This window comes from Stenotrophomonas sp. STEN147, assembly GCF_056757995.1.
Genome location: NZ_JBRRCG010000013.1, coordinates 1 through 56,522 on the forward strand (window position 1 = coordinate 1; position 56,522 = coordinate 56,522).

The window sequence follows — 56,522 nt, forward strand, 5'->3', positions numbered from 1 at the left end:
GCCATGGATGGCGCCATCGAGCCCCCATGGATGGGTTTACGGCGTGTCCTGGCCACCCACAGTGCCCCGCCCTCCCACGGATAGCCCGCTGTTGCTGTTGCTTCGGCTCTTGCAATTGCCTCTGCGGGTGCAGGGCGCAGCCCTGCCTGACCCCCTCAAATGTCTGTAGGAGCCAGTCCGTACTGCTCGGCGAAGCGCTTGCTGAAACTGGCTGCGGAACGGTAGCCCGCGCGTGCGGCCACGGTCTTCAGCGGCAGGCCGGTGGTGTACAGCAACTGCATGGCGTGGGCCAGTCGTGCCTCGGTCAGCAGCTGGCGCAGGCTGGTACGCTCGGCCGCCAGCCGGCGACGCAGGGTGGCGCCGCTCAGGGCGAACTGCTCCTCCAGGTCACGCGATTGCCAGTCGCGCGCAGGTTCAGCGGCGACACGATCCCGTATCTGCTCACCCAGTGTCGGTGCCGTGGGCAGCAGCAGGTTGCCGTGGCCCTGCCGGCACAGGGTCAGCACCATCGAGGCCAGGGCCAGCCGGGCGTCGCTGTAATGACCGTCCTGCAGCGATTGCCGCCAGCGGCGCAGCACGGCGCCATGTTCGGCCAGCGACAATCGCGCCATCGACGGACCAGCGTTGGGCAGTTCCTCGTTCCACAGTGTCCGCGCCGCGGCCAGCACTTCCGCACACAGCGGCACGATGGCGCTGAGGTAACGGCCGCTGCGCGGGTCTGGACGGTTGACCACGTCGATGCGGCAACGCTGGGTCAGCAGCAGTATGTCGCCGGGCGCGAACTCCAGCGTCTGGTGTGCGGTACGTACCTGCTTGCGTCCTTCCAGCAGGATCGCGAACTGCGGTTGCGGGATCTCCACCGAGCTGGCGCCATGCTCGCGCCGCGCGGTGATGCAGGCATAACCCTCGGCGCGATCACAACCGGCCAGCGAAGACATCTCGGCCAGCAGCGCCGTTGCGGCGGGCAGCATCGTGGTCATGTCACGTGGGCGCCCAGCAGCCGGCCGACGCCGGCGGCTGCAGCCATTGCCAGTGCGCCCCAGAACATGACGCGCAGGGCGCCGCGCAGGGCAGGCGCACCTCCGGCGCGGGCCGCCATCGCGCCGGTCACGCACAGGCCCAGCAGGGTGCTGGCGGTGGTCACCCCTGCCACGGAGTCGGCCGGTGCCAGCAGTGCGGTCAGCACCGGCAGGGCCGCCCCACAGGTGAAGGCTGCGGCCGAGGCCAGTGCGGCCTGCAGCGGCCGGGCGCGCAGGGTATCGGTGATGCCCAGTTCGTCGCGAGCGTGCGCACCGAGGGCATCGTGGGCCGTGAGCTGTTCGGCCACCTGCCGCGCCAGCGCCGGGGCCAGGCCGCGATGGCGGTAGATGGCGGCCAGCTCTTCCAGCTCGCTGTGCGGATCGTCCTGCAGTTCGCGCTTCTCCATCGCCAGGTCGGCGCCTTCGGTGTCGGCCTGGGTCTGTACCGAGACGTACTCGCCGGCGGCCATCGACATCGCTCCTGCGACCGTGCCTGCCAGGCCGGTGGCCAGCAGGGTGCTGGCCGATGCGCCACTGGCGGCAACGCCGACCACCAGCCCTGCCACTGAAACGATGCCGTCGTTGGCGCCGAGCACGGCGGCGCGCAGCCAGCCGACGCGGTCGGCCCTGTGTCGTTCCGGATGGCGCGAATGACGGGTCATGCCTTGCAGTGTACGAGGGTCAAGAGGTCGTCGGTAGGATGCTGAAACCCGTCTTCGTCGCATGCTGCGACGGGGCGCCACGCTATAGTGCGCCCTTGCGATGGAAGGCCCCCAGCCCCACATCCCCCGTCACCGTACAGCGAGTCTTCCCCTTGTCGAGCCCCAGCCACGTCGCCGATACGCCCATTACCGACCGCTCGCAGCTGGTGGAGGTGATCGCCTCCGGCGAAAAGCCCCGCGCGCAGTGGCGCATCGGCACCGAGCACGAGAAGTTCGGCTTCCGCCTGGACGACCTGCGACCGCCGGCCTTTGAAGGCGAGCGTGGCATCGAGGCCCTGCTCAACGGCCTGGTCCGTTTCGGCTGGGAACCCGTGCAGGAAAACGGCAACACCATCGCCCTGCTGCGCGATGGCGCGTCGGTGACGCTGGAGCCCGCCGGCCAGCTGGAACTGTCCGGCGCGGCGCTGGAGACCATCCACCAGACCTGCGTGGAGACTGGTACCCATCTGAACGAAGTGGCGCAGGTGGCCGGCGAGCTCCAGCTGGGCTTCCTGGGCATGGGCTTCCAGCCGAAGTGGGCGCGCGATGAGATGCCGTGGATGCCGAAGGGCCGCTACAGGATCATGCGCGCGTACATGCCCAAGGTCGGTTCGCTCGGCCTGGACATGATGACCCGTACCTGCACGGTGCAGGTCAACCTGGACTACGCCAGCGAAGCGGACATGGTGAAAAAGTTCCGCGTTTCGCTGGCACTGCAGCCGATCGCCACCGCGCTGTTCGCCGACTCGCCGTTCACCGAAGGCAAGCCGAACGGCTACCTCAGCTATCGATCGCACATCTGGACCGACACCGACGCCGACCGCACCGGCATGCTCGACTTCGTGTTCGAGGATGGCTTCGGCTATGAGCGTTATGTCGATTACCTGCTGGACGTGCCGATGTACTTCTCCTACCGCGATGGCATCTACCACGATGCCAGCGGGCAGAGCTTCCGCGACTTCATGCAGGGCCGGCTGCCGGTGCTGCCGGGCGAGTTGCCGACCCTGCGCGACTGGTCGGACCACACGACCACGGCGTTCCCGGAAGTACGCCTGAAAAAGTATCTGGAAATGCGTGGCGCCGATGGCGGTCCGTGGAGCCGCCTGTGCGCCCTGCCGGCGTTCTGGGTCGGCCTGCTGTACGACGACACCGCGCTGGATGCCGCCTGGGATCTGGTGCGTGACTTCACCCTGGCCGAGCGCCATGTCCTGCGCGACGGCGTGCCGAAGCATGCGATGAACCTGCCGTTCCGCGATGGCACGGTGCGCGATCTGGCGCGCGAGGCGGTGAAGATTTCCGTTGAGGGCCTGAAGCGCCGCGCCGCGCGCAATGCCGATGGCCAGGACGAGAGCAAGTTCCTGGATGTGCTGCAGGAGATCGTCGAATCCGGCCTGACACCGGCCGAGCGCAAGCTGGCGCTGTTCCATGGTCGCTGGCACGGCAACGTGGATCCGGTGTTCCGGGAATTCGCGTACTGAATGCGGCCGCCGGGCATGGCCCGGCGCTACCCGCCATGGCTCCGGCAGCGCCGGGCCATGATTCCGGCAGCGCCGTGCCATGCCCGCCATGATTCCGGCAGCGCCGGGCCATGCCCACCATGATTCCGGTAGCGCCGGGCCATGCCCGGCGGGTGTCGCGCGCAGAAAAAACCCCGGCCTCGACGCCGGGGTTTTTCATTCCATCAGCCGGGCCGTCAGGCCTTGAGGCTGGCCATGTCGATCACGAAGCGATAGCGCACATCGTTCTTCGCCATGCGCTCCCACGCGTGGTTGACATCCTTGATGTCGATCACCTCAACATCGCTGACGATGTTGTGCTCGGCGCAGAAATCCATCATTTCCTGGGTCTCGGCCATGCCGCCGATGGCCGAGCCGGTGACGTGCTTGCGGCCGAAGATCACGCTGGCACCCATCAGGGGCGGGTCCAGCTCGGTGATGACGCCGACCAGGCACATGGTGGCATCGCGCTTGAGCAGGCTCATGTACGGGTTGGTGTCATGGCTGACCGGCACGGTGTTGAGCAGGAAGTCGAAGCTGTTGGCGTGCGCCTTCATCTGCGCCGGATCGCGCGAGACCAGCACCTCGTCCGCGCCCAGGCGCTTGGCGTCGGCGCCCTTTTCCGGGGTGGTGGTGATCATCACTACGGTGGCGCCCATCGCCTTGGCAAACTTCACGCCCATGTGGCCCAGACCGCCCAGGCCGATCACGCCCACCTTCTGGCCGGGGCCGACCTTCCAGTGGCGCAGCGGCGAGTAGGTGGTGATGCCGGCGCACAGCAGCGGCGCGGCGGCCTTCAGGTCCAGCGTCTCGGAGACCTTCACCACGAAGCGCTGCTCGACCACGATGTGGTCGGAGTAGCCGCCCATCGTCAGCTCACCGGTATTGCGGTCGCGGCTGTTGTAGGTATAGGTCGGGCCCTTTTCGCAGTACTGCTCCAGGTCGTGGTCGCAGGCATCGCAATGGCGACAGGAATCCACCATGCAGCCGACGCCGGCGATATCGCCGACGCTGAGGCGAGTGACGGCCGGACCGACTTCGACCACGCGGCCGATGATTTCGTGGCCGGGAACCATCGGGTACTCCGCGCCGCCCCAGTCGTCGCGGGCCTGGTGCAGGTCGGAGTGGCAGATGCCGCTGTACAGCACTTCGATGCGGACATCGTTGGCGCCGACAGCGCGGCGTTCGAAGGTGAAGGGCTCGAGCGGAGCGGTATTGGTACGCACCGCATAACCATGGGCGAGGGACATGGGGAATCCTTGGCGGGTTTGTGGAAAGGCGTTTTACAATACGCCCCTCATACCCGCCCACAAAGCGTGGATATCGGCATGATTCATCAAGGCAGACTGCACAATCATGGCCACTGACAATCTCACCCACCTGGCCGCCTTCGCGGCGGTGGCCCGCCACCGCAGCTTCCGCCGGGCCGGCGCCGAGCTGGCCCTGTCGACCTCGGCGGTGAGCTATGCGATCCGGGCACTGGAAGAGCGGTTGGGGGTGGGCCTGTTCCATCGAACTACCCGCAGCGTGGCCCTGACCGAGGCCGGGCAGCGCCTGCTGGACCGGTTGCAGCCGGCGCTGGGCCAGGTGCACGAGGCGCTGGAGGAAATGAACCAGTTCAGGGACAGCCCGACGGGCCTGCTGCGCATCAACGCGGCCCGCGCGGCAGTGCCGACCCAGCTCGGCCCACGCCTGACCCGCTTCCTGCGCGCGCACCCCGATGTGCGCCTGGAGCTGACCGAGAACGATGGGCTGGTGGACATCGTTGCCGAAGGCTTCGATGCCGGCGTGCGGCTGCATGAGTTCGTGCCCGAGGACATGGTGGCCGTGCCGCTGGGCCCGGCCCTGCACGGCATGATCGTGGCCTCGCCCGAGTATCTGCGCCAGCACCCGGCGCCGCAGCATCCCCGCGACCTGCTGCAGCACGAATGCATCCGCTTCCGCTTCGCCAGCGGTCACCTGTACAAGTGGCAGTTCGACCGCGATGGGCAGTCGCTGGAAATCGACGTACGTGGGCGACTGACGCTGAGCGAGCAGACCACCATCATGCGCGCGGTGCTGGATGGCTTCGGCCTGGCCTATGTGCTCGAGGATGCCGCGCGCCCGCACATCGAAGCCGGGCGGATGGTGGCGGTACTGCAGGACTGGAGCGAACCGTTTCCCGGCTTCGTGCTGTATTACCCCAGGCAACGGCAGATGGCGTCGGCCTTGCGCGCATTCGTGGACATGCTGCGCGAATAGATCCATGCCTGCGCGGACGCTGCCTGTCGAGGTAAAGTGCGCGCCGATCCAATCACAGGGACGTTCATGCATACGCTTGCCGAGATCGAACTGGCCACCGGCCAGACCTTTCCTGCTCTCTACCACCGGCTCGATGCAGAAGACCGGCTGAGCTGGGGGGCGACCCATCCGCAATGGGCGCAGGTGTGCCTTCCGGAGCTGCAACCGGTACCGCCGATTCTGCTGTATGCGCAGGATTACGAGCCGCTTGAGCGTGGCGAACTGCTCGAGGCCTGGCAGGAGCTGACTGCAGAGGATCACTACAACCCATTGCGCGAGGATCTGCAGCTGCTGCCGTTCGCCCGCACGGGGGCCGGTGACAGCTACTGCTTCTGGACCAATGCGCCGGGCTGCCACGAGCCGCCGGTGCTGCTGGTGTGGCACGACGATGATCGCGCTGACGTACTGGCCCGCAACCTTCAGGATTTCCTGTTCCGCAAGATGGTGGAGGCGGTGGCGGACTACGAGGCCCCCTACACGCTGTTGTCGCACGGTGACCTGGCCGACAATCTCCAGCGCTGGCTGGGCTCGCATCGCGCGTGGCTGCGGGACGACCAGGCCACTGCGCTGGAGGCCCTGTTTGCACGCAGCGCAGAGATCGAGCAGGGAGAGATCGATGAGGACCAGGCGCAGGCGCTGGTGCAGCAGCTGATCGGATTCGAGCGGCTGGACGAATCATTCGCCTACGTGCGTTGATGCTAGCGGCGGGCCCGGTGCACTCCGCCGATCAATCCAGCAAGGCGTCGTAGCCGGGGCCGGCGAACTGGATCAGGCAGAAGCCGTGCCCGAACGGATCCGCCAGCATTGCGATGCGCCCCCATGAACGCTCGCGTGGCGCCTGCTCGAGCGTTGCGCCTGCCGCCAACGCCTGGGCAAGGGCGGCGTCGAGGTCCTCCACGATCCAGTCGATGTGCAGCGGGGTCCAGTGACGTTCGTAATCCCGCACGTCACCGTCGACGGTAGCTGCGCTGCCCGCTTCGTTCTGCAGCAGATAGAGCGGTGTCGGGCCGCCCAGCAGTTCCAGCACCTCCGGGCCGAGACGGCGCCCGGCATGGAGGCCGAAGGCGCGTGTGTAGAACGCCTCGGCGGCCGCGAGGTCCGGAACGTCCAGATTGATGATGAAGGGGATCATGGCCCGGGCCCTGCGTTGTGCCAGGCACCATGCGCCGATGATTCCCGTCGATCAAGAGGGTGCGCGGTTTGAGGCAGCGCGTCGCGGAAAGGCGCCGGCGATCGTTCTAGACTCGAGCGATCGAACCTGCATTGGAGTGGCTCTGATGGGACTGCGCGAATGGGGGAGGGGGGCCGCACTGGCCGTGCTGCTCGCAGCCACTGGCGTCGGCATCGCGGATGCGCGTGACAGCCAGGCACCGGTGATGTCCGGCAATCCGATCCTGCCGGGCTGGTACGCGGACCCGGAGGCGGCCGTATTCGGCAGCACCTACTGGATCTTCCCCACGCGCTCGCGGCCCTATGCAGAACAGGTTGCCTTCGATGCCTTTTCGTCGCCCGACCTGGTGCACTGGCGCCGGCACGACAGCGTGCTGTCCATCGAGAACATTCCCTGGGCCAGGCAGGCGTTGTGGGCACCCTCGGTGGTGGCCAACGACGGGCGCTACTACTTCTTCTTTTCCGCCAATGACATCCAGAACGACGGCGAGACCGGTGGCATCGGCGTGGCCGTGGCCGACCAGCCCGAAGGGCCTTACCGCGATCTGCTCGGCAAGCCACTGGTGGGCGCGTTCCACAATGGCGCGCAGCCGATCGACCAGTATGTGTTCAAGGATGACGATGGTGCCTGGTACATGATCTATGGCGGCTGGAAGCACGCCAACATCGTGCGCCTGAAGGCGGATTTCAGCGGCCTGCTGCCCTGGGACGACGGCACGCTGTTCAAGGAGATCACGCCGGCGCCGGAGTACGTGGAAGGTCCGCTGATGTTCAAGCGGGGCGGTCGCTACTACTTCATGTGGTCCGAAGGCGGCTGGGGCGAGCCGGACTACTCGGTGGCCTATGCGATCGCCGACGCGCCGACCGGGCCGTTCACACGCATCGGTCGGGTCCTGCAGCAGGACCCGGCCATCGCCACCAGCGCCGGGCACCACTCCCTGATCCACGCGCCCGGCGATGACACGTGGTACATCGTCTACCACCGCCGGCCGCTCGACCAGACCGACCGCAATGCCCGCGTCACCGCGATCGATCGCCTGTACTTCGACGCGCAGGGCCGCATCCTGCCGGTGAAGATGACGCACGAGGGCGTACCCGCGCACCGCCTGCGCTGAGGCGCAGGATGTACCTTTCCGTCACCTGTGTATACTGTCCCCCAGTATAGTTCCTGGGTGGCCCTGCCATGCCGCACTCTCCCGAAGAGAAGAAGAAGGTCCTGGCCCGCGTGCGCCGCATCCGCGGCCAGTGCGATGCACTGGACCGTGCGCTGGAAGCCGGCGCCGAGTGCGGGCCCGTGCTGCAGCAGATCGCTGCCATCCGCGGAGCGGTCAACGGGCTGATGTCCGAGGTGATGGAAGCCCACCTGCGCGAAGAGTTCGGACAACCCGCAGCGTCCGATGAACAGCGCGCCGAGCGCGTGCGCGAGATGAGCGGGCTGATCCGCTCGTACCTGAAATAAGCAACGGCGCAGCATAGCGTCGTCCATCCTGTTACTGCCTGTCTTTGGAGAATCCCACCATGAAATCCCGTGCCGCCGTCGCCTTTGCTCCCGGCCAGCCGCTGCAGATCGTCGAGATCGACGTCGCCCCGCCGAAGGCCGGCGAAGTGCTGGTCAAGATCACCCACACCGGCGTCTGCCACACCGATGCGTTCACCCTGTCAGGGGATGATCCGGAAGGTCTGTTCCCGGTGGTGCTGGGCCATGAAGGTGCCGGCATCGTGGTGGAAGTAGGCGAGGGCGTGACCAGCGTCAAGCCGGGTGACCACGTGATTCCGCTGTACACCGCCGAGTGCGGCGAATGCCTGTTCTGCAAGAGTGGCAAGACCAACCTGTGCGTGTCGGTACGCGCGACCCAGGGCAAGGGCGTGATGCCCGATGGCACCAGCCGCTTCAGCTACAACGGCGAGCCGATCTATCACTACATGGGCTGCTCGACGTTCAGCGAGTACACGGTGGTGGCCGAAGTCTCGCTGGCGAAGATCAATCCGCAGGCGAACCCGGAACATGTCTGCCTGCTCGGCTGCGGTGTCACTACCGGCATCGGTGCGGTGCACAACACGGCCAAGGTGCAGGAAGGCGACAGCGTGGCAGTGTTCGGCCTCGGCGGCATCGGCCTGGCCGTGATCCAGGGCGCGCGCCAGGCCAAGGCCGGCCGCATCATCGCGGTGGATACCAATCCGTCCAAGTTCGAGCTGGCGCGTGAGTTCGGTGCGACCGACTGCATCAATCCGAAGGACTTCGACACGCCGATCCAGCAGGTCATTGTCGAAATGACCACCTGGGGCGTGGACCACAGCTTCGAGTGCATCGGCAACGTCAACGTGATGCGCGCGGCGCTGGAATGCGCGCACCGTGGCTGGGGCCAGAGCGTGGTGATCGGCGTGGCCGGCGCCGGCCAGGAAATCTCCACCCGTCCCTTCCAGCTGGTCACCGGCCGCAAGTGGATGGGCACGGCCTTCGGTGGCGTCAAGGGTCGCAGCCAGCTGCCGGGCATGGTGGAGGACGCGATGAAGGGCGACATCGAACTGGCGCCGTTCGTCACCCACACCATGGATCTGGACGGGATCAACGATGCCTTCGATCTGATGCACGAAGGCAAGTCGATCCGTTCGGTCGTGCACTACTGAGCCATCCCGGGTGGCAGGCCGTCAGGGCTGCCACCCTTCTGGAGAGACACCATGGAACGCATCGAACATCGTGCCTGCTTCGGCGGTTGGCAGGACGTGTACCGTCATCCCTCGTCCACGCTGGGCTGCGACATGCAGTTCGCCGTTTACCTGCCGCCGCAGGCGGAAACGCAGGCGCTGCCGGTGCTGTACTGGCTGAGCGGACTGACCTGCACCGAACAGAACGTCATCACCAAGGCGGGCGCGCAGCGCTATGCGGCCGAACATGGCGTGATTCTGGTCGCGCCCGACACCAGCCCACGCGGCGACGATGTCGCCGACGCGGAGGGCTACGATCTGGGCAAGGGTGCCGGCTTCTACCTCAACGCCACCCGCGAGCCGTGGTCCAAGCACTACCGCATGCATGACTATGTGGCGCAGGAACTGCCGGCGCTGATCGAGGCGAACTTCGCGGTGACCGGGGCACGCGCGATCAGTGGTCACTCGATGGGAGGCCACGGTGCACTGGTGGTCGCGCTGCGCAATCCGGGGCGCTACCGCAGCGTGTCGGCATTTTCGCCGATTGTTGCACCCAGCCAGGTGCCCTGGGGACAGAAGGCGTTCCAGGCCTATCTGGGCGACAACCGCGCCGACTGGGCCGCGTGGGATGCCTGCGAACTGATCGCTGCGGCCAGCGAACGCTTGCCGCTGCTGGTGGACCAGGGCGGGGCCGATGAGTTCCTGCAGAGCCAGCTGCAGCCGCAGCGCCTGCAGCAGGCCTGCGACGCCGTCGGCCATCCGCTGACCCTGCGCCTGCAGGATGGCTACGACCACAGCTATTACTTCATCGCCAGCTTCATCGGCGAGCACATCGCCCACCACGCCCGCGCGCTGCACGGCTGAATGGCCGGCGTGACAGCTGCAGTCCCGGGGACGCAACCGCGTATGCCCCGGCGCGACGGAACGCCTGCGTCGCTGTAGCGCCGCGCCATGCCCGGCGCAGGGGCAGGGGAAGCAGGTGTGGCGTGGATCACGCCTCCATGGCGGCCTGTCGCGCTATCGTGCGTGCAGACAGGCTTGCTCAGTGGGGGATGCATGCCGGTAGTGCTGGCGCTGCTGTACGTGTTCGGCCATGGCCTGGTCGTGGCCCTGTGGCCGGGGCCGGCAGGCCTGGGTTCGTTCGTGTTCCTCACCGGCGCGCCGCTGCTGGCCGCCGCCGCATGCCTGTGGCGCGCGCGTGCGGATCGCGCCGCGCTGGGCTGGCGTGCCATCGCGCTGGCACTGCTGCTGTGGGCGGGGGGCATGGGCATCAACATGCTCGATGCACTCCGTGCCGACCGCCCCGACATCACCCCGGGCGCCAGCCTGCTGCTGTACGTGCTGTATGGCGTGCCGCTGGTGTTCATCCTGGCCCGCTCGCGGCGGGAGCGCTGGGCCATCAGCGTGATCGACGGAATCATGGCGGCCCTGCTGGGCGTGCTGTTCTTCGTGCATACCCAGTCATTTGCCGACCATGTCGGCATCGATGACCAGGCGCTGGCCAACATGCAGCGCATGTTCGATATCCAGAACCTGTGCATTGCTGTGTTTGCCATCGTGCGCTGGGTGTCCTGTGATGTCCCGGAGCGACGCAGCGTGTTCCGCGCGCTGGCGCTGTACGCGCTGGCCTATCTGCTGGTGGCCTACTACATCAACCACTTCACCTCCGAACAGTCTTTCGGCGCCTACAACGATCTGCTGATCGACGTGCCGTTCCTGTTGCTCGCGCTGCTGGCACTGCGGCGGTCGCCAGCCACCGGATTCGTGCTGCAGCCGCGGCTGGCCCGGCTGGTGCAGGCCGGCGGCCCGATCATCCTGCCGCTGCTGTTGCTGGTGGTGGGCACCCTGGTGGTGGACCATGCCAGGCCCCTGGCATTGGCTGGATTCGTTCTGGCCACGTTGGGCTTCAGCCTGCGCAGTGCGCTTCTGCAGATCGATCTGCTGGAACGGCAGGCCGGGCTTGACCAGCTCGCGCGCCAGGATGGCCTGACCGGCGTAGCCAACCGCCGCCAGTTCGATGCCGAGCTGCAGGCCGAATGGAACCGGGCGCGGCGGAGCGGCACCGAACTGGCGCTGCTGCTGGTCGATATCGATCATTTCAAGGCGTTCAACGATGCCCATGGTCATCCCGCCGGCGACCGTTGCCTGCAGGCCGTGGCGGCGCTGCTGCAGCACAGCGCCGGGCGTGCGGGCGACAGCGTGGCGCGCTACGGCGGTGAGGAATTCGCGGTGATCGTGCCCGGCACGGCGTTGGACGGCGTGCAGGCGTTGGCCGAGCGACTGCGACGGGCGGTGGAAGCGCTGCAGCTGCCGGAAGGGCGGGTCAGCATCAGTGTCGGCATCGCATTTCTGCATCCGCCGGCAACAGCCGATGCCGGACAGCTGCTCGCCGATGCGGATACGGCGTTGTATGCGGCCAAACGCGCGGGACGCAATCGTGTGGCGATGCAGGGCGAAGCGCCGGCCGGCGCAGACCGCCGCTAGACCCCGCCCCCGCGCATTCGCCAGGGGAACGGGGCTCCGCTGCCGGTGGCTGTCGCCCGCGGACGCGCCTTCGTCGGCGGTACCCGCACTTCGTCGCACCGCGCTGGCGATCACGCGGGAGCTGGTTCACCGTCACCCACCAGTGTGGAGAGGAGCAGACATGCACAGAACCCTGGTGTCGCTGGCCGCGTGGAGCGCGATGGCCTTCAGTGCGCAGGCGGTCGCGGCCACGGCGGCGTCGCCTTGCGCCGCGGCGAGCTACCGGATGGCCGATGGCAGTACGCTGGACATCGGCCCGGGTGCGGGTGATCAGCTGCGCTGGCGCACGCCAGATGGCCGCAGCGGCGCACTGCAGCGCACCGCGGGCGATGCCTGGACCAGTACCCGCGGCTGGACCGGGCAGCCGGACGGGCAGCGGATGGTGCTCACGGACTGTGGGAAGGGCGGCATCAGCGTCGACGGAATGAAGGGCGAGCGCATTCCGCTGCGGCAGATCGACACCCGTTTCAGCGGTGCCGGCGCAATGCTGCAGGGGCGGCTGACGCTGCCCCCGGGCGATGCGCCGGTTCCACTGGTGGTGCTGGTGCATGGTGCGGAGAACAGCTCCGCGCTGGAGCGCTACTCGCTGCAGCGCGAGTTCGCCAGCGCCGGCATTGCCGTGTTCGCCTACGACAAGCGGGGCACGGGTCGCTCCGGCGGGCGGTACACGCAGAACTACCTGACCCTGGCCAATGATCTGATCCTGGCCACGCGCGAAGCACGCCGGCTGGCGGGGGCACGTGCGCAGCGGGTCGGCTACCAGGCCGGCAGCCAGGGCGGCTGGGTGGCGCCGCTGGCGGCACGCATCGAGCCTGTGGATTTCATCGTGATCAGCTTCGGCCTGGCGGTCTCGCCGCTGGAGGAAGACCGCGAGGCGATCGCCTTCGACATGCAGCGGGCCGGCCAGGACGCAGAAGCCACTGCGCAGGCGATGCAGATCGCCGATGCGGTGGCGACCATCGTCGAGAGCGGATTCACCGAGGGATTCGATGTACTGGCGGAGGTGAAGCAGCGTTACCAGCATGCGCCCTGGTTCCCTGCGGTACGCGGGAACATTACCGGGTATCTCCTGTCGACTCCGGAGGTGACTGCACGCGAGCAGGGGCCACGGTTGCTGGACGGGGTGCCGGCCCATTACGACCCTTTACCGGTGCTCACGCATCTGCAGGTGCCGCAGTTGTGGATCTTTGGCGGGCAGGACCGCGATGCGCCGCCGGGAGAGACGCTCAGGCGTCTTGCGGTTCTGCAGGGCCAGGGACGGCCGATCTCCACGGCCGTGTATGCAGACGCCGATCATGGCATGTACGAGTTCGAGCTGGATTCGGCCGGGGAACGCGTATCGACACGGCAGCCGGCCGGGTACTTCCAGCTGATGACGGACTTCATCCGTGGCGATGCGCTGCGGGCCGAATACGGCCAGGCCCGCCCCACGCCCGCGCGATGAGGGCTTCGACGGGCGAAGCCCAGCGCATGCCAGCGCGTTCGCCGCTCAACGTACGTCGCGCAGTTCCCAGTGATGGCCGGCCAGCAGGCGCAGGCGCTGCTTGAACACATCGCTGTCGATGCGGGTGGTGGCCACCAGGTTGATGCGCAGGTCCTTCTGCTCACCGGTTACGGTGGCGTCCGGGTCGGTCACGCCCCACTGCGGCTCCACTGCATCCGGATCGGGTTGCTTGGCTTTCCAGCGCTCGAACAGCGCGCCGCTGCGCAGGGCGTCCTGCAGTTCTTCGGCAAAGCCGGCGGCCCCCTGCGAATGGAAGGACAGGTCGGGGTCGTTGCCGCGGGCCTTGGACGGGTCGGGAAGGCTGATGTGGTACTGCGCAGGCATGGTGATCTCCTTGAAGTGCGGCAAGGCTGGCATAGACGCGGTGCAATGCTTGTGTACATCCGGCGCACCTGCATGCAGGCGTCGCCCGCCCTCATTCGAACCGATGCGGTCCATCGGCAAAGCCCACGGTAACGGCGCCCTTGCCGACGTTGACCATGCCGGTCAGGCTCATCACCGATTCGTACACGGTGACGCCGTGTGTGGCGCAGACCTCCGTCAGCTGCGCGTAGCCGGGCAGGGCGCGCAGCTCCTCCAGCTCACCGCCATAGCTGACGCAGACTGTCGGTGTCATCAGTCCGCTGCGCACGCGCTGGCCGACCACAGCGAAGAGCTTCTGCACGGCGTTGTCGAAGCCCTTGATCTTGGCCACCGGGCCGGTCTCACCGCGGTAGCCGTGCAGCACCGGCTTGATGTCCAGTGCGCTGCCCAGCGCGGCACTGAGCAGGCCGACACTGCGGTCGCCCTTGTGCCGCGCGCGGGCCCGCATGTAATACAGGTCACGGGTGACCATGTAGCCATGCACGTTGCCGGCCAGTTCCTCCAGCCGCTCGCGGATCTGCTGCACGCTCGCGTTGCTGTCGCGCAGGCGCACCGCTTCCACCGCCGTCACCGCCTGCGCGGCGAACAGGTTCTGGGTGTCGAGCACGCGCAGCGCGAAGGGCGAGTTGTAGCCCGCGGCCTGCCGCACCGGCTTGTAGTCGTTGAGGATGGCGAAGCTGGCCTGCAGGGCGTTGTCGTGGATCGGGCTGCGGGTCTTGGTGATGGTCATGCAGAAGACGTGGTCGTAGTCGATCACCAGCTGCTGCAGGAACAGGTCACGGATCTGGTTGACGCTGAAGGGGATGGTCTCCGCCTCGGCACCATGTTCGGCCACGTGCGCGTGCAGGAAGCTGAGCGTGGCCTGTTCGTCACGGTGGTCGGCGAGTACGGCTTCGCCGATCCGCACGGTGATCGGGAGCAGCACGATGTTGTGTTCGGCAATGAACGCCTGCGGCAGGTCGCAGGCCGAGTCGACGACGATTCCGATGCGCATCCGCGGCTCCCCCTCCAGGGCGGTTGTTGGTTCGGAAGTGTGAAAAATATCTCAAAACGGGAGCCCGCGCGCGAGGGAAGCGCAGGCGCCCTGTTCAGCGTCTGCGCTGTGCCGCGATCGGCAGGGCCTCCACCCGCTGCCATTCCGGCTGCGCCAGCAGGTCCGGATGGGCCAGCACAGCGGCCATCAGCGGGTGCGCGTCATTGCCCCAGAACAGCTCGTCGCCGATGGCCAGGGTCGGTACGCCGAACACGCCGGCCGCAAGCGCTGCTTCGGTGTTGTGCCGCAGCTGCTCCTTGACCTCTGCGGTTGCCGTGGCGGCCGCCACATCCGCGATGCCCAGCCGCGCGCCGGGTTCGCGCAGCGCCTCGGCGCTGTCGGCGGCGTTGCCCTCGCGCCAGATCCAGTCGAACAGCACGTCCACGGCCTGCGCGCCGCCGCCTGCGGCCAGGCACAGCCGCAGGGCGGCCAGCGGGTTGAACGGGTGGGCAGGCGGGAAGCGCAGCGTCACGCCTTCCGCCTGCGCGTTCCAGAGCAACTGGCGGTAGATGAAGCGCCGCTTGGCCGGGATCTCGGCCGGGCCGAGATTGCCAAGCTGCTGCAGCACCGCCCCGAAGGCGATCGGCACCGGCTGTACCTGTGCGAACTGGGGCAGTTGCTTGACCTTCTGCCAATGCAGGTAGGAGTAGGGCGAGACGAAATCGAAGTACCAGTGCAGCGGAGCCATGGGGCTTTCCTCGTCGGTCAGGGCTGCGCGTTGCGCTGCAGATAGCGGTCGCGCAGGTCGGTCTGGCGCGAGCGCATCGGCATCGGCCGCCCGCCCATCCAGACCTGTTCGGCATAGTGCGCCACATCCAGCGGGTCGCCTTCCCAAAGCACCAGGTCGGCGCGCTTGCCGGGCTCGATGCTGCCGATCTGGCCGGCCACCCCGAACGCCTGTGCGGGAACCCGGGTCAGGCCTGCCAGCCCGTCGGCCCAGGGCAGGCCATGGGCGACCGCATTGCCTGCGAGCTGGCGGATCTTGCGTGCGTTGTGCGAGGCATCGCCACGTTGCACGAAGCTGACGGGCACGCCCGCACGCTGCAGTCGTGCCGCGTTTTCCAGGGTGGCGCCGATCTGGTCGAAGCTGGCCGGCAGGTTGGCCAGCACGTCGACGAACACCGGCACCCCGGCCGCAGCCAGCTCCGGCGCCAGCTGCCAGGCTTCGCTGGCTCCAGACAGGGCGATCTTTACCTTTTCGCGTGCAGCCCAGCGCAGCAGCTGTCGGATATCGGCAGCGCGATCGATTTCAACCACGATGCGTCCCTGGCCGGCCAGATAGCGCGACAGTGTGCGGCGACCGGCCGGTGTCAGCACGGCGTGCGGTGAATCGGCGGCGACCTGGCCGCGCGCTTCATCCACCATCTGCTGCAGCAGCATCCACTGTGCTGCACGCGAATGACCGGTCAGTTCCGACGCTGCGGCGCCCAGCCGCAGGAACAGCGCACGTGGACCCAGCGGGTCGGCGCTGCCATCGAGCCGCATCACCCCGCCCTGGCCCGCCACGAAGCCACCGCCGGTGACGGCGCCCAGCGCGGTGAAGCCGATGCCCTCCAGTCGCGCCACCGGAATGAGCACCGACGCGGGGTTGTAGGCCAGGGTCACGTCGAACTCCGGGCGCAGCGGCTGCTCGCCGATCTTCAGGCTGCTGTCGACCGTACTCGCTTCTCCCGAGACTTCCTCGATGCCGATCTCGGCGATGCCACCGAACAGCGCGGGCGTGAGCGGGCGGCCATCGGCTTCAACCACGGTCGTGCCGGCCGGTGCGGCCAGGCCCGTACCCACGGCACGGATGATGCCGCCCTGCACCAGCACATCGGCGTGCTGCAGGCTGCCGCGTGCGCCGGCGGTGTGAACCGTCGCGCCGCGCACCAGCAGATCCTGTGCCGATACCGTGCCGGTGATGCCTGCCAGCACCAGGATGGCAGCGCCGAGCCATGCCCGGTTGCGGCTGGAAGACCTTGCCATCTGCATGGAACCGGCCATCAGTGCACCTCCTGCCCGAGCTGGAAGTCCGACTGCGGCGTTGCCGGCAACGCACTGTGGTCGTACAGGCGGCGGCCATCGACATAGACCTGCTCGGCCAATGCGTAGGAGCTGAAGGGATTGCCGTTCCACACCACCACGTCGGCCATCTTGCCGGGCTCCAGCGTGCCGGTCTGGCGCTCGATGCCCAGCGCCTTGGCGGCATTGGCGGTCATCCAGGTGATCGCATGTTCAGGAGTGATCGGGGCCATGCGTGCGCGGCGCGCGGCGGCCATGACCTTGGCGGCCTCCTGGTTCAGGCGCTGGATGCCTTCGGGCGAATCGGAATGGACGATGGCGCAGCTGTTCTTCGCCCGGTCCACCAGCGCGATGTTCTCGGGGATGCCATCGAAGGCTTCCATCTTGAAGCCCCACCAGTCGGCCCACAGTGCACCGCAGACGCCGTCCGCCGCCAGCCGGTCGGCCAGCTTGTAGGCCTCCACGCCGTGGTGGAACGCTGCCACCTTGAAACCGAATTCCTTGGCCAGATCGAGCATGGTGGCCATTTCATCGGCGCGGTAGCAGTGGATGTGCACGCGGATGTCGCCCTGGATCGCGCCGGCCAGGGTGTCCAGCTTGAGATCGCGCTTGCCACCGGCATCGCCCGCGCTGTCACCTTTGTCGCTGCCGAACCAGCGCTTGCGCTTGGTTGCCTTGGGCGTGTTCTTGGTGATGTAGTCGGCGGCATCGATGAAGGCTGCACGGTAGCCGGCGACGTTGCCCATCCGGGTAGCAGGCGTCACACCCTTGCCTTCGCCATAGACGCGTTTGGGGTTCTCGCCGCAGGCCATCTTCAGGCCCCACGGCGCGCCGGGAAACTTCATCGCCTGGTAGGTGATGGCCGGAACATTCTTCAGGGTCACGCCGCGGCCACCGACCAGGTTGGCCGAGCCGGGCAGCACCTGCATGCTGGTCACGCCGCCGGCCAGGGCGGCAGCGAAGCCGGGATCCTGCGGCCACACCGAATGCTCCGCCCAGACATTGGCCGTGACCGGTGCGGTCATCTCGTTGCCATCGCTGTGGGCGCCCACCCCCGGGCTGGGATATACGCCCAGGTGCGAGTGCACGTCGATCAGCCCGGGGGTGACCCACTTGCCCTGCGCGTCGATGCGGGTGACATCGGCCTCGGCCTGCAGCTGCTGGCCGACAGCAACGATGCGGCCCTCACGCAGCAGGACGTCGGCATTGTCCAGGCGCTGGCCGGTGCCGGTCAGCACCGTTGCGTTGTGGATCAGCACCGGCGCATCGGGCTGCGCCCGATAGGTGCTGGGGTAAGGATCGGCCATGAAGCGCGAGGCGCCCAGCGCTGGCGCGGTGGCCAGCGTAACCAGCGCCAGCCCCAGCCCGGCGCGCAACAACGTCGACGTCATGCAGATCCCCTCGGCTACGTAAGCAACCGCTGACGCTAGCCGGGCAGCGGTGGGCTTGCCAAGTGACCTTCTTCACAGGGTGCGACCGCGTGCCTCGACGGCGTCGCCCCACTGGCCGAAAATAGGCGGTCCCCGCCGTTCCGGACCGAGCATGAAGAGCAAGCAGGAAATCGTCGACAACTGGCTGCCGCGCTATACCGGCGTGCCCCTGGACCAGTTCGGCCCGCACGTCCTGCTGACCAACTTCGGCGGCTACCTGCACACCTTCTCCGAACTGACCGGTGCGCCCATCGTCGGCCTGGACCGGCCCATGGCCAGCGCCACCAGCGATGGCATCACGATGATCAACTTCGGCATGGGCAGCCCCAATGCCGCGATCATCATGGACCTGCTGTCGGCGGTGATGCCCAAGGCGGTACTGTTCCTCGGCAAGTGCGGGGGCCTGAAGCGCAAGAACCAGCTGGGCGACCTGGTGCTGCCGATCGCCGCGATCCGTGGTGAAGGCACTTCGGGCGACTATCTGCCACCGGAAGTACCGGCACTGCCGGCCTTCGCCCTGCAGCGCGCGGTCTCGACCATGATCCGCGATCTGGGGCACGACTACTGGACCGGTACCGTCTACACCACCAACCGGCGGGTCTGGGAACACGACGAGGCATTCAAGGAACGGCTGCGCGCGATGCGCTGCATGGCCATCGACATGGAAACGGCCACCGTGTTCGCCGCCGGCTTCGCCAACCACATCCCCAGCGGCGCCTTGCTGCTGGTTTCGGACCAGCCGATGATTCCCGACGGGGTCAAGACCGAAGCCTCCGATGCCAAGGTCAGCTCCCAGTTCGTGGAAAACCATATCCAGATCGGCATCGAGGCGCTTAAGCTTATCCGGCGCAACGGCAAGTCGGTCCGCCATCTGCGCTTCGACGAATGATGATGAGGGCCGGGCGCGGGACGTCCGGGCCCGGGAGTAGGTAATGGACGTTGCCGCGCAGGTGGTGGAATTCTGGAAGGAGGCGGGCCCTGCGAAGTGGTTCGCCCGCGACGATGCGTTCGACGCGCAGTTCCGCCGATTGTTCCTCGATGAGCATTTCGCTGCGGCCGCGCGTGCGCGCGAACACTGGCTGGGCAGCGCCGAGGGTGCGCTGGCCCTGATGCTGCTGTTGGACCAGTTCCCGCGCAACTGCTTCCGTGGCACCGCCCACTCCTACGCCACCGATGGGCTGGCCCGGCACTACGCCATGCGTGCCATCGAGGAAGGGCTGGACCTGCAGCTGGTTCCGAAGCTGCGGGCCTTCATCTACCTGCCGTTCGAGCATTCCGAGGATCCGCTGGACCAGGACCGTTCGGTGGCCATGTTCGACGTGCTGGGTGACAAGGAATACCTGCAGTACGCCGACCTGCATCGCGACATCATCCGCCGTTTTGGCCGCTTCCCGCACCGCAACGCCGTGCTGGGCCGCATTCCCACGCCGGAGGAACTGGACTACCTGGCCGAAGGCGGGTTTGCCGGCTGACCGGGCGGGGCCGGCCACGCGCGGGACAGGCAGAAAACGGAAAACGCCGGCGTGCGCCGGCGTTTTCCTGTTCCGCGCTGCAGCCGATCAGTACTTCGGCACGCCGTTGTCCACCTCTTCGGACCAGGCGTTGATGCCGCCGGTGATGTTGAAGACCTTGGTGAAGCCAAGCGCGCGGAACTGCTCGGCAGCCTGCGCACTGCGACCACCGTGGTGGCACAGGAAGGCCAGTGCGGTGTCCTTCGGCAGTGCTTCCAGCTCGGCGCGGCCGTTGCCGTCGAACACCTTGAACGGCACGCCGACGGCGGCGATGGCGCGCTCGTCAGCCGGGCGCACGTCCACCAGGATCACGTTGCCGGCGCGCACCAGGTCGTCGGCGTCGCGCACGCTGATTTCCTGCACCGGCTTGGGCGCATTCGGGTTGTCGATGGCCAGGCCCTTGCCGCGGATGTCGTCCACCCAGTCGATGGTGATGCCTTCGGCACGGCGCGCGCTGGCCAGGTCGAACTGCACGCGCAGTCCATTGGATTCGGCGGCGATCGCAGCCTCGTCATGCGGAGCGAGCTGGAAGTTGGGCTGGAAGGCTGCATCGATGCTCAGCTGCAGGGCGGCGCCCGGGGCGTCGGCCAGCGCGCCCTTGAGCATCTCCACCGCGGCCGGGGTGACGGTGATGCGCGGCGGGGTGCGGTCCGGCGCGGGCAGGCCCAGCACGCTGCTCAGTTCGCCGCTGGCGGCCATCTGCAGCACGATGTCGCTGCCACCGACCAGTTCGCCGTCGATGTACAGCTGCGGGATGGTCGGCCAGTCGCCGTAGGCCTTGATGCCTTCACGGATTTCCTGGTCGGCCAGCACGTTGACGTGAGCGAACTCGACGCCCAGGTCCTGCAGCGCGCCCACGGCCTTGGCCGAGAAGCCGCACTGCGGCATCGACGGCTGGCCCTTCATGAACAGCACGACGCGGTTGGCGTTGAGGAGGGATTCGATGCGCGAACGCAGGGCAGGATCGAGAGACATGGGAAGTCGGGGGTCCAGTAATTCGAATCTTCGATTCTACCCCTCATGGCATCATGGGGTATGAGCAGCGCAGGAACATTGCATCGCATTCCGCCCCGGCCCTGGCGCTGGCTGCCCTGGCTGGTGGCGTCGCAGTTGGGGGTGATCCTGGCCTGGGTGCTGGCGGGATGGCACTGGGGTCTGCCGCTGATGGTGGCCAGCCACGCGCTGTTCATCGTGCCGGTGTTCCTGCCCAACAGCCGCTTCTACACGCCGGTGCTGAGCCGCCTGGCGCAGGCGGACGACGCGGTCTGGCTGACCATCGATGACGGTCCCGGTGCGGACACGCTGGCCGTGCTTGATCTGCTGGATCGGCATCAGGCGCGGGCGACATTCTTCCTGGTCGGCGAGCGGGCCCTGGCCCAGCCGGCGCTGGTGGCCGAGATCCTGCGCCGCGGGCACGATCTGGGCAACCACAGCTTCAGCCATCCACAGGCGCGCTTCTGGCGGCTGGGACCGAAGGCGATGCGTGCGGAGATCGAAGGCTGCCAGCATGCGCTGCAGGCACTGTCGGGCACGCCGGTACGCTGGTACCGGTCGGTGGTGGGCATGACCAATCCGTTCGTGGGCCCGGTGCTGCGCCGCCTGGGCCTGGTGCGGGTGGGATGGAGCGCCCGCGGCTTCGATGGTGTCGGCTGTACGCCCGAGCGCGTGCTGGAGCGCCTGCTGCCGGATCTTCGCCCCGGCGCCATCGTGCTGCTGCATGAGGGGGCCGCCCATGGCCACAACCTGGTGATCATCGAACGCGTGCTGCAGGCACTGGATGAGCGTGGATTGAAGGCAACGCTGCCTCCGGGAGAGCGCAGCGGCGCGCACGGAATCCGCCGGGCCCGGCCCGGCGCGACCACGGGGTGGGTAGGCATCCGGTAGCGCCGGGCCACGCCCTGCGAGCGCAGCGGCGCGCATGGAATCCGCCGGGCACGGCCCGGCGCTACCAAGGGGTGGGCAGACATCCGGTAGCGCCGGGCCGCGCCCGGCGTCATCCAGGCCGTTCGGCCACCACCAGCCAGCTGTTGAACGGCGTGCGCCCGTGCAGCGGCCGTGGTGCGGCGACGCGCAATCCCGCTTCGCTCAGTGTCGCCAGCAGGGTCGTCGGCTGCGGATAGTGCCGCGGGCGGGTACCCATCCAGCCCACCAGCCAGGCAAGGCGGTCCGCCACCCGCGTGGTGCGGTCCCGGCCATCACCGGTGGCCAGCGGCGTGCGCAGCAGCAGCCGTCCTCCGGGGGACACCCGCGCGCTTGCGGCACGCAGCAGCGTCTGCTGCGGTCCGGCATCCAGGTACTGCACTACGTCCAGCAGCAGTACATGACCGACGTGCGACGGCAGCGCAGCCTGCACATCCAGGCATTCGAAGCGCGCGGCCGGCAGGCCTTCACCGGCTTGCCGCGCCCGCTCGATCTTGGCGGCGTCCACGTCCACCCCGAGATAGGGCTGGCCTCGCCCGCGCTGGCGCAGCACATGCGCGAACAGGCCCAGTCCGCAGCCCAGGTCCAGCACCGGCTGGCCATCCTCGGGCAGCTGTTGCAGCACGCCGTCGTACAACGGATCGCTGCCGAGCTTGCCGCGGGTGTAGTAATAGTCGCGGCGGCTGCCCCAGGCCTGTGCAGGCCGGAACGCCTCGGCGATCGCGCGGGCCTGCGGGGAGGTCAGCGGGGAGCAGGGCAGGGGCGTGCCATTCCGTGGCGTGCCGTCCATCGGGTCAGCCGGCGTCGCCGAGCCGGCGCAGGGCGACCGGCAAGGCGCGCTCGCTCCACAAGGCATACATGCGCGCGGAGGGGTGAAGACCGTCTTCGGCGATCATCGCCGGGTCGTGACCGTGGGCGCGGCTGATGTCGGTGATGTCGACGAAGTCGACGCCGAGGCCACTGCAGACCTGCTCCGCAGCCGCGTTGAACGCGTCGGTTTCGATGCCGATGCGGCCACGGTGTCGGCCGCTGCTGGCGCCGAACGGCGTCACGCCCCAATCGGGAAACGACAGCACCAGCACCCGATCGGTACGGCTGCCGGCAAAACCGATCGCGCGCTGCAGCAGGGCTTGGAACTGCGTGCGGTATTCGTCGAGCGGCCGGCCGCGGTACTGGTTGTTGACCCCGATCAGCAGGCTGACGAAGTCGAACGGCCCCTGCGGGGCGGCCTGGTCGATGCCGGCATCGAGCTCGTCCGTGGTCCAGCCGGTGGTGGCGATGGTCTGCGGATCGGCCAGCGCGACGCCCTGCGCGCGCATCGCGGCGGCCAGCTGATGGGGCCAGCGGCCTTCGACCGCGACGGCCTCACCGATGGTGTAGGAGTCGCCCAGCGCCAGATAGGACAAGCCCACGACTCAGGCCACCGAACGGCGCGGCTTGATCGGGACGACCTTGGTTGCATCCTCGGCGCGGCGGGCCAGCACGCGGTCGATGCGGGCGAACACATCGCGCATCACCGACGCCTCCGGCAGCAGGGTTACGCGGAAGTGGTTGCGGTAGGGCACGTTGAAGCTGGAACCGGGCACCACCAGCACGCCCTCGTTGTCCATCAGCTCCAGGGCGAAGGTGTGATCGTCGAAGCCCTTGGCGGCAGCGCCGACCACCGCCGGGAAGGCATACAGCGCGCCGGCGGGGGCCACCAGCGACAGATGCTCGCTGGCCTCGCAGGCTTCGATCACCGCGCGGCGGGTTTCGTACAGGCGCCCGCCCGGGGCACACAGTGCCGAAATGGTGTCGGGCCCGTTCACCGCAGCCTCGATGGCGTACTGGCCGGGCACATTGGCGCACAGGCGCAGCGCGCTGAGCAGGTCCATCGCCGCGCGGAAGTCGCCCAGGCGTGCGTCATCGCCGCTGAGGTGCGCCCAACCCACGCGCCAGCCGCAGGCACGATGCACCTTGCTCAGCCCGCTGAAGGTCAGGCACGGATGGTCGCCCGCCAGCGGTGCGACCGGCTGGAACACCGCCTCGTCATACAGGATCTGGTCGTAGATCTCGTCGACCAGCAGCAGCAGGTTGTGCCGGCGCGCGATGTCCACCACGCGTTCAAGCAGTTCGCGCGGGTAGCTGGCGCCACTGGGATTGTTCGGATTGATCAGCACGATCGCGCGGGTGCGCGAGGACACCAGGGTCTCGATCTCGCTCGGGTCCGGCTGGAAGCCGTTCTCGGCGGCGCAACGGTAGTACACCGGCCGGCCGTCGTTGAGGATGGTGGAGGCCGACCACAACGGGTAGTCCGGGGACGGCACCAGCACTTCATCGCCGGGGTTGAGCAGCGCACGCAGCGACAGGTCGATCAGTTCGCTGACGCCGTTGCCGACGAACACACGGTCCGGGTGCGCGTCGGGAGCGCCGCGACGGGTGTAGTAGGCGGCGATCGCCTCTCGTGCCACCGGCAGGCCCTGCTGGTGGGTATAGGGATCGGTGCGACCCATGTCGTCGGCGATCGCGCGCTGCAGGTGTTCCGGGGCGCGGAAGCCGAAATTGCCGGGGTTGCCGATGTTGAGCTTGATCAGCTTGCGGCCCTGCGCCTCCAGCTCCCGGGCTCGCCGGGCCAGTTCTCCGCGGATTTCGTAGCGCACTTCGGAAAGGCGCTCGCGGGTGGCCAGGGGCTTGGGCGCGGAGGTTGACATGGTCGGTGAGCCGTCGGATGGCATGGAGGTTCCATGGTAGCGGAATTGCTGCGCTGCATGGCAAGGCCCCCAGGGCCCGCCGCTGCTGGGCTGGAGCGGCGTTGGCACGGGTAGAATGGAGGCGATGACCCAGACCCCCGATTTCACCGCCCTGCAGACCATCGGCTGGCCCTGGCCGGGCCCGGCGCAGCAGGCCGACTGGCAGGCCATGATGGCCGCCCATCCGCAGGCCCGCCCGGCCCGGGTGATCGAGCAGCACCGTACCCACTACGTCGTGGCCGACGCCCCGGACGCTGCGATCAAGGCCGAATCGCTGCCGGAATGGCAGCGCCCACGCTTTCCCAGCCATGAGCGGCCAGCGGTCGGCGACTGGGTGCTGCTCGACGGCATCCGCATCGTGGCGCTGCTGCCACGTCGCACTGCGATCAAGCGCGGTGCCGCCGGCGAGCATTATCACCAGCAGGTGATCGCGGCCAACATCGATACGGTGTTCATCGTCTGCGGGCTGGATGCGGACTTCAATCCGCGCCGTATCGAGCGCTACCTGTTGCTGGTGGGCGGCGGCGGTGCCGAACCGGTGGTGGTGCTGACCAAGGCCGACCAGACCGAATACAGCGAAGATGCGCTGGCGGTGCTGGAAGAACTGGAAATGCAGGGGATCGCCCTGCATGCCATCAATGGCCTGGATGCTGACAGCGTGGCTGTGCTGCAGCCGTGGTTGGGGCCGGGCCGCACCGTGGTGCTGGTGGGCTCCTCCGGCGCCGGCAAATCCACGCTGACCAACACGCTGCTTGGCGAGCAGCGGATGAAGACCAATGCGGTGCGCGCCAACGACTCACGCGGGCGTCATACCACCACCCATCGTGCGCTGATGCCGTTGCCGACCGGCGCCTGCCTGATCGACACGCCCGGCATGCGCGAGCTCAAGCCGACCGGCGAGGAGACGCTGGCCGAAGGGGGCTTCGCCGATATCGAAGCACTGGCCGAACAGTGCCGTTTCCGCGACTGCTCGCATCACCAGGAGCCCGGTTGTGCGGTACGGGCGGCCATCGACGCGGGTGAGATCGAGGAAAGCCGGCTGCTGAACTACTTCAAGTTGAAGGAAGAAGTGGCGGCTGCGGCCGCCAAGCTGGCCGTGCGCCAGGCCGAGACCGCGCAGGAACGTGGTGGCAGGAAAGGCAAGGGCCAGCAGTTCCGTCCGGCCGGAAAGCCGCGCCGTCGTTGATGAGGCAGCCGGCCATGGGCGCGGCTGCATGGAGATTCATCCCGGGATGCCGGGGTAACGCCCTCACTGATGCTGGGCACGCGGAGGACAGCGCACGGCCGGGCAGGGCGCTATAGTCCGCGCATGGAAACGACCGCCGTGCTGGATCGCGAGGTGGCCCACCATGCGGCGCTCGATGCGCGGCTGGTCGAGGCCGTGGGTGGTATCCGCCTGCTGGGCCTGACCAGCTGGCCGGCGACGGTGCAGGCACCGTTCCTGGACAGCGTTGCGCGTGGGCAGCCGCAGTTGCCGAAGGTGGACTACCCGAAGCTGGATTTCAGCGAGGAACGCCGCACCTTGGCGGCCATCGCCGCCGACTGCGACGCGGGGCATCCGTTGGGCCACTACGTGCAGCAGTCCGCGCACAGCTGGGACCTGGCCGCACGCCTGCTGGAGGGCCTGGGTACCGCAGCGGTGGACACCTGTTCGGTGCAGCTGTTCGGCGCCCCCGAACAGCCCTTGCCGGGCAATGGCCCGAGCACGCGCGATGCAGCGCGCCATTTCATCCAGATCGCGGCCGAGCTGGACCATGAACTGCTGGCGCCGGAAGAACAGGTGCCGGTGTCTGCGATCGCGCTGCAACTGCAGCTGCAGAACGATCTGGATGCCTTCTTCGAATCGCGGATCATCCAGGTGCAGCTGGACCCGGAACTGGTGTCCAAGGCGGCTGCCGGGCCGACGCGGATCCGCCTGCGTACCAGTGCGCGCTTCAGCGCCTACGATCGTGCACAGCTGTTCCATCACGAAGCACTGGTGCATTCGCTGACCGCGTTGAATGGCCGGGAGCAACCGGTGCTGCCCAGCCTGGCTTTGTCCTCACCCCGGGTGACGGCTACCCAGGAAGGGTTGGCGACCTTTGCCGAGCAGATCACCGGCAGCATCGATATCGAGCGCCTGAAGCGGATCAGCCTGCGTACCGAGGCCATCGCGATGGCCCGCGAGGGCGCCGACTTCATCGAGGTGTTCCGCTACTTCTGCGATGCCGGGCAGAACCCGGAAGAGAGCTTCGCATCGGCCCAGCGCGTGTTCCGCGGGGTGCCCCCCGGCGGCGGGCTGGCCTTCACCAAGGACACCGTGTACCTGCGCGGGCTGGTATCGGTGCACACCTTCTTCCGCCACATGCTGGCCGAGGATCGCCTGCAGGTCTGCCGGTGGCTGTTCGCGGGCAAGATGAGCCTGCAGGACGCCATCGCGTTCGCGCCGTTGTTCCAGGCCGGGGTGTTGAAGCCACCACGCTGGCTGCCGCACTGGGTCAGCCGGGCCAATGGCCTGGCCGGCATGCTGGCATTTTCGTTGTTTGCCAACCGGATACGGATGGACCAGCTGGCGCCGGAGTGAAATGCGTTGGCGGATCCTGCATGGGCCTGCCTGCCCGCGCCATGCAGGAACACTCGATGCGCCGCAGCGCCAGCTTCTGATTTAGAACTCTGCCGCCACCGTCATGAACACCTGCCGCGGCGCGCTGGCGTGAATCGCGTAGCGCTTGCCTTCCGGGTCGGTCGGCGCGAACGAGCTCAGCTGGCCGGCGTAGCGCTTGTTGGTCAGGTTGGTCGCGTTCAACGAGACCCGCACGTTGCGCAGTCCCAGCCCAGGGCCGAAGTCATAGCCGGCACCCGCGTCGAAGGTGGTCACGCCCGGTACCGACTGATCGTTGGTGTAGGTGTAATAGCGCTTGCCGGTGTACTTGGCGCGCAGGCTGGCGAAGAAGCCATCGCGGTTCCAGCTGATCTCGCTGGAGGCCATGCGCTGCGGCGTGTCCACCGTGATCTTGCCGGCCACCGGCACCACCGCACCGCCGGAGATGTAGTCATCTTCGTAGGTGGTTTTGTTCCAGGACAGCGCGTTGTACCACTGCAGACCGTCGACCGGCTTGAGGATGAAGGTCAGTTCCGCGCCATGGCTCTTCACCGAGCCGACGTTGATGAAGCGTGTCACGCACTCCGGGCGGGTGCCCACCTCGATGCTGGAGCACGGGTTCAGTGACAGCAGCCGGTTGTCGAACGTGACGTTGTAGGCGGCGATCGAGGCCTGGTACTTCTCGCCGAACGTGCGGAAACCGGCCTCCAGGCTCTTCGACTTTTCCGGTTCCAGGTCGGCGCTGGCAGCGAACGATTCCGGTGCCACCTGCAACGGGCCGCCACTGCCACCACCGACGAAGGCGGCGATGTTCTCGGCGTACGAGGCGAACAGCTCGTTGTTGGCGTTGAGCTTGAAGCCCACGCCCAGCTGCGGCAGCACCGACTCCTTGGCCGTCAGCGTGCCGGACGCCAGGCGGGTTTCCACGCCCGGGCGGGCCGTGGCACGCATGCGGGTGTTCGGGCTCTTGATGCCGACATCAACGGTCAGGCGCTGGTCGAGGAAGCGCATGCGGTCCTGCACGTAGAACTGCTGCGTGCGGATGTCGTAGTCCTGGTTGAACAGCAGGCGGTCCGGATTCTTCAGGTACAGGTCGTCCAGGAACGGACCGCTGATGTAGTAGAAATTACGCGACACGTTGTGGTCGTTCTGCTCGTACCACAGGCCGGCTTCCAGCTCGTGGATGCCAGCCGTCCATGACAGCGCTGCGGTCACGCCGTCGCGGTTGATCGTGTAGTTGGTGCTGCGGATGGAGATCGGCAGCATCCGGTCGGTGCCGGGGTAGGACGGCTGGCCCGGCGCCCACCAGTGACCCTGGCCGCGGTTGTCATGGTGGTAGGCCAGCAGTTTCAGGCGGCCCTGCTCGCCCAGGCGAAGGTCGGCATCGATCGAGTACAGGTTGTCATCGCGCAGCGCACGGCTCTGGTAGTACGCATCGTCGATGCTGGTCACGCCGCCGCTGTAGGCACATCGCGCCGGATCACGCGTAGCCGGCGCGCAGTAGGCGGCGGCCACCGCGCGGTCCCAGTCCGGCGCATAGATGTTCCAGTCCCAGCCCAGGCCCCGGGCCAGCATGTCCTTGGACAGGTAGGCGTAGTTGGCCTGGCTGGCACGCGAGGTCGCCACGAACGCACCAAAACGATGGTCGCCCACGTTCCACACGGCCTTGGCATTGAACTGGCGGGTAGTCTGGTTCTGATGCGGCGCGGCCCACATGTCCTGGTCCTGGTGAACGCCGGAGACATACGCAGAGAAGCCGTTGAGGTCGCCCGTATCCACGCGCAGGTAACCACGGCGCTGATTGTCGTCGCCGACTGTGACGCTGGCACGGCCGCCGAACTCGGTGGACGGATCGGCCGAGAAGTACTGGATGGTGCCGCCGAGGTTGCTGGTCGAGGCCACGCCGAGTGAACCGATGCCCTGCGACAGCTCGGCGCCGGCCAGGTTTTCGGCGATCAGCGCACGGGCGATGCTCAGGCCGTTGTAGTTGCCGTAGCTGTTGTCGCCCAGCGGAATGCCATCGAGGGTATAGCCCAGCCGGCTCTTGTCGAATCCGCGCAGGCTGATGGTCTGCGATTCCTCATTGGCGCCGAACGCATCGTTGGACTGCACCGAGACGCCCGGCAGCCGATCGAGGATCTTCTGGCCGCTGGTGCCTGGCGGGAGCACCTGCTTGTCGACGCTGGTGATGCGCTGCACCTGACGGGTCTCGCCCTGGCCGATCACCGAGACGGTATCCAGCGTCTGCGCGCTGGGCGCGGCGTCGGTATCGGCGGCGGAGGCGCTGGCAGCGGCGGAAAGCGCGATCGCTACGGCGATCGTCAGGTGTCGAGTCTGCATGGTGGTCCGTTGCATGGGGGATGGGCACCGGCGTGCGTGCGCGATGCCGCCCCACTATGCGAACGGAACATGAAAGCTTCTTTACGGAACACCCATGCGGGTACGCGCCGCCGCGTTGGCGGCGCACCCAGGGCGGCTCATTAGCCCATGTACAGCCCACCATTGACCGGATAATCGGCGCCGGTCACATACGAGGCCTCGTCCGAGGCCAGCCAGGCGCACAGGCCGGCGACTTCTTCCGGACGGCCCAGGCGCCGTACCGGCACCGATGCGGCCAGGCGGTCCAGGACATCCGGAGGGAAACTGCTGATGGCCTGGCTGGCGATGTAGCCCGGCGAGAGCGTGTTGACCGTCACTCCGCGCGACGCCACTTCGGCGGCAAGCGCCCGGCTGAAACCATGCATGGCGGCCTTGGCGGTGGCGTAGTTCACCTGGCCGATCTGCCCCTTGTGGGCGCTGACCGAACCGATGTTGATGATGCGTCCCCAGCCCCGCGTGGCCATGCCATCGACCACCTGCTTGGTCAGGTTGAAGAGCGCGTTGAGGTTGGAGGCGATCACCGCATTCCAGTCCTCTACCGTCATCTGCCGGAACAGCAGGTCGCGGCTGCCGCCGGAGTTGTTGACCAGCACGTCCACTTCTCCCACTTCCGCGCGCACTTTGGCGAAGGCGGCGCTGGTCGAGGCCCAGTCGGTGGCATTGCCCTCGGAGGCGATGAAGTCAAAGCCCTGCTCGCGCTGCTCGCGCAGCCAGTTGGCCTTGCGCGGCGAGTTCGGCGCACAGCCGGCAACAACGGTATGGCCGGCGCGGGCCAGGCTCTGGCAGATGGCAGTGCCGACACTGCCCATGCCGCTGGTGACGTAAGCGATGCGAAGAGTCATTGCGGAACGCTCCTTGGTAACGGGATCAGGCGGCGAGGGGATACAGGCCGAACAGCAGGCTGCCGACCATCAGCAGCAGCGAGATGGCGATGGCCCATTTCAGGGTGAATTTCTGGTGGTCGGCGAACTCGACCTTGGCCAGGCCCACCAGCAGGTAGGTGGAGGGCACCAGCGGGCTGAGCAGATGCACCGGCTGGCCGGCCAGCGAGGCGCGGGCCATTTCCACCGGCGTGATGCCGTAGTTGCCAGCGGCTTCGGACAGGATCGGCAACACGCCGAAGTAGAACGCGTCGTTGGACATGAAGAAGGTGAACGGCATCGAGGCCACGGCAGTGATCACCGCCAGATAGGGGCCCCACGAATCCGGAATCACCGCCAGGAAGCTGTGCGACATCGCCTCGACCATGCCGGTGTTGTTGAGGATGCCGGTGAAGATGCCCGCCGCGAAGATCAGCGACACCACCGACAGCACGTTGCCGGCGTGGTTGACCACGCGACGGCGCTGCTCGGCCAGGTTCGGGTAGTTGATCACCAGGGCAATGGCGAAGCCGACCATGAACAGCACCGGCATCGGCAGCACGCCGACGATCAGCGCGGTCATCAGGACCAGGGTCAGCACCAGGTTCACCCACAGCAGCTTGGGCCGCTTGATGTCCTCGGCATCCTCGACCGTCGGCAGCGCATTGCTGTCGTCGGACACGCTGCTGTCCATCCAGCTGCCGCCCTTGGGCAGCGTCACCACGCCCAGCCGGCGGCGTTCCTTCAGGCCCAGGTACCACGCCAGCAGCAGCACGCCCGCGCAGGCGATCACCATCGACGGGATCAGCGGCACGAACACGTCGGCCGGATCAACGTGCAGTGCGGTGGCGGCGCGCGCGGTCGGGCCGCCCCACGGAGTCAGGTTCATCACGCCACCGGCGAGGATGGTCACGCAGGTCATGTTCAGCGCGTTCATGCCCAGCCGCTGATACAGCGGCAGCATTGCCGAGACCGTGATCATGTACGTGGTCGAGCCATCGCCATCGAGCGAGATCAACATCGCCAGCACGGCGGTGCCGAGCACGATCTTCATCGGATCGCCCTTGACGAAGCGCAGGATCACCCGCACCAGCGGATCGAACAGTCCCGCGTCGATCATCACGCCGAAGTAGAGGATGGCGAACATCAGCATCACGCCGGTCGGCGCGATCTTCTTGATGCCTTCCAGCATCATTTCGTCGATGCCGGCGCCAAAGCCACCGATCAGCGCGAACAGGATCGGGATGGTGATCAGGGCCACCAGCGGTGACAGCCGCTTGCTCATGATCAAGTACATGAATGTAATGACCATGCCAAAGCCGAGGATGCTCAGCATCATCTGCGGACTCCTTGAGAAAACAGGACGTGGGAAAGGGAGGGGCGGGTGCGGAGGGGCGCGCGGAACAGGCTCAGAAGTCGTACTGCAGGCGACCGGTCACGGCGCGCGTGCGGTCCACCGTGATCCCGGCCAGGCGGTCACGGTTGCGGCTTTCGATGACGTTGAGCATGAATCGCAGGTTGTCGCGCAGGTACCAGTTGCCGCCGAGCGTCCAGGCTTCGGTACTGCCACGGCGCAGGTCGGGAGCGCCGTCGAGGTGCTGCGCGCCCCACATCCGGTCGTAGCGCAGCGCGACTTCAAAGGCACCGGCCTTGTGGCGGATGTCCTTCACCCGGGCGAAGCGGCCGGTCTTGCGGTCGTAGGCGCGGCTCTCGCCAGTAACGAACCAGCTGAGCATGCCGTAGCCGGCCATGACGTCGCCGCGCTGGGCGCCGTCGTCGAAGGTCGCGCCGCTGAACTCGCCCTGCCATGACAACGGTCCACGGACCTGGGCGTACTCCAGCGACCACTTGTTGACGTCGGTATCGCGGCCTGCGGAGAAGTCGACCAGGGTCAGGCGGCTCTCATCGGACAGATGGCCGGCGGGGCGCGGGCGGATGCGCAGTGCCGGCACACCGTTGGCGCCAGGGTTGTCGTATGCCTCACGGGCCAGCGACAGGCCCAGGTGCAGTACATCGCCGTCGCTGGGCGAGGGCGCCCAGGTCACGCGGCCACCGGCGGCGCGCCCCTTCACCTGCCAGGCATCGATGCTCTCCAGGCTGTAGACGCTGGCGGCCCAGGTGAAGTCACCCGGATTGGCCTGCCACGAGGCACCCAGCCGGTACAGCGGCGCCAGTGTGGTACCGGCATTGCCGCGCTCCAGGAAGCTGCCGTAGTTGGAGCTGGTGCGGTCATCCAGCGAGAAGTACTGCTTGAACTGGCCGACCGTCAGCTTGCCGGCCTTGCCGAAGCTGCGTGCCAGGTAGACGTCCTTGGCTTCCACACGGTCGCCGGAGAAGTCGGCTTCCATCTTGTAGTCGACCACGAAGAACCTGCCGGAGACATCCAGCCAGGCGCGGCGGATCTCGGTGTCATCCTTGTTCGGCGTACCGCGGTTGTCATTGTCGAACGTGGCGAAGTCCAGGTGCAGGCGACCGCCCAGCGTGGCGGTGACCGGCCGCTCGTCTTCAGCGGCAAAGGCCGGCGCGGCCAACGCAGCCAGGGCCATCATGGCGGCGGAACGCGGCCAGGCAAACGTGAATTCCACAAACCCTCCCAGGTGCGCGCCAGGCGCGCGGCAATCGTGGGCACCGGATGGTGCGCGGCCGCAGTCTGGGTCGCGCAAGCTGTCATCCGCCTGTCAGCGGTTTGTGCGTTGCAGCGTAAAAGCGGCCGCTGCGCTCGCCGGGCATGGCCCGGCGCTACCCCCGTGCAGGCTCCCCGATCGCGCCGGTCCATCCATCCCCCCCCGCGACGCCCGGGTAGCGCCAGGCCATGCCCGGCGGGCAGGCCGGGCGGCATGCGGTAGCATTCGCTTCCCCTCCCACGCGTGTCCCCATGCGCCTGCTGCTGGTTGAAGACAACCCGGATCTGGCCGATGCGATCATCCGTCGCATGCGCCGCAGTGGGCACGCGGTGGATTGGCAGGCCGATGGCCTGGCCGCCGCAAGCGTGCTGCGCTACCAGAGTTTTGATCTGGTGGTGCTGGATATCGGCCTGCCCAAGCTTGATGGGCTACGCGTGCTGGCCGGCATGCGCGAGCGCGGCGACAGCACGCCGGTGCTGATGCTGACCGCGCGCGACGGCATCGAGGACCGCGTGCAGGCGCTGGACGTGGGTGCCGATGATTATCTCGGCAAGCCCTTCGACTTCCGCGAGTTCGAGGCGCGTTGCCGCGTGCTGCTGCGGCGGGCCCGCGGCCAGGCCAGTGAGGTGGTGCAGGTGGGCGGCTTCCAGTTCGACAATGCCGCGCATCGGGTCACCCTGGATGGCGAGCCCATCGAGCTGCCCAACCGCGAGTACCGTCTGCTGGAAATCCTGGTCGGCCGGTTGGGCCACGTGGTCGGCAAGGATGAGATCGGCAACGGCCTGTTCGGCTTCGATGACGAGGCTGGGCCGAACGCGATCGAGCTCTATGTCGGCCGCCTGCGCAGGAAGCTCGCCGACGCGCCGCTGCGCATCACGACCGTGCGCGGCGTCGGTTACCTGCTCGAGGCCCGCGACGAAGGCGTGGACAGCGATGGCTGACGCGCGCCCGGCAGCGGCCGCGCCGGGTTCGCTGCGGCGGACCCTGCTGCTGTATCTGGGTGCGCTGCTGGCGGTGTTCGCAGTCGCCCTGCTGTTTGCCGCACGCGACTACGGCCAGCGTGCGGCCAATCGCTCCTACGATCACCTGCTGGCGTCCTCTGCACTGTCCATCGCCGATTCGGTGGCGCTGGCCGATGGCCAATGGCAGGTCGACCTGCCGTACGCGGCGCTCGACCTGCTGGCGATGGCGCCGGAGGACCGGGTGTTCTACCGCGTCGCGGACAGTCGCGGCACGCTGATCACCGGCTACGGCGACCTGCCGGTGCCACCCCGGCGCCCGGGAAGCCAACCGCAGTTCTTCGATGCGCGCTACAGCGGTGAGACCGTGCGCTTCGTGGTGGTGGGCCGCAGCTTCGCTGCTGCGTCCGCGCAGGGCGAGGTGCTGGTGCAGGTCGGCCAGACCCGGCGCGCGCGCGAGGCGGTGGCGCAGGACATGGTCAACCGGTCGCTGCTGGCGATCGGTGTGCTGTCCGGTCTGCTGCTGGCGCTGGTCGCCTTCGGTGTACACCGTGCATTCCGGCCACTGGTGAGGGTGGAACGCGAACTCTCGCGCCGTGAACCGTCGGACCTGAAGCCGCTGGATGCACGTGTGCCCCGTGAGATGGACCAGATGGTGGCGGCGCTGAACCGCTTCATGGAGCGGCTGTCGAGCAGCAACGAGACCCTGCGCGCGTTCATGGCGGAAGCCGCGCACCAGATGCGTACCCCGCTGGCCGCCCTGCGCGCGCAGGCGCAGCTGGCGCTGGATGATGACGACCCGCAGGACATGCGGCGCAGCCTGCAGGCCATCGAGCGCAATGCCACGCACATGAGCCGGCTGCTCAACCAACTGCTCAGCGATGCCAGCGTGATCCACCGTTCGCATCTGCAGCGGTTCGCGCCGGTGGATCTGGCAGAAACCGTGCACCAGGCATTGCACGATGCGTTGCCGCAGGCCGGTCCCGCGCCGCGCGTGCAGCTGGCCGTCACTTCCGAGCAGGTGCATGTGCACGGCGATGCGCTGCTGCTGCGCGAGGCGATCAAGAACCTGGTCGACAATGCGTTGAAGTATGGCGGCGATGGTCCGCTGCAGATCGCACTGACGGTCGAGGGCGGCCAGGCGGTGCTGACCATTGCCGACCACGGCCCGGGCATCGCCGCGGCCGACGCCGAACGGGTGTTCGAGCGATTCGCCCGTGGCGAAGGCGTGCCATCCGGTGGCGCCGGCCTGGGGCTGGCCATCGTCAAACGCGTGATCGACAGCCATGCAGGCCATATCGACCTCAGCAACCGCCCGCAGGGGGGGCTGATCGCCACCATCCGCCTGCCCCGGAGCAACCCATGATCCGCCTGTTTGCCGCCGTCATCGCGCTGCTGCTGGCTCTGCCTGCGCAGGCTGCACCCGGCGATGTGCGCCGTTTCCCCGCACGTGAGGCCGCCACTGCCCAGCTGCGCATCCACGGCACCACCGACATCGAGGTGTTCGCGGTGGTGATCGCCGACTACCAGCGGCTGCATCCCGGTACGGAAGTGGTGTACGAGGACATCATCACCCAGGATCTGTACGCGCGTTACCTGCAGGACCGCACCCGCCCTGCGTCGCCGGATCTGCTGATCTCCAGCGGCATGGACCTGCAGACCAAGCTGGTCAATGACGGTCATGCCCTGCCACACCGCTCGGCGCAGACCGCGGCGCTGCCGGCCTGGGCACAGTGGCGGGGCGAGGCATTCGGGATCAGTTACGAGCCGGTGGTGATGGTCCACAACACGCGCACATTGCCTGCTGCCAAGGTGCCGCATACACGCCGGCAGCTGCTGGACCTGCTGCGCGCGGAAGGCGCGCCCCTGCGCGGACGGGTGGGCACCTACGACATCGAACGCAGCAGCGTGGGTTACCTGCTGGCCACGCAGGATGCGCAGCGTGGCAGCATTGCCGGTGCGCTGCTCGGGGCGCTCGGCGACAACGAGGTGGTTCGCGAGGAGCGCACCGGGGTGCTGCTGGACAAGGTTGCCAGCGGCCAGCTGTCGCTGGTCTACAACGTGCTCGGCTCGTACGCGCAGGCGCGCATCGATGCCGGCGCGCCACTGGCCATCATCGAGCCGGAGGACTACACGCTGGTGGTGCTGCGCACGGCCGTGATCCCGCGTACCGGTCCGCATCCGGAGGAGGCGCGGCGTTTCCTCGATTACCTGCTGTCGCCGCGCGGCCAGCAGGTGCTGTCGCGCGAGGCGCGGCTGATGCCGATCGTGCGCAGCGATGCCGGGCGCGATGATGCGCCCGGTCGCAGCCGGCGCCCGATCCAGCTCGGGCCGGGACTGCTGGTCTACCTGGACGCGCTCAAGCGGCGCCAGTTCCTCGATGCCTGGCGCAGCAGTGTGGATCCCGCCGGGCGCTGATGCCCTGGTAGCGCCGGGCCATGCCCGGCGGATGCAGTGCGCTGCCCGTACAATGGCCGCATGAGCGAATACACCATCCTGATCGCCGATGACCACCCGTTGCTGCGTTCGGCGGTGGTGCAGTCATTGCGGCAGAGCCTGCCGCTTGCCCAGGTGCGCGAGGTGGCCAGTGCCGAAGCGCTCGCCGAGGCGCTGGATGCGCATCCCGACGTGGATCTGGTGCTGCTCGACCTGACCATGCCCGGCGCCCATGGTTTCTCCGCGCTGTTGCACGTGCGCGGCTCGCATCCGGACATTCCGGTGGTGATCCTGTCGTCCAACGATCATCCACGGGTGATCCGGCGTGCGCAGCAGTTCGGCGCAGCCGGTTTCATCCCGAAGTCGGCGCCCGCCGAGACCATTGGCGAGGCGGTGACGGCGGTGCTGGAAGGTGGCCTGTGGTTCCCGGCGATGGCGGCCGAGCGTTCTGAGGCCGATGCACTGCTGGCCAGCCGCCTGGCGCAGCTGACACCGCAGCAGTTCCGGGTGCTGCTGTGCCTGGCCGATGGCCTGCTCAACAAGCAGATTGCCTACACGCTGGGGTTGGCCGAAAACACGGTGAAGGTGCATGTCACCGCGATCCTGAAGAAGCTCGAATGCCACAGCCGCACGCAGGCCGCGGTGCTGGTGAAGGCGCTTGAGCCGGAAGGTGATGCGGGAGCGCCGTGAATCCGTCCCTGGAGGCTTGGCTGCCGCATCCATGCGGCGGACGCCCCCGCGAACCCAACCCGGCCGATCTCTGACAGATTTTGGTGGCCTGCCACCCCCGGAAAAGGGAAAAGATCAAAAGCAAAAGCAAAAGCAGCCTGTCCGGCCGCCTTCTGTGGAGCCGAGCATGGGCTCGGCTCTACACGGGCACGCGCGGCGTCGCGACCCGCGTTTGATCTTCTTTTTCTTCGCCGTGAGCGGACGAACAAGGAGCGTGTCCGACCTCAACCATGAACTGCGTTACGTGTCACCCACGATGGCGGATCAGCAACTGGCTCATCAGCGCCCGCAGCGCCGGCGGCTTCACCGGCTTGGCCATCATGCCCCAGCCTCGTTCGGCTGCCATTTCGCGCAGTCCTGCGTCGCGCTCGGCGGTCACCAGCACCACCGGCGGCCGTGCCTGCCAGTGCTCGGCCAGCACTTCGTACAGCACCGGCCCGTGATGGTCGCCCATGCGAACGTCCAGCAGCACCAGTTCCGGCACGGATTCCACGCCGGCCAGCTGCAGCGCGGCCTGGGGGCCATCGGCCAGCACCACCTCGCATCCCCAGCGCTCCAGCAGGGCACGGCTGGCTGCGCAGACATGCGGATCATCATCGATCACCCACACGCGGCGGCCGCGCAGCGGATTGTCCGCCGCCGGTTCCTGTGCCAGCGCCGGTGCCTGCGCAACGGCGGGAATCGCGCTGGCATCGCCAAGAGGTACGCCCACTGCGAACACGCTGCCTCGCCCCAGCTGCGAGCGCAGGCGGATCGGATGGCCGAGCAGGCGGCCGATACGGTCGACGATCGCCAGGCCCAGGCCGGCGCCGCGCTGGTGACCATCGTGCAGGCGGCGGAATTCCTCGAAGATTTCACCCTGCAGCGCATCAGGAATGCCGGGGCCCTGGTCATGCACTTCAATCCACAACTGGTCTCCGCGCCGGCGGCAGCCGAGCAGCACCCGGCCACGCTCGCTGTAGCGCAGTGCGTTGGACAGGAAATTCTGCAGGATGCGGCGCAGCAGTGCTTCGTCGCTGACCACCACCGCGCGGGTATCCACCCAGTCCACGACCAGTCCGCGTGTCTGCGCGGCGATGCCGAACTCGCGTGCCAGCGTCTGCAGCAGCGGGCCCAGCCGGAACGCATGCACGCGCGTGGGCAGGCTGCCTGACTCCAGTCGCGCGATGTCGAGCAGGCTGTTGAGGATGGCATCCTGCGCGGCCAGTGCGGCATCGATGTGGTCGGTGGTCTGTTGTTGCGCCGGGTCGGTCAGCTTGCCGCGCAGCACGGAGACGAACATGCGCGCGGCGTTCAAAGGCTGCAGCAGATCGTGCACCGCGGATGCGACGAAACGGGTCTTGTAGCGGTTGGCCTGTTCGGCTTCGCGGCGGGCCTCGTCGAGGTCATGGGTGCGCTCGGCCACGCGGTGTTCCAGCGCATCGGCCAGTGACCGCAGTTCGCGTGCAGCGTTCTTGTAGCTGGTGATGTCGGCGTAGCTGGTGACGAAGCCGCCATCAGGCAGCGGATTGCCACGGATCTCCAGAACGGTGCCATCGTCCTTTTCGCTCTCGCGCATGTGCGGGCGGCCACTGCGCAGGTGGTTCAGGCGACGCTCGATGGCCTCGTCGATCGGCCCCGGCCCGAGCAGGCCGCGGCGTGCGTTGTAGCGGAACAGCTCTTCGATGGGCCGGCCGACACGGACCAGCCCCGGCGGGAAGCGGAACAGTTCCAGATAGCGCGAATTCCAGGCGACCAGGCGCTGTTCGCGATCAATGATCACCACGCCCTGCGGCAGGTGCTCCAGGCTGCGGCTCAGGCCGCTGTCGGCATCGGTGGCAGCCTGCAGCAATCCGTCCTGGGCGGTGCGCAGTTCCTGTGCATGCTGCTTGAGCAGGGTTTCCAGTTCGCTGCGGCTGCGCTGGCGGTGCCGGGCCAGGCGCCGGCGCTGCTGCACGAACAGCAGCAGGAACCCCAGTGCCAGCCACGCAGCGGCGCCGGCCAGGGCGGCACCGCGTCCGGCGCTGGTGGCGGCACTGGCATCGTGCAGCAGATGCAGGTTCCAGTGTTCGTCGGGCAGCGCCAGGCTCTGCCACAGCATCGCCTGCGGCAGCACCGGGTCGAGCAGGCGCACCATGCGGCCACCATCGGCCAGCACATCCTCGGTACGCACCCGCAGGGGCTGCAACGAGCGGTCGGCATACTGGCGGGCATCAAGCATCTCGCGGCGCTCGTCCGCGCCCAGCGGCCGCAGCAGGCGGTAGCGCCAGGCATCGCGGTTGGACAGGAACACCACGTCATGGTTGTCGCTGGCAAGCACTACGTCGGGGCTGTTCAGCCACTCCTGTTCCAGCGCCGACAGCTCGATCTTGATCACGATCACGCCGATGCGCTGGCCGCTGTCGTCGACGATCGCCTCGGACATGAAATAGCCGGGCACGCCGGTGGTCATGCCGATGCCGTAGAAGCGGCCGCGGCCGTGGGCCAGGGCCTGCTGGTAATAGGGCCGGTAGCTGTAGTCCTCGCCGACGTTGGTGGTCGGCTGGTCCCAGTTGCTGGCCGCGACCGCGACGCCATCGCGGCCGACCAGGGTCAGGGTGGAGGTTCGGGTGACCTGGTTGGCGCGCTGCAGTTTCAGGTTCAGCTGCTGGCGCTCGGCGGGCGAGGGCGGCGTGCGCAGTACGCGCAGCAGGTCCGGGTCCAGTGCCATCACCTGCGGCAGGGTGCCGAAGCGGTCGATACGCTGCTGCAGGCCCTGGCCGTACAGCTGCAGCTGGCGCTGGACCTGCGTGCTCTCGGCCGCCAGGGCGCTGCGCCACGCGTAGTGGCCCGCCGCGATCGCGCACAGCACGGTGCCTCCGGCCAGCGCGAGGAGGGTCAGCAGCAGCATCCGGTGGCGGCCGAGCCAGTACATGGCGGCAGTCTACGCAGTGAGGGCGGGCATGACGTGCATGCCCGCCGGATTCCGCACCGTGGCGCGGATCAGAAGTGCATCTGTGCGCGCAGTTCGAAGATCTCCGGGGTGCTGTGCACACCGCGGCGGCTGGCATCGACCTTGACGTAGTTGGCCTGGAACTTGAAATGGCTGGTCAGGTACCAGTTCGCGCCCAGGGTCAGGTCGTGCTGACGGCCCCCCAGGATGCTGCCGTCGTCCAGATCCAGGCGGCTGTAGCGTGCCACCAGCTCGACCGCGCCGTAGTCGTGGGCGGGCTTGATGTTGGCCACGGCGCCGGCGTTGTACGGACGGGATTCGCCGGTCAGCACCCAGCTGGCCATCGCGTACTGGCCGTGGCCGGTGTAGTCGGGCTTGCCGTCGTTGCGGGTGACAGTGGCCTGCAGCGCTTCGGCCTGCAGCGAGAAGGGGCCACGGATCCAGATGCCTTCCAGGCCGGTGCGGCGGATCTGGTCGGCGGTCACCAGCGCGCCGGAATCCACGTAGCGGATGTCGGTCAGGCCGGCTTCCGGGCGCGCGCGCAACCGTGCGCTGGCCTCGTGATGGACGTCACGGCCATCACGGTAGCCGCGCGGGTTTTCCTGCGAGTAGGCCAGGCCCAGGTGGATCACATCGCCAGGCGCCTTCACCGGCGTCCACACCGCACGTACCGCCTGCGTGGTGCCGGGGTTGTCGCCCTGCAGGTCCTTGCCGCCGTAGGCACCGGCCTGCAGCAGGTACTGCGGGCGCTCCAGCACCCATTCCACACCGGTGCGGCGGCCGGCGTAGAACGCCTGCACCGGCAGCGCGGTCTCCAGGAAGGTACCGGCGCGCGAGGAGGTGTTGGCATCCAGGCCGACCGGCGTCTTCATGTAGCCGAAGCGGAAGCGGCCGATGTCGCGGCCCACGAAGGCCTTGCTCTCCAGGCGCAGGAACACGTCCAGCCAGGTGTCGGCCTGGAAGTCGTAGTACACCATCGCGTCGTACACGCCCTTCTTCTTCAGCGTGGCGCCGAATTCCTTGCGGCGCACGGCATCGTCATCGTCCAGGCCACTGCCGGAGGAGAAATCGTTGTAGTCGTAGGCGATGTTGGCGGTGGCCGCCAGCTCGGTGCCGTCGCCGAACGCGTACTTGGTCGGCCAGTTGTCGAAATCGGCAGCGGACGCGAAGGCGGGCAGGGCGGCCAGCGACAGGGCCAGCAGGGTGGGAATGGGGCGCATGTTGGGTGCGGCTCTCTCGGATTGCGTAGGGTCAGGACAACAACGGCCGCCGGGGCCGGAACTTGGGCAGGGACGCCACGGGCCGTTCAGCCCGCGCCACCGGCCTCCCGGCGCGGTGCGATGCCGGGCCAGTTTAGGGGTCCCGGCCACCTGAACCGGGGGGCTAGTACCAATAGGTTATCTGCGTTGGCGTGCCCGGCGCGTACAAAGGCGTCCATTGGTCGTCACCCTGCGCGTGGAGCGAGGGGGCGGTGACCAGCTTCCACGGTATCGGCTCCCATGCAGTTCCGGGGCCGTACGTGCCTGAAAACGCCCTTCCCCGGAGTCCGCCATGCACATCCCGACCGCTGCCCCGGCGCCTGCAAAGCCGTTGCCGATCTACCGCCAGCTGTATTTCCAGGTGATCGTGGCGATCGTCCTGGGCGCCATCCTCGGCCATTACGAACCCCTGATCGGCGAGAAGATGAAGCCGCTCGGCGATGCCTTCATTAACCTGGTGAAGATGATCATCGCGCCGGTGATCTTCCTGACCATCGTCACCGGCATTGCCGGCATGACCCATCTGCGCACGGTCGGCCGCGTGTTCGCCAAGGCCATGGCCTACTTCCTGTTCTTCTCCACGCTGGCGCTGGTCGTGGGCATGATCGTGGCCCACGTGGTGCAGCCTGGCGCGGGCATGAACATCAACCCGGCCGAGCTGGACCAGACCGCGGTGCACAGCTACGTCGAGAAGTCGCATGACCTGACCCTGGTCGGCTTCCTGATGGATGTCATCCCGAAGACGCTGATCAGCGCCTTCGTGGACGGCAACATCCTGCAGGTGCTGTTCGTGGCCGTGCTGTTCGGCATCGCGCTGGCGTCGGTCGGCGAGAAGGGCAAGCCGATCCAGAACTTCCTCGAAGCGCTGGTGGCCCCGGTGTTCAAACTGGTGCACATGCTGATGAAGGCTGCTCCGATCGGCGCCTTCGGCGCGATCGCCTTCACCATCGGCAAGTACGGCGTGGGGTCGTTGATCAACCTGGCCTGGCTGGTCGGTTCGTTCTACATCACCGCCTTCCTGTTCGTAGCGGTCATCCTGGGCGTGGTCTGCCGCCTGTGCGGGTTCTCGGTGTTCAAGCTGGCGCGCTACCTGAAGGCCGAACTGCTGCTGGTGCTGGGTACCTCTTCGTCCGAGTCGGCGCTGCCGTCGCTGATGGAGAAGATGGAGCGCGCCGGCTGCAGCAAGTCGGTGGTGGGCCTGGTGGTTCCCACCGGCTACTCGTTCAACCTGGACGGCACCAACATCTACATGACCCTGGCGGCGCTGTTCATCGCCCAGGCCACCAACACCGAACTGACCCTGGGCCACCAGATCGCGCTGCTGCTGGTCGCCATGCTCAGCTCCAAGGGCGCGGCCGGCGTCACCGGTGCCGGCTTCATCACCCTGGCGGCCACCCTGGCCGTGGTGCCGGAAGTGCCCGTGGCCGGTATGGCGCTGATCCTCGGCGTGGACCGCTTCATGAGCGAATGCCGCTCGCTGACCAACTTCATCGGCAATGCCGTGGCCACGGTGGTGGTCTCGCGCTGGGAAGGCGCACTGGACCGTGACCGCCTGAAGCTGGCGCTGGATGGTCGCGAAAGCGAACTGCCGCCGCCGGTCGATGCCGTGCCGGAGGCACTGCCCGCCAAGGGCTGATCCAGGTGTGTGGTACCGCGGGGCCGGTCACGTGAGTGGTGCGGCCCCGCGGCGTTTCAAGGCGTCCCATGGCTGTCATGGGCAGCGCCGAAGCTGGTGGCTCCAGGTTGTCGCATACGCCAGGGAATTGTGCGGTCGCAGCATGCCTGCGACAGGATAGCGACAGGTCCGGGCGCCCCAACGGGGGTATGATCCCCTGTCCCTCTTGCCCATTCATGTATCCAACGTCGATGTCCAACGAAGATTTCAAACAGGCCGCCCTCGATTACCACCGGATGTCCCCGCCGGGCAAGATCAAGGTCTCCGCGACCAAGCCGATGCTGACCCAGCGCGACCTGTCGCTGGCGTACTCGCCGGGCGTGGCGTACGCCTGTGAAGCAATCAAGGCCGACCCGCAGCAGGCCAGCGAGCTGACCGCCCGCGGCAACCTGGTGGCGGTGATCTCCAACGGCACCGCGGTGCTGGGCCTGGGCAACATCGGCGCACTGGCCGGCAAGCCGGTGATGGAAGGCAAGGGCGTGCTGTTCCAGAAGTTCGCCGGCATCGATGTGTTCGACATCGAAGTGGACGAAACCGATCCGGACAAGCTGGTCGACATCATCGCCTCGCTGGAGCCGACCTTCGGCGGCATCAACCTGGAAGACATCAAGGCGCCGGAATGCTTCGTGGTCGAGCGCAAGCTGCGCGAGCGCATGAAGATCCCGGTGTTCCATGACGACCAGCACGGTACGGCGATCATCGTCGGCGCGGCGGTGCTGAACGCCATGGCGATCACCGGCAAGAAGATCGAGGAGGTGAAGCTGGCGACCACGGGCATGGGCGCGGCGGGCGTTTCCTGCGTCAACATGCTGGTGCAGCTGGGCCTGAAGCCGGAGAACATCCTGGCGTTCGACCGCGAGGGCGTGATCCACACCGGTCGTACCGATCTGGACCCGGAAAAGCAGCGTTACGCACGCGACACCGACAAGCGCACCCTGGCCGAGATCGTCGACGGCGCGGATATCTTCCTGGGCCTGTCGGCGCCCGGCATCCTCACCGCCGAAATGGTCAAGACCATGGCGCCGGACCCGGTGATCTTCGCACTGGCCAATCCGACCCCGGAAATCATGCCGGAAGTGGCGCGTGCGGCGCGTCCGGACGCGATCATCGGCACCGGCCGTTCGGATTACCCGAACCAGGTCAACAACGTGCTGTGCTTCCCGTACCTGTTCCGCGGTGCGCTGGACGTGGGCGCCACCGCGATCAACGAGGAAATGAAGATCGCCTGCGTGCGCGCCATCGCCGCACTGGCACGCCGCGCCGCGACCGACATGGGCTCGGCCTACGGCGGTGAAACCCCGAGCTTCGGCCGCGAGTACCTGATCCCGCGCCCGTTCGATCGCCGCCTGCTGGTGGAGCTGTCCGCTGCCGTGGCCCAGGCCGCGATGGACTCGGGCGTGGCCGCCCGGCCGATCGCCGACATGGGCGCCTACCGTGACAAGCTGGCCCAGTTCGTCTACCGCACCAGTCTGATGATGAAGCCGGTGTACGACCGTGCACGCACCGACAAGCAGCGCGTGGTCTACGCCGAAGGCGAAGAGGAAGTGGTGCTGCAGGCGGTGCAGAACGTGGTCGATGAAGGGCTCGCACATCCGATCCTGATCGGCCGGCCGGACGTGATCGAAGCGCGCATCGAGCGCCTGGGCCTGCGCCTGAAGGCCGGTGAGCACTTCGAGATCACCAACATCAATGATGATCCGCGCTTCAACGAATACTGGCAGTACTACCACGGGCTGACCGGTCGTCGCGGCGTCACCGTGGCGGCGGCGAAGAACCTGATGCGTTCGCGGCCGACCCTGATTGCCGCGGTGATGGTCGCGCGTGGCGAAGCCGATGCAATGCTGACCGGCATCGTCGGCCGTTTCCACAAGAAGCTGGGTTATGTCCGCAGCGTGCTGCCGCTGGAGCCGAAGGTCACCTCGACCTCGGCGATGACCGGCGTCATCAACCAGCAGGGCGTGTTCTTCTTCGTCGACACGCACGTGCAGGAAGATCCCAGTGCCGAGCAGATCTGCGAGGCGACCCTGCAGGCCGCGTACCGCATGAAACTGTTCGGCATCGAACCGAAGGTGGCGCTGCTGTCGCACTCCAATTTCGGCAGCCACGATTCCAAGGACGCGCTGAAGATGCGCCAGGTCCGCGAGCTGCTGCTCAAGCGCAATCCGCGCCTGAACGTGGACGGCGAGATGCAGGGCGATACCGCCTGGGACGAGGCGCTGCGCCAGAAACTGCTGCCGGGTTCCACCCTGCAGGGTCGCGCCAACCTGTTCGTGCTGCCCAACCTGGAAGCGGCCAACATCGCCTACAACCTGGTGCGTGTGTTCACCGATGGCGTGGCGATCGGCCCGATCCTGATGGGCGTGAACAAGCCGGTGCACATCCTGACCACCAGCGCGACCTCGCGCCGCATCCTGAACATGACCGCCATCGCTGCGGTCGATGCGCAGATCCGCAAACAGCTGGAAGCGGAAAAGAAGGCGTAATCCTTCGTCACCGCGATCGGTAGCGCCGGGCCATGCCCGGCGAGCGCGCAGCGCGGCAAATCAGGCATTCCGCCGGGCATGGCCCGGCGCAACCGCTCAGCGCTTGCCGCCTCGTGCCGGTGCCGGCGGCGGGGCATCCGAACGCGGCTTGGCGTACTCGGCCCATAGCGCCGGCAGGCCCTTGCCGGTGTGCTGCTGCCACAGCGCCAGGGTGTACTGGCCGTTGCGCAGGGCCTTGTCCAGCGCCAGCACCAGGCCGGGGTGTCCAGCTTCGGCCCATTTCAGGAAGGCCCCGGTTACCCGGTAGCCGCTTTCCACGCTCTGGCCCTTGCCCACTTTGTCCGGCAGCGCCCAGCCCGCTGCGGCATTGTCCGTGCCGTAGCGGTCGCGGGCGTAGTCGGCGATGCCTTCCACCAGCCAGCCCGGTACCCGCGTGTCGCCGTAGCTCGGGTAGCCCTGCACGATGTGCATCGCCTCGTGGGTCACCAGGTCGATGTCATCAGGGTGCTTCATCAGCCAGCCCGGGTTGATGGTGATGGTGCTCGCCTTGTCCTTCTCGCCCATGTAGGCGACGCCGTCGTAGGCCGGATCGATCACGATGTGCACCTCGGCCGGTGCCGCCGGGTGGAAGTCCGCCCGTTCGCGCAGGTAGGCGGAATAGAACGTATCGACGATGCGCTGGCGTGCCGGTGCGGCCAGCGCACCGGTCGCATCCTGGTAGTGCAACGTGATGCCTTCGCGGGTGAACTGGCCATCGAAGGCCCGGGGCTGCGACGGCTGGGCCAGCGCAATGCCGGGCAGGGTGAATGCAGCAAGTGCAAGGGTCAGCAGGCGAATGCGCATGGGGTCACCGTACAGTGGAGGGGGACAGCAGTTCGATCTCAGCCAGCTGCAGGCGTCCCGGCGCAGTTACGCGCAGGCGGTACTCGGCATAGCGTGAGGGCGAGGCGATGCGGAACGGACGGGTCTGCCGCGCAGCACTGAAGTCTTCGCCACGCCGCTGGTCCAGCGTGGCCCAGCGGCCGTCGCCGTTACGGGCTTCCAGCGTCCATCCAGCCCCCCGGATCGGCCCTTCGCCGCTGGTCAGCGTATACATCGTCGGCGCGCCATCACCCACGGCGCTCAGCATGAGGGTGGCACCCGCGCCCAGCGGAACGGCCGTGGTCGCATCGTCGTCCAGCAGCGCGGGCACGGCGCGGCCATCGGCCAGCGCAGCGCGCGTGCTGCTGCCCAGCAGATCGTGCAGCATCTGCGGTCGCTGGCCCGGTGCGGTCAGCGAACGGGGCACGTCGTCGGCGCCTGTGCCCCAGCGCGAAGGCTGCGGGCCCATCTCGAAGTCCAGCGTCGCGCCCTTGGCGATCACCTCGTGCGGTACCCAGGTCCGGGTCCATGGCGTGCCGTTGATCTTCAGCGACTGGACGTAGACGTTCTCCGCGGAGTTCTGCGGCGCGTTGACGGTCAGCACCGCGCCACCCTGCAGTTCCACCCGGGCGTGCCTGAATGCCGGGGAGCCGATCACGTACTCCGGCGCGCCCATCCGCAGTGGATACAGGCCCAGCGAAGCCAGCACGTACCATGCGGAGGTCTCGCCATTGTCCTCATCGCCCGGATAGCCCTGGCCGATCTCGCTGCCCACGTACAGCCGCGACAGGATCTCGCGCACGTGCTGCTGGGTCTTCCAGGGCTGCCCGGCGTACAGATACATCCATGGGATATGGTGCGCCGGCTGGTTGCTGTGCGCGTACATGCCCATGCGCACGTCGCGCGCTTCGGTCATCTCATGGATGATGCCGCCGTAGGAGCCTGCAAACGCGGCATCGGCGGTCTCCGGCGTGGCAAAGAAGGCATCGAGCTTGGCGGCCAGCCTGTCGCGTCCACCGTACAGCGCGGCCAGACCCTCGCCATCGTGCGCAGCGGTGAAGGCGAACGTCCAGCCGTTGGATTCGGTGTAGTCGTGGCCCCACACGCGCGGATCGTAGTCCTTGGCGTCCACGCGCCAGCTGCCGTCGGCCTTGCGGCCCTGGAAGAAGCCGGCGGCAGGGTCGAACAGGGTCGCGTAGCCGGCAGCGCGGTAGCGGAAGTAGTCGGCTTCGGTGCTGTAGCGCTCGCGCTGCGCGGCGGTGGTCGCGCGCTTGGCCAGTGCCTCGGCCATGTTGGCGATGCCGAAGTCGTTCAGCGCGCCTTCCATCGTCCATGACATGCCTTCATGCACGTCGGCACTGGCATAGCCGCGGAACGTCGAGCGATCCATGCCCTTGCGCCCTACATGGCGATCGGGCGGTACCACGGTGGCGTTCTTCAGCGCCGCGGCATAGGCCTCGGCGGGATCGAAACCGCCGACGCCCTTCAACCATGCGTCGGCGAAGGCCACGTCGGAACTGGTGCCGACCATCAGGTCCGCGTAGCCCGGCGATGACCAGCGGGCGATCCAGCCGCCCGCGCGGTATTGCTCGATGAAACCCTGCACGAGCTGGCCGGTGTCCTCCGGCGTGAACAGTGCGTACGCCGGCCACGTCGTGCGGAACGTATCCCAGAAGCCATTGTTGACGAACACCCGGCCATCGCGCACGCCACTGAAGGTACGGCTTTCACTGCCATCGGTGTTGTTCTCGCTGGCGCTGGCCTGGTTGGCGTAACGCCACTCGGGGGCGGCAGCGCTGCCGACGTTTTCGTGGCCGGAGTTGGGATATAGGTACAACCGGTAGAGGCTGGAGTACAGCGTGGTTTTCTGGTCGTCCGTGGCATCGCCGATATCGAAGCGGGCCAGGCGCGCATCCCAGGCATCCTGGGCGCGGCCGGCCACGCTTTCCAGCGTATCCGTGGCGGAAATCTCCAGAGCAAGGTTGTGCCGCGCCTGTTCGAGCGAGATCAGCGAGGTGGCAATGCGCATGGTGACGCGGCGATCGCTGCCGGCATCAAACTTGATGTAGCCGGTCGGGCGGCCGCTGTCGATGCGTCCGCTGCTGCGCCAGGGCCGGTCGAAGCGGGCCACCACGAACATGCGGCCGGCACCGTTGGACAGGCCGCTGCGGGTGTCGGTGTAGCCGGACAGTGTCTGGGTGGCCGCATCCAGTGTCAGCCCGCCGCGTGCGTCCACATTGTCGAACAGCAGGTTGGCATCACCTTCCGCAGGGAAATCGAAGCGGAAGACCGCGGCGTGGTCGGTCGGCGCGATGGAGGCGGCGATGCCGTTGTCGAAGCGCACGTCGTAGCGGTAGGGGCGCGCGTTCTCGTGCGTGCGGTCGAAGGACAGTGCCCGCTTGCTGCGGTCGGCCTCGGGCACACCGCGGCCGGCCGACGGCATCACCTGGAAGGTCTGGCGGTCGCCCATCCAGGGACTGGGCTGGTGACTCAGCGCGAGCGCCTGCAGCTGCGGGCGGTTGTTCGCATCGTTCTGCTCGTTCCAGCGGTACAGCCAGTTCAGTGCACCGGCATCGGTCACCGGGGTCCAGAAGTTGAAGCCGTGCGGCACCGCCGTGGCCGGGAAATTGTTGCCGCGCGAGAACGTGCCGTTGGCCTGTGTACCGCGGGTGGTCAGCACCCAGTCCGAGACCCGCTGCGGCACCTGCCGCGGCTGTGCATCCAGGCGCACGTCATCGATCCAGCCGGACACCGGCGCACCGTCGGCGCTGGCCACTTCCAGCTCGATGGCGACCACCCGGCGACCGCGCAGCGCAGGCACATCGCCCAGGCGTACGGCCTTGCGCGCCCACTGCTGCGGGTACAGCGTTTTCGAATCGCCCTGCGCACGCGCGCCCACGGCGATGCCGTGCTGATCACGCGCCGAGCTGGCCGATACGCGGCTGCCATCGTCCAGGCGCAGGTCCAGCGAGACGTAGGTGGAGGCCACCGTGTCCTTGTCGACGATCTCCGGCAGCACCAGCCAGGACAGGGTGGTGTCGGCGTCGATGGTCAGGTCCGTGCTGAACAGGTCGCGCCGCGCCGCGCCGCCGTCGGCCTGGTAGTGCAGCGCGCGCAGGCCGCTGTAGCCGGCGTTGCGCTTGGCCGCATACGGCGCCGCCGGACCGGTGCCGATCTGCACCTGCAGCGCGCCGCCGGCCTTGGCCGGTGCGGGCTCACCTGCTTCGAACGAGGTCTGCAGGCCCTGTGCCGCTGCGGGCAGGGCGGGCGTGGCGCAGGCCAGGGCCAGGGCGAGCGGAAGCAGGGCGCGGCGCGGATCGGACAGGGTCATGCAGGGTCTCCCGGAAGGGCAGGCGGCAGGCAGGACCCGCATCGGCACGTACCACGGCCAGCATCGCGCCCGCCGCCCAGGGGCGGTGGAAAGGAGCGATGCCGGTCCGGTGGGGGCGGGCCATGCGATCGGGTCGTCGGAGTGGTCCCGATCCTGCCTCAGTGCGTTGCCCCCTGACAAGTGCAATTAGTTCGATCCAAACCCGGGAAAAACGTTTCATTTCAAATTATTGACAGAGTGGATTGGATCGATTTAAAAGTGGCCGGGGTCCAGGCCCGGGGAAGGCGGCGTCCGTCCCGTCCCGATCCCAACCCTTCCATCTGTCCCGGAACACCCTGCATGCCCTGATCCGGGCGGCCTGCGCTTGCTGCTGCTGCCCGTCACCACCGTCCATCCACGACCCTCCCGTCCGCCCCCCACCGGCAGGACCGTCATTCGTCTCTGGAGAGCGCTTGATGAAACCCAGGTTGCTGTCGTTGTTGATGTCTTCGCTGCTGCTGTCGCCGCTGGCCGTGCAGGCCCAGTCCTCCAACGCAGGGGAGGGCGCCGATCCGCCGCGTACCCGCGATCTGGATGCGGTCACGGTGACCGGGTCGCTCATTCCGCGCGCGCAGGTGGAGGGCCCCTCACCGGTGACCACCATCACCGCCGAGCAGATCCAGGCGCAGGGTTTCACCACGGTGTTCGATGCGCTGCGCTCGCTGCCGGTCTCCAATGGGTCGGTGCAGGATTCCCAGGGAACCGGCTTCTACACTCCGGGTGCCAAGACCATCAGCCTGTTCGGTCTGGACCCCAGCTACACCCTTACCCTCATCAACGGGCGGCCGATCAACAGCTATCCGCTGGCCTACAACGGCAACACCAGCATCGCCGACATTGCCAACATCCCGCTGGGCATGGTCGAACGCATCGATGTGCTCACCGGTGGCCAGTCCTCGGTGTATGGCTCCTCGGCCGTGGCCGGCGTAGTCAACATCGTGCTGAAAGACCGCGTGGAAGGCACCCATCTGCGCTACCGCGTCGGCGGTTACAGCCAGGGCGGCGGTTCCAGCCAGCGCTTCAGCGCCAGCAGTGGACAGACCTTCGGCAACCTCGATATCAGCTACGGGCTGGAATACACCAACCAGAAGGCGATCTACGCCTTCGACCGCAGCCGCATCGACAGCGTCAACGACAACCCGACCGGGCCGCAGGATCCATCGCGCAGCTTCCTGCGCATGCGCCAGGGGCCCAACGCGTACATCGACCCGGGCGCGGCCACCTGCGCGCCGCTGTCGAATCTGTTCGGTGGCAGCACCGTGTACGCGCACCGCGACATTTCCGGCGGTGGCTACTACTGCGGCACCCCCGACAACGTCGGCACCGCGTCGCTGTACAACGCCAGCCAGGACGTCAACGCGACCACCTTCCTGCGCTATCACCTCAGCCCGGATACCGAGTTGTACTCGGACATCCTGTTCGGCTTCAGCCGGCCGACCTACAGCGGTGGCAGCCCGTTCTGGAACAAGACCTTCTACAACCGCACCAGCGGCCAGTACGAGCAGTGGCAGCGCATCTACGCGCCCGAGGAAGTCGGCCTGGATGCCAAGGACCAGCGCGTCTACACGCGATCGCTGAACGTCACCGCCGGCGTGCGTGGCGTGCTGGGCAGCTTCGACTACGACGTCTACGTCAACCGTTCCAGCACCGATGTCACCCGCAAATCCACCGACTTCCTCGCCCGGAACGGCGTGGACGATTACTACCTGGGCCCGATGCTGGGCATGCAGGATGGCTACGAGGTCTACGCCCCGGACCTGTCGCGCCTGTACCAGCCGATCACCCGTGACCAGTACGACAGCTTCAGCGGCCTCAACCGTGCTGCATCCAGCGCGTCGCGCACAGCAGTGACGGCACTGCTGACCCATCGTTCGCTGTTCACCCTGCCGGCCGGCGACGTCGGTTTCGCGCTGATCGCCCAGGGCCAGCGCGAGAAGTTCTTCAACCAGTCGGCCGATCCCGATGCCGGTGTGCTGTTCCGTGGGCAGACCGCCGGCACCTCGGCGCAGGGCCAGCGGGACCTGTACGCGCTGGGTGCGGAACTGCAGGTGCCGATCATCGATACCTTCAGCGCCAACCTGTCCGGCCGCTACGACAAGTACGCCCTGCAGGGCGGTGGCGGCAACGGCAAGGCGACCTGGAAGCTTGGCCTGGAGTACCGGCCGATCGAATCGCTGCTGCTGCGTGGCAGCTACGCCACTGCGTTCCGTTCGCCGGACATGTTCTACCTGTTTTCCCGCGAGAGCAGCGGCTATACCACCAACACCGACCTCTACCAGTGCCGGCAGGCCGGTTACACCTCCGACAACTTCGATGACTGCGAGCAGTCCGGGTTGGCGGTGCTGTCTTCCAGTACCGGCAACCGCGATCTGAAGGACATCACTGCACGCACGTTCACCTATGGCGTGGTGTGGTCGACACTGGACAACGCGCTGACGTTGTCGGTGGACTACAACTCGGTGGTGATCGAGAACGAAGTACGCATCCTCGGTACCGACAGCATCCTCGACACCGAGGCCAACTGCCGGCTGGGCGTATCGGAGAACGGGCAGACCCGCTTCGACATCACCTCGCCCACCTGCCAGCAGGTCCTGGGCCAGGTGCAGCGCAAGCCGGCCACCGATCCGCTCAACCCCAACGGTGTGGACAAGGTGTTCTCCTACCCGATCAACATCGCCAGCCAACGCCAGACCGGTGTGCAGGCAGCGCTGGACTATCGCTGGGGTACCTCCTCGGTGGGAGATTTCACGGTCAACGCGGGCTACTACCGCCCGCTCAAGCACACCACCCAGGACAAGGAAGGCGATCCGGTCTACGACCAGTTGTGCTGCGGCAATTCCAATGAACTGCAGTACCGGGCCACGCTGGGCGTGAACTGGAAGCGCGGGCCATTCAGCGCCAGTGCGTTCGGCGTGCGCAACGCGCCCACCTGGGACAGCCGTGGCGAGCAGCGCAACATCGGCCCATGGACCACCTGGAACGCCACGGTCGGCTACCGCATCAATGACCTGGCCAGCCTGCTGCTGACGGTCAACAACCTGACCGATGAGATGCCGCCGATCGACCGCAGCAACGGCAACTGGCCGTACTACGACCAGGGCATCTACAACGCCTATGGCCGCTCGGCCTTCCTGGAGCTGTCGCTGGACTTCCAGTAGGCCGGGCGCTGGCAGGTCCCGGCTGTCAGGGGCAGGGGGCCAGGAGGAAAGGACAGGGGCGGCCGGGTCGCCGCCCCAGGTGCTAGAATCGCAGGCCTCGCAATCCGTTCATCGACATCCGCCATGAGCCATACCGCCACCGCGCCCGCCAACGCCGAGAAGCGCTACACCGTGCACCGCAGCGACCTGCCGCTGAGCTGCCCGACCCCGGAGATGGCGCTGTGGAACTCGCATCCGCGGGTCTACCTGGCGATCGAAGACGAACCCAACGGTGAAGCGCAGTGCCCGTACTGCGGTTCCGTGTTCGTACTGGCTGACTGAACGGCCTTCACCGATGCGTCGACTGACCGTGGTGCAGTTGCTGCCGGCGCTGCACTCCGGCGGCGTCGAGCGTTCGACCCTGGAAATCGCGTCGGCACTGGTGGCAGCCGGCCATCGCGCGCTGGTGGTGTCTGCCGGTGGCCGCCTCGTTGAACCGCTGCTGGCCAGCGGTGCCGAGCATCTCACCCTCGATATCGGCCGCAAGTCGCTGCTGACCCTGCGTCATCTGCCGACCCTGCGTCGTCTGTTCGCCGAGGTCGGCGCGGATATCGTGCACGCCCGCTCGCGCCTGCCCGCGTGGCTGGGGCTGTATGCGATCCGGGCGATGCCGCAGGCGCAGCGGCCGCACTGGGTAACCACCGTGCATGGGCTGAACTCGCCCAGCCGCTACAGCGCGGTGATGACCAGCGGCGAGCGGGTGATCTGTGTCTCCAACAGCGTGCGCGAATACGTGCAGCGCCACTATCCGACCGTGCCGGAGGACCACCTGCGGGTGATCCCGCGTGGCGTCGATGTCAGTCAGTTCCCGCGGGTGGCGCGCGGTGATCGCCGGCCGCGCCTGTCGCTGGTGGCGGACTACCCGTGGCTGGCCGGGGTGGACGGGCCGCTGCTGCTGCTGCCGGGCCGTGGCACGCGCCTGAAGGGGCACGCGCACGCGCTGCAGCTGCTGGCCGACGTCCGCGCTGCCGGCGTGCCGGCGCAGCTGTGGATGCTGGGCACCGACGAGCCGGGGCGCGAAGCCTATGTGGCCGACCTGCGCCGCCAGGCCGCCACGCTCGGCATCGCCGACGCGGTCCACATCAGCACGCCGACCGCCCGCATTGCCCAGGCCTATGCCGCCAGCGATCTGGTGCTGCAGCTGTCCGACAAGCCCGAAGCCTTCGGTCGTACCGTAGTGGAAGCACTGTCGGTGGGCCGACCGGTGCTCGGCTGGAACCACGGTGGGGTGGGCGAACTGCTGCAGCAGCTCCAGCCCACCGGTGCGGTGCCGGTGGGAGATGCGCAGGCACTGGGTGAACGTGCGCTGGCCCTTCTGGCGCAGCCGCCATCGTTGCCGGGCCGTATCCCGTTTACCCTGCAGGCCATGCAGCGCGATACCCTCCGTCTCTATGCCGACCTCGCAGGCTGACACCGCCGCCGTCCTGCGCGATGAACGCGCCGGGCGCTGGGCGCCCTGGTGGGTGCTTGCCTACGTGGCGTTGTGGCCGCTGCCAGGCATCGCCGAGACCGTCCTGGGCCTGGGCGCGATCTATGCCGCAGTGCGCATGGTCATCCGCCGCCTGCAGCGCCGGCCGCATCTGCTGAGCCCGGCGGCCTGGGCGCTGACCTCGATCCTGTTCCTCGGCTACTGGTTGCCGCAGGCATTTTCCGCATTCGATGCGATCGACCCGTCGGCCTCGTGGACCAAGGCAGCAGCAGGCCTGCGCTACCTGCCGTTCATGTGGCTGGTAGCGATCGCAGTGGCCACGCCGGAGCGGCGCAGGCTCACCCTGGGTGGACTGGCGGTGATCACCGGCGCCTGGACGCTGGATGCGCTGGTACAGGCGGTGGCCGGCACCAGCCCATGGTTCTGGTCGCTGGAGCAGCTCAAACTGGCAATCAGCGGGCGTGCGCTGTGCCCGGCCGATGAAGCAGCGTTGGCCGACCGGCTCAGTGGCGTACTGGGCCCGTGCAACCTGAAATTCGGCCAGGTGCTGGCCAGCCTGTCGCCGTTCCTGCTGCTGCCGCTGGCGCGCCGCTTCGGTGCTGGCGGCTGGCTGCTGGCCGCTGCGGCCCTCGGCAGCGTGTTGCTGCTGGCCGGCTCACGCGCCTCGTGGATCACCTTCGCGCTCGTGCTGGCCTACAGCGGCGTGCGCCAGTTCGGCTGGAAACGGCTGGTGCTGTTGGCGATGGTCGGGGTCCTGGGGGCCGGGGTCCTGGTTGCCAGCGTGCCGCAGCTGCGCGAGCGCGTGCTGCGCACGACGATGGCCTGGGAGGGGGACGAGACGGGCGTCGACCAGGCGTTGTCCGGGCGTGCGCGGATCTGGAGCGCAGCGGTCTGCATGATCGAAGCACATCCGATCAACGGTGTCGGCGCGCGTGGCTTCCGCGATGCGTATCCCGCCTGCGTCGCAGGGGAGGGAACCGCGGTGTGGGGCGCGGAACCGGCCCTGCACGCGCACCAGATCGTGCTGGAGATCCTGGCCGAGACCGGCGTGCTGGGCCTGCTGTTGTGGCTGGCCGCCGTGGCACAGGCCTGGCGGGCGTGGCGCTTCGCACCGACCGCGGCCCGCGAGCGGGCGCGGCCGGCCATGCTGGCGCTGGCAGTCACCGTGTTCCCGCTCAACACCCACCTGGCGTTCTACTCTGCGTTCTGGGGTGGGCTGACCGTGCTGCTGGCGGCGCTGTTCGCCGGCAGCCTGCTGGCGCGTGACGCGGATGACTCATCACGCGTCGGCTGATCGCAGATCCATGACCGTTTGACTGTTTCAGTTCAAGGTGCAAACGTCGCTGCGACGACCCCTGAAGTTGCTGCCCTTGTTGTAGTACCGAGTGCAGGCGTCTAATGCCAATCTTCACCCCTTCCAGCAGTTGGGCGGGGGGCACAGAACAGGAGTCTTGAGATGAAGCTCGCTTATGTGGCGACTGCTGCAGCACTCTATATCGCCATACTCTCCATCATCGTGTTCAAGGCAGCCCTGGATCAGGGCAATGTCGTAAACATGATCTTCTCGGCGTCGTCCTTCACGATCCTTCTTTCACTGATCAAGGTGATTGTGGATGACGTGCGACTCCATCGGTCGTCTGGCTATCCCGGGCAGCGCTGATAAAGCTCCTGTGGCGTCTCGGGTCGCCATTCTGTTCCACGGTTATTTGTAGAAGTCGCTGCGCCCGCCGGGCTGGCGCTTGAAGCGGCGATGGATCCACAGGTACTGGTCAGGGGCTTCGCGCACCATCTCTTCGATCGCCTGGTTGACGCGCGCGGTATCGGCTTCCACATCCTCGCTCGGGAAGTTCTCCAGCGGCGCGCCGATCTTCAGGAAGTACTTCCCGCCTTCGCGGCGGTGGAAGTACGGAATGACCGCGCAACCGGTCATCCGCGCCAGCTGGTGGGTGGCGGTGATGGTGGCGGCGGTGTGGCCGAAGAACGGAACGAACACGGTGTCCTTGCCACGCATGTCCTGGTCGGGGGCGTACCAGAGAAAACCGCCCTTCTTCAGGTGGCGCACGGTGGCGCGGATGTCCTCGTTGGCGAACATCGCCTTGGCGTAGCGCAGGCGGCCGAACTTCACCGCCCACTCGTACACCGGATTCTTGTGTTTGCGGTACATGCCGGACAGGTCGACGTAGTCGCACAGCAGGCGGCCGCACATCTCCAGGGTCATGAAGTGCCCGGACACCAGCAGCACGCCGCGACCCTCGGCCTGCATCTGCCGCAGGTGCTCCAGCCCTTCGATCTGCACCTGCGGGCGGATGCTGTCGATGCTGCCCCACCAGGCACGGATGCACTCGAACACGCCCACGCCCAGGGCATCGAAGCTGTCGCGAACCAACCGCTTGCGCCAGGCATCGTCCTTTTCCGGGAAACACAGTGCGAGATTGACCTC

General features: G+C 67.5%; 47 protein-coding genes (1 of these 47 running past the window's edge). 25 read left to right on the forward strand and 22 right to left on the reverse strand.

Annotation, left to right across the window (positions count from 1 at the left end; translation table 11 throughout):
- Positions 1–155 precede the first annotated feature (155 nt).
- Both ACVOKU_RS13245 and ACVOKU_RS13250 read right to left on the reverse strand, forming a co-directional pair.
- Positions 156–980 (reverse strand): helix-turn-helix transcriptional regulator, encoded by an 825-nt coding sequence (locus ACVOKU_RS13245; protein ID WP_481560146.1) that lies wholly within the window; start codon positions 978–980, stop codon positions 156–158.
- Positions 977–1,681, reverse strand: coding sequence for a VIT1/CCC1 transporter family protein (locus ACVOKU_RS13250; RefSeq protein WP_065175139.1), 705 nt, complete (start codon positions 1,679–1,681; stop codon positions 977–979). The genes ACVOKU_RS13245 and ACVOKU_RS13250 overlap by 4 nt, the downstream gene beginning before the upstream one ends.
- Positions 1,682–1,833: 152 nt before the next feature.
- Here ACVOKU_RS13250 and ACVOKU_RS13255 point away from each other — a divergent pair, with 152 nt between their 5' ends.
- Positions 1,834–3,198 (forward strand): glutamate--cysteine ligase, encoded by a 1,365-nt coding sequence (locus tag ACVOKU_RS13255; protein ID WP_065175138.1) that lies wholly within the window; start codon positions 1,834–1,836, stop codon positions 3,196–3,198.
- Between the two features lie 215 nt (positions 3,199–3,413).
- Here the strand turns inward: ACVOKU_RS13255 and ACVOKU_RS13260 are convergent, their stop codons facing one another.
- A complete protein-coding gene (locus ACVOKU_RS13260; RefSeq protein WP_053517445.1) occupies positions 3,414–4,466 on the reverse strand; it encodes an NAD(P)-dependent alcohol dehydrogenase in 1,053 nt (350 codons plus the stop codon).
- 106 nt (positions 4,467–4,572) lie between these two features.
- Between ACVOKU_RS13260 and ACVOKU_RS13265 the strand changes: the two genes are divergently transcribed.
- A complete protein-coding gene (locus ACVOKU_RS13265; protein ID WP_053517444.1) occupies positions 4,573–5,457 on the forward strand; it encodes a LysR family transcriptional regulator in 885 nt (294 codons plus the stop codon).
- 66 nt (positions 5,458–5,523) lie between these two features.
- Positions 5,524–6,192 carry an SMI1/KNR4 family protein gene (locus tag ACVOKU_RS13270; RefSeq protein WP_197571081.1) on the forward strand — a complete coding sequence of 223 codons (669 nt, stop codon included), beginning with the start codon at positions 5,524–5,526 and terminating at the stop codon, positions 6,190–6,192.
- 31 nt (positions 6,193–6,223) lie between these two features.
- Here ACVOKU_RS13270 and ACVOKU_RS13275 read toward each other — a convergent pair whose 3' ends face one another.
- Entirely contained in the window at positions 6,224–6,628 is a 405-nt protein-coding gene (locus ACVOKU_RS13275) for a VOC family protein (protein WP_481560147.1), read from the reverse strand.
- A gap of 145 nt (positions 6,629–6,773) precedes the next feature.
- On the opposite strand from ACVOKU_RS13275, the gene ACVOKU_RS13280 reads away from it, so the two are divergent.
- The 6 genes from ACVOKU_RS13280 (at position 6,774) to ACVOKU_RS13305 (ending at position 13,279) form a co-directional block, all read left to right on the forward strand.
- The gene (locus ACVOKU_RS13280) at positions 6,774–7,781 is read left to right on the forward strand and encodes a glycoside hydrolase family 43 protein (RefSeq protein ID WP_206733989.1); all 1,008 of its coding nucleotides are present in this window, start codon (positions 6,774–6,776) and stop codon (positions 7,779–7,781) included.
- Positions 7,782–7,849: 68 nt separating this feature from the next.
- Positions 7,850–8,125: a metal/formaldehyde-sensitive transcriptional repressor gene (locus ACVOKU_RS13285; protein WP_108757140.1), complete on the forward strand. Its 276-nt coding sequence runs from the start codon at positions 7,850–7,852 to the stop codon at positions 8,123–8,125.
- Positions 8,126–8,184: 59 nt separating this feature from the next.
- Positions 8,185–9,294: an S-(hydroxymethyl)glutathione dehydrogenase/class III alcohol dehydrogenase gene (locus tag ACVOKU_RS13290; protein ID WP_481560148.1), complete on the forward strand. Its 1,110-nt coding sequence runs from the start codon at positions 8,185–8,187 to the stop codon at positions 9,292–9,294.
- 51 nt (positions 9,295–9,345) lie between these two features.
- Positions 9,346–10,176 carry an S-formylglutathione hydrolase gene (gene fghA, locus ACVOKU_RS13295; RefSeq protein ID WP_065181736.1) on the forward strand — a complete coding sequence of 277 codons (831 nt, stop codon included), beginning with the start codon at positions 9,346–9,348 and terminating at the stop codon, positions 10,174–10,176.
- Between the two features lie 192 nt (positions 10,177–10,368).
- Positions 10,369–11,796: a GGDEF domain-containing protein gene (locus ACVOKU_RS13300; RefSeq protein ID WP_481560149.1), complete on the forward strand. Its 1,428-nt coding sequence runs from the start codon at positions 10,369–10,371 to the stop codon at positions 11,794–11,796.
- A 160-nt stretch (positions 11,797–11,956) separates the two neighbouring features.
- Positions 11,957–13,279 (forward strand): alpha/beta hydrolase family protein, encoded by a 1,323-nt coding sequence (locus tag ACVOKU_RS13305; RefSeq protein ID WP_481560150.1) that lies wholly within the window; start codon positions 11,957–11,959, stop codon positions 13,277–13,279.
- A gap of 45 nt (positions 13,280–13,324) precedes the next feature.
- Here ACVOKU_RS13305 and ACVOKU_RS13310 read toward each other — a convergent pair whose 3' ends face one another.
- The 5 genes from ACVOKU_RS13310 to ACVOKU_RS13330 all read right to left on the reverse strand — a co-directional run bounded on the left by ACVOKU_RS13310 (position 13,325) and on the right by ACVOKU_RS13330 (position 18,130).
- On the reverse strand, positions 13,325–13,663 hold the full coding sequence (locus tag ACVOKU_RS13310; RefSeq protein WP_053443843.1) for a hypothetical protein: 339 nt from the start codon (positions 13,661–13,663) through the stop codon (positions 13,325–13,327).
- Between the two features lie 91 nt (positions 13,664–13,754).
- Positions 13,755–14,696 (reverse strand): DegV family protein, encoded by a 942-nt coding sequence (locus tag ACVOKU_RS13315; protein WP_312556469.1) that lies wholly within the window; start codon positions 14,694–14,696, stop codon positions 13,755–13,757.
- Between the two features lie 94 nt (positions 14,697–14,790).
- The gene (locus tag ACVOKU_RS13320; RefSeq protein WP_481560151.1) at positions 14,791–15,423 is read right to left on the reverse strand and encodes a DsbA family protein; all 633 of its coding nucleotides are present in this window, start codon (positions 15,421–15,423) and stop codon (positions 14,791–14,793) included.
- 17 nt (positions 15,424–15,440) lie between these two features.
- Positions 15,441–16,703 (reverse strand): amidohydrolase family protein, encoded by a 1,263-nt coding sequence (locus tag ACVOKU_RS13325; RefSeq protein WP_481560152.1) that lies wholly within the window; start codon positions 16,701–16,703, stop codon positions 15,441–15,443.
- A gap of 17 nt (positions 16,704–16,720) precedes the next feature.
- Positions 16,721–18,130, reverse strand: a complete 1,410-nt coding sequence (locus tag ACVOKU_RS13330) for an amidohydrolase (RefSeq protein WP_481560153.1) — start codon at positions 18,128–18,130, stop codon at positions 16,721–16,723.
- A gap of 151 nt (positions 18,131–18,281) precedes the next feature.
- Between ACVOKU_RS13330 and ACVOKU_RS13335 the strand changes: the two genes are divergently transcribed.
- Both ACVOKU_RS13335 and ACVOKU_RS13340 read left to right on the forward strand, forming a co-directional pair.
- Complete coding sequence (locus ACVOKU_RS13335) at positions 18,282–19,058, forward strand: AMP nucleosidase (RefSeq protein WP_053517431.1); 777 nt, start codon at positions 18,282–18,284, stop codon at positions 19,056–19,058.
- Between the two features lie 43 nt (positions 19,059–19,101).
- Positions 19,102–19,641, forward strand: a complete 540-nt coding sequence (locus tag ACVOKU_RS13340) for a DUF924 family protein (RefSeq protein WP_065175129.1) — start codon at positions 19,102–19,104, stop codon at positions 19,639–19,641.
- Between the two features lie 87 nt (positions 19,642–19,728).
- Here ACVOKU_RS13340 and grxD read toward each other — a convergent pair whose 3' ends face one another.
- Positions 19,729–20,655: a Grx4 family monothiol glutaredoxin gene (gene grxD / locus ACVOKU_RS13345; RefSeq protein WP_111186168.1), complete on the reverse strand. Its 927-nt coding sequence runs from the start codon at positions 20,653–20,655 to the stop codon at positions 19,729–19,731.
- 60 nt (positions 20,656–20,715) lie between these two features.
- Here grxD and ACVOKU_RS13350 point away from each other — a divergent pair, with 60 nt between their 5' ends.
- The gene (locus ACVOKU_RS13350) at positions 20,716–21,564 is read left to right on the forward strand and encodes a polysaccharide deacetylase family protein (RefSeq protein ID WP_481560154.1); all 849 of its coding nucleotides are present in this window, start codon (positions 20,716–20,718) and stop codon (positions 21,562–21,564) included.
- Between the two features lie 109 nt (positions 21,565–21,673).
- On the opposite strand, the gene ACVOKU_RS13355 is transcribed toward ACVOKU_RS13350, so the two are convergent.
- The 3 genes from ACVOKU_RS13355 to ACVOKU_RS13365 are packed head-to-tail and all read right to left on the reverse strand — an operon-like array spanning position 21,674 to position 24,290.
- Positions 21,674–22,390, reverse strand: a complete 717-nt coding sequence (locus tag ACVOKU_RS13355) for a class I SAM-dependent methyltransferase (protein WP_481560155.1) — start codon at positions 22,388–22,390, stop codon at positions 21,674–21,676.
- A 4-nt stretch (positions 22,391–22,394) separates the two neighbouring features.
- Entirely contained in the window at positions 22,395–23,012 is a 618-nt protein-coding gene (locus ACVOKU_RS13360) for an SGNH/GDSL hydrolase family protein (protein WP_481560156.1), read from the reverse strand.
- 3 nt (positions 23,013–23,015) lie between these two features.
- The gene (locus ACVOKU_RS13365) at positions 23,016–24,290 is read right to left on the reverse strand and encodes a pyridoxal phosphate-dependent aminotransferase (protein ID WP_111186223.1); all 1,275 of its coding nucleotides are present in this window, start codon (positions 24,288–24,290) and stop codon (positions 23,016–23,018) included.
- Between the two features lie 115 nt (positions 24,291–24,405).
- Between ACVOKU_RS13365 and rsgA the strand changes: the two genes are divergently transcribed.
- Positions 24,406–25,515 (forward strand): ribosome small subunit-dependent GTPase A, encoded by a 1,110-nt coding sequence (gene rsgA / locus ACVOKU_RS13370; RefSeq protein WP_440210881.1) that lies wholly within the window; start codon positions 24,406–24,408, stop codon positions 25,513–25,515.
- Between the two features lie 123 nt (positions 25,516–25,638).
- Positions 25,639–26,892 carry a flavohemoglobin expression-modulating QEGLA motif protein gene (locus tag ACVOKU_RS13375; RefSeq protein ID WP_065175125.1) on the forward strand — a complete coding sequence of 418 codons (1,254 nt, stop codon included), beginning with the start codon at positions 25,639–25,641 and terminating at the stop codon, positions 26,890–26,892.
- Between the two features lie 81 nt (positions 26,893–26,973).
- On the opposite strand, the gene ACVOKU_RS13380 is transcribed toward ACVOKU_RS13375, so the two are convergent.
- From ACVOKU_RS13380 to ACVOKU_RS13395, 4 genes are all read right to left on the reverse strand, one after another.
- Positions 26,974–29,250 (reverse strand): TonB-dependent receptor, encoded by a 2,277-nt coding sequence (locus tag ACVOKU_RS13380; RefSeq protein WP_481560157.1) that lies wholly within the window; start codon positions 29,248–29,250, stop codon positions 26,974–26,976.
- A gap of 140 nt (positions 29,251–29,390) precedes the next feature.
- Positions 29,391–30,131 (reverse strand): acetoacetyl-CoA reductase, encoded by a 741-nt coding sequence (phbB, locus tag ACVOKU_RS13385; RefSeq protein WP_053517420.1) that lies wholly within the window; start codon positions 30,129–30,131, stop codon positions 29,391–29,393.
- 25 nt (positions 30,132–30,156) lie between these two features.
- Positions 30,157–31,485 (reverse strand): CitMHS family transporter, encoded by a 1,329-nt coding sequence (locus ACVOKU_RS13390; protein WP_053517450.1) that lies wholly within the window; start codon positions 31,483–31,485, stop codon positions 30,157–30,159.
- A 73-nt stretch (positions 31,486–31,558) separates the two neighbouring features.
- Positions 31,559–32,698, reverse strand: a complete 1,140-nt coding sequence (locus tag ACVOKU_RS13395; RefSeq protein ID WP_481560193.1) for an OprO/OprP family phosphate-selective porin — start codon at positions 32,696–32,698, stop codon at positions 31,559–31,561.
- A gap of 326 nt (positions 32,699–33,024) precedes the next feature.
- Between ACVOKU_RS13395 and ACVOKU_RS13400 the strand changes: the two genes are divergently transcribed.
- Genes ACVOKU_RS13400 through ACVOKU_RS13415 form a run of 4 tightly spaced genes read left to right on the forward strand, consistent with a single transcriptional unit; the run spans position 33,025 to position 36,858 of the window.
- Positions 33,025–33,714 (forward strand): response regulator transcription factor, encoded by a 690-nt coding sequence (locus ACVOKU_RS13400; protein WP_053517418.1) that lies wholly within the window; start codon positions 33,025–33,027, stop codon positions 33,712–33,714.
- A complete protein-coding gene (locus ACVOKU_RS13405; protein WP_065181726.1) occupies positions 33,707–35,098 on the forward strand; it encodes a sensor histidine kinase in 1,392 nt (463 codons plus the stop codon). The genes ACVOKU_RS13400 and ACVOKU_RS13405 overlap by 8 nt, the downstream gene beginning before the upstream one ends.
- Positions 35,095–36,150 (forward strand): ABC transporter substrate-binding protein, encoded by a 1,056-nt coding sequence (locus ACVOKU_RS13410; RefSeq protein ID WP_481560158.1) that lies wholly within the window; start codon positions 35,095–35,097, stop codon positions 36,148–36,150. Before ACVOKU_RS13405 ends, ACVOKU_RS13410 begins: the two co-directional genes overlap by 4 nt.
- A gap of 60 nt (positions 36,151–36,210) precedes the next feature.
- The gene (locus ACVOKU_RS13415; RefSeq protein ID WP_053517414.1) at positions 36,211–36,858 is read left to right on the forward strand and encodes a response regulator; all 648 of its coding nucleotides are present in this window, start codon (positions 36,211–36,213) and stop codon (positions 36,856–36,858) included.
- Positions 36,859–37,144: 286 nt separating this feature from the next.
- Here the strand turns inward: ACVOKU_RS13415 and ACVOKU_RS13420 are convergent, their stop codons facing one another.
- Positions 37,145–39,790 carry a hybrid sensor histidine kinase/response regulator gene (locus ACVOKU_RS13420; RefSeq protein WP_481560159.1) on the reverse strand — a complete coding sequence of 882 codons (2,646 nt, stop codon included), beginning with the start codon at positions 39,788–39,790 and terminating at the stop codon, positions 37,145–37,147.
- A 68-nt stretch (positions 39,791–39,858) separates the two neighbouring features.
- The gene (locus ACVOKU_RS13425) at positions 39,859–41,028 is read right to left on the reverse strand and encodes an OprO/OprP family phosphate-selective porin (protein WP_481560160.1); all 1,170 of its coding nucleotides are present in this window, start codon (positions 41,026–41,028) and stop codon (positions 39,859–39,861) included.
- 331 nt (positions 41,029–41,359) lie between these two features.
- On the opposite strand from ACVOKU_RS13425, the gene ACVOKU_RS13430 reads away from it, so the two are divergent.
- Both ACVOKU_RS13430 and ACVOKU_RS13435 read left to right on the forward strand, forming a co-directional pair.
- Entirely contained in the window at positions 41,360–42,703 is a 1,344-nt protein-coding gene (locus ACVOKU_RS13430; RefSeq protein ID WP_053517411.1) for a dicarboxylate/amino acid:cation symporter, read from the forward strand.
- Positions 42,704–42,933: 230 nt separating this feature from the next.
- Entirely contained in the window at positions 42,934–45,225 is a 2,292-nt protein-coding gene (locus tag ACVOKU_RS13435; protein WP_065175119.1) for an NADP-dependent malic enzyme, read from the forward strand.
- A gap of 96 nt (positions 45,226–45,321) precedes the next feature.
- On the opposite strand, the gene ACVOKU_RS13440 is transcribed toward ACVOKU_RS13435, so the two are convergent.
- Positions 45,322–46,068 carry a basic secretory protein-like protein gene (locus ACVOKU_RS13440; protein ID WP_481560161.1) on the reverse strand — a complete coding sequence of 249 codons (747 nt, stop codon included), beginning with the start codon at positions 46,066–46,068 and terminating at the stop codon, positions 45,322–45,324.
- A gap of 4 nt (positions 46,069–46,072) precedes the next feature.
- Positions 46,073–49,417: a GH92 family glycosyl hydrolase gene (locus tag ACVOKU_RS13445; protein WP_481560162.1), complete on the reverse strand. Its 3,345-nt coding sequence runs from the start codon at positions 49,415–49,417 to the stop codon at positions 46,073–46,075.
- A 455-nt stretch (positions 49,418–49,872) separates the two neighbouring features.
- Between ACVOKU_RS13445 and ACVOKU_RS13450 the strand changes: the two genes are divergently transcribed.
- The 5 genes from ACVOKU_RS13450 to ACVOKU_RS13470 all read left to right on the forward strand — a co-directional run bounded on the left by ACVOKU_RS13450 (position 49,873) and on the right by ACVOKU_RS13470 (position 55,742).
- Positions 49,873–52,614, forward strand: a complete 2,742-nt coding sequence (locus ACVOKU_RS13450; RefSeq protein ID WP_481560163.1) for a TonB-dependent receptor plug domain-containing protein — start codon at positions 49,873–49,875, stop codon at positions 52,612–52,614.
- A 123-nt stretch (positions 52,615–52,737) separates the two neighbouring features.
- The gene (locus ACVOKU_RS13455; RefSeq protein ID WP_053517405.1) at positions 52,738–52,935 is read left to right on the forward strand and encodes a zinc-finger domain-containing protein; all 198 of its coding nucleotides are present in this window, start codon (positions 52,738–52,740) and stop codon (positions 52,933–52,935) included.
- A gap of 13 nt (positions 52,936–52,948) precedes the next feature.
- Positions 52,949–54,064: a glycosyltransferase gene (locus ACVOKU_RS13460; RefSeq protein WP_481560164.1), complete on the forward strand. Its 1,116-nt coding sequence runs from the start codon at positions 52,949–52,951 to the stop codon at positions 54,062–54,064.
- Positions 54,045–55,376 carry an O-antigen ligase family protein gene (locus ACVOKU_RS13465; RefSeq protein WP_481560165.1) on the forward strand — a complete coding sequence of 444 codons (1,332 nt, stop codon included), beginning with the start codon at positions 54,045–54,047 and terminating at the stop codon, positions 55,374–55,376. The genes ACVOKU_RS13460 and ACVOKU_RS13465 overlap by 20 nt, the downstream gene beginning before the upstream one ends.
- Positions 55,377–55,538: 162 nt before the next feature.
- Positions 55,539–55,742, forward strand: coding sequence for a hypothetical protein (locus tag ACVOKU_RS13470; RefSeq protein WP_481560166.1), 204 nt, complete (start codon positions 55,539–55,541; stop codon positions 55,740–55,742).
- A 42-nt stretch (positions 55,743–55,784) separates the two neighbouring features.
- Here ACVOKU_RS13470 and ACVOKU_RS13475 read toward each other — a convergent pair whose 3' ends face one another.
- A protein-coding gene (locus ACVOKU_RS13475; protein WP_053517401.1) for an LpxL/LpxP family Kdo(2)-lipid IV(A) lauroyl/palmitoleoyl acyltransferase crosses the window boundary here: on the reverse strand, positions 55,785–56,522 show its 3' portion. Its footprint extends 180 nt past the window's final position; the window shows 738 of its 918 coding nt (coding positions 181–918); the start codon falls outside the window, past its right edge; it ends in the stop codon at positions 55,785–55,787.

Excerpts from the sequence above, each read along its gene's own strand:
- ACVOKU_RS13470 (WP_481560166.1), top strand. The coding sequence starts at position 55,539 with ATGAAGCTCGCTTATGTGGCGACTGCTGCAGCACTCTATATCGCCATA.
- ACVOKU_RS13250 (WP_065175139.1), bottom strand. The coding sequence starts at position 1,681 with ATGACCCGTCATTCGCGCCATCCGGAACGACACAGGGCCGACCGCGTC.
- ACVOKU_RS13405 (WP_065181726.1), top strand. The coding sequence starts at position 33,707 with ATGGCTGACGCGCGCCCGGCAGCGGCCGCGCCGGGTTCGCTGCGGCGG.
- ACVOKU_RS13310 (WP_053443843.1), bottom strand. The coding sequence starts at position 13,663 with ATGCCTGCGCAGTACCACATCAGCCTTCCCGACCCGTCCAAGGCCCGC.
- ACVOKU_RS13465 (WP_481560165.1), top strand. The coding sequence starts at position 54,045 with ATGCCGACCTCGCAGGCTGACACCGCCGCCGTCCTGCGCGATGAACGC.
- ACVOKU_RS13290 (WP_481560148.1), top strand. The coding sequence starts at position 8,185 with ATGAAATCCCGTGCCGCCGTCGCCTTTGCTCCCGGCCAGCCGCTGCAG.
- ACVOKU_RS13275 (WP_481560147.1), bottom strand. The coding sequence starts at position 6,628 with ATGATCCCCTTCATCATCAATCTGGACGTTCCGGACCTCGCGGCCGCC.
- ACVOKU_RS13400 (WP_053517418.1), top strand. The coding sequence starts at position 33,025 with ATGCGCCTGCTGCTGGTTGAAGACAACCCGGATCTGGCCGATGCGATC.
- ACVOKU_RS13260 (WP_053517445.1), bottom strand. The coding sequence starts at position 4,466 with ATGTCCCTCGCCCATGGTTATGCGGTGCGTACCAATACCGCTCCGCTC.
- ACVOKU_RS13315 (WP_312556469.1), bottom strand. The coding sequence starts at position 14,696 with ATGCGCATCGGAATCGTCGTCGACTCGGCCTGCGACCTGCCGCAGGCG.
- ACVOKU_RS13300 (WP_481560149.1), top strand. The coding sequence starts at position 10,369 with ATGCCGGTAGTGCTGGCGCTGCTGTACGTGTTCGGCCATGGCCTGGTC.
- ACVOKU_RS13325 (WP_481560152.1), bottom strand. The coding sequence starts at position 16,703 with ATGGCAAGGTCTTCCAGCCGCAACCGGGCATGGCTCGGCGCTGCCATC.
- ACVOKU_RS13430 (WP_053517411.1), top strand. The coding sequence starts at position 41,360 with ATGCACATCCCGACCGCTGCCCCGGCGCCTGCAAAGCCGTTGCCGATC.
- ACVOKU_RS13320 (WP_481560151.1), bottom strand. The coding sequence starts at position 15,423 with ATGGCTCCGCTGCACTGGTACTTCGATTTCGTCTCGCCCTACTCCTAC.
- ACVOKU_RS13265 (WP_053517444.1), top strand. The coding sequence starts at position 4,573 with ATGGCCACTGACAATCTCACCCACCTGGCCGCCTTCGCGGCGGTGGCC.
- phbB (WP_053517420.1), bottom strand. The coding sequence starts at position 30,131 with ATGACTCTTCGCATCGCTTACGTCACCAGCGGCATGGGCAGTGTCGGC.
- ACVOKU_RS13375 (WP_065175125.1), top strand. The coding sequence starts at position 25,639 with ATGGAAACGACCGCCGTGCTGGATCGCGAGGTGGCCCACCATGCGGCG.
- ACVOKU_RS13340 (WP_065175129.1), top strand. The coding sequence starts at position 19,102 with ATGGACGTTGCCGCGCAGGTGGTGGAATTCTGGAAGGAGGCGGGCCCT.
- ACVOKU_RS13395 (WP_481560193.1), bottom strand. The coding sequence starts at position 32,698 with ATGATGGCCCTGGCTGCGTTGGCCGCGCCGGCCTTTGCCGCTGAAGAC.
- ACVOKU_RS13420 (WP_481560159.1), bottom strand. The coding sequence starts at position 39,790 with ATGTACTGGCTCGGCCGCCACCGGATGCTGCTGCTGACCCTCCTCGCG.
- ACVOKU_RS13270 (WP_197571081.1), top strand. The coding sequence starts at position 5,524 with ATGCATACGCTTGCCGAGATCGAACTGGCCACCGGCCAGACCTTTCCT.
- ACVOKU_RS13355 (WP_481560155.1), bottom strand. The coding sequence starts at position 22,390 with ATGGACGGCACGCCACGGAATGGCACGCCCCTGCCCTGCTCCCCGCTG.
- ACVOKU_RS13365 (WP_111186223.1), bottom strand. The coding sequence starts at position 24,290 with ATGTCAACCTCCGCGCCCAAGCCCCTGGCCACCCGCGAGCGCCTTTCC.
- ACVOKU_RS13425 (WP_481560160.1), bottom strand. The coding sequence starts at position 41,028 with ATGCGCCCCATTCCCACCCTGCTGGCCCTGTCGCTGGCCGCCCTGCCC.
- ACVOKU_RS13455 (WP_053517405.1), top strand. The coding sequence starts at position 52,738 with ATGAGCCATACCGCCACCGCGCCCGCCAACGCCGAGAAGCGCTACACC.
- ACVOKU_RS13350 (WP_481560154.1), top strand. The coding sequence starts at position 20,716 with ATGAGCAGCGCAGGAACATTGCATCGCATTCCGCCCCGGCCCTGGCGC.
- ACVOKU_RS13445 (WP_481560162.1), bottom strand. The coding sequence starts at position 49,417 with ATGACCCTGTCCGATCCGCGCCGCGCCCTGCTTCCGCTCGCCCTGGCC.
- fghA (WP_065181736.1), top strand. The coding sequence starts at position 9,346 with ATGGAACGCATCGAACATCGTGCCTGCTTCGGCGGTTGGCAGGACGTG.
- ACVOKU_RS13280 (WP_206733989.1), top strand. The coding sequence starts at position 6,774 with ATGGGACTGCGCGAATGGGGGAGGGGGGCCGCACTGGCCGTGCTGCTC.
- ACVOKU_RS13440 (WP_481560161.1), bottom strand. The coding sequence starts at position 46,068 with ATGCGCATTCGCCTGCTGACCCTTGCACTTGCTGCATTCACCCTGCCC.
- ACVOKU_RS13390 (WP_053517450.1), bottom strand. The coding sequence starts at position 31,485 with ATGCTGAGCATCCTCGGCTTTGGCATGGTCATTACATTCATGTACTTG.
- ACVOKU_RS13330 (WP_481560153.1), bottom strand. The coding sequence starts at position 18,130 with ATGACGTCGACGTTGTTGCGCGCCGGGCTGGGGCTGGCGCTGGTTACG.
- ACVOKU_RS13285 (WP_108757140.1), top strand. The coding sequence starts at position 7,850 with ATGCCGCACTCTCCCGAAGAGAAGAAGAAGGTCCTGGCCCGCGTGCGC.
- ACVOKU_RS13305 (WP_481560150.1), top strand. The coding sequence starts at position 11,957 with ATGCACAGAACCCTGGTGTCGCTGGCCGCGTGGAGCGCGATGGCCTTC.
- ACVOKU_RS13410 (WP_481560158.1), top strand. The coding sequence starts at position 35,095 with ATGATCCGCCTGTTTGCCGCCGTCATCGCGCTGCTGCTGGCTCTGCCT.
- ACVOKU_RS13415 (WP_053517414.1), top strand. The coding sequence starts at position 36,211 with ATGAGCGAATACACCATCCTGATCGCCGATGACCACCCGTTGCTGCGT.
- ACVOKU_RS13335 (WP_053517431.1), top strand. The coding sequence starts at position 18,282 with ATGAAGAGCAAGCAGGAAATCGTCGACAACTGGCTGCCGCGCTATACC.
- ACVOKU_RS13245 (WP_481560146.1), bottom strand. The coding sequence starts at position 980 with ATGACCACGATGCTGCCCGCCGCAACGGCGCTGCTGGCCGAGATGTCT.
- ACVOKU_RS13460 (WP_481560164.1), top strand. The coding sequence starts at position 52,949 with ATGCGTCGACTGACCGTGGTGCAGTTGCTGCCGGCGCTGCACTCCGGC.
- ACVOKU_RS13380 (WP_481560157.1), bottom strand. The coding sequence starts at position 29,250 with ATGCAGACTCGACACCTGACGATCGCCGTAGCGATCGCGCTTTCCGCC.
- rsgA (WP_440210881.1), top strand. The coding sequence starts at position 24,406 with ATGGAGGCGATGACCCAGACCCCCGATTTCACCGCCCTGCAGACCATC.
- grxD (WP_111186168.1), bottom strand. The coding sequence starts at position 20,655 with ATGTCTCTCGATCCTGCCCTGCGTTCGCGCATCGAATCCCTCCTCAAC.
- ACVOKU_RS13450 (WP_481560163.1), top strand. The coding sequence starts at position 49,873 with ATGAAACCCAGGTTGCTGTCGTTGTTGATGTCTTCGCTGCTGCTGTCG.
- ACVOKU_RS13435 (WP_065175119.1), top strand. The coding sequence starts at position 42,934 with ATGTCCAACGAAGATTTCAAACAGGCCGCCCTCGATTACCACCGGATG.